The 56,431-nt window shown below is 71.5% G+C and carries 47 protein-coding genes, 5 tRNA genes, 3 CRISPR repeat arrays and 1 riboswitch (1 of these 56 cut by a window edge); of the genes, 17 read left to right on the plus strand and 35 right to left on the minus strand.

Going from position 1 to position 56,431, the window contains the following annotated elements; translation table 11 throughout:
• Positions 1-224: 224 nt before the first annotated feature.
• The 21 genes from ABD299_RS17810 to cas3 all read right to left on the minus strand — a co-directional run bounded on the left by ABD299_RS17810 (position 225) and on the right by cas3 (position 29,000).
• The gene (locus tag ABD299_RS17810) at positions 225-1,190 is read right to left on the minus strand and encodes an aldo/keto reductase (protein ID WP_344263573.1); all 966 of its coding nucleotides are present in this window, start codon (positions 1,188-1,190) and stop codon (positions 225-227) included.
• Between the two features lie 231 nt (positions 1,191-1,421).
• The gene (locus ABD299_RS17815) at positions 1,422-2,513 is read right to left on the minus strand and encodes a M23 family metallopeptidase (protein WP_344263575.1); all 1,092 of its coding nucleotides are present in this window, start codon (positions 2,511-2,513) and stop codon (positions 1,422-1,424) included.
• Positions 2,514-2,522: 9 nt separating this feature from the next.
• Positions 2,523-2,688: riboswitch (cyclic di-AMP (ydaO/yuaA leader) on the minus strand.
• Positions 2,689-2,903: 215 nt separating this feature from the next.
• Positions 2,904-4,313 (minus strand): extracellular solute-binding protein, encoded by a 1,410-nt coding sequence (locus tag ABD299_RS17820; RefSeq protein ID WP_344263577.1) that lies wholly within the window; start codon positions 4,311-4,313, stop codon positions 2,904-2,906.
• Positions 4,310-6,406 (minus strand): caspase, EACC1-associated type, encoded by a 2,097-nt coding sequence (locus tag ABD299_RS17825; RefSeq protein ID WP_344263579.1) that lies wholly within the window; start codon positions 6,404-6,406, stop codon positions 4,310-4,312. Before ABD299_RS17825 ends, ABD299_RS17820 begins: the two co-directional genes overlap by 4 nt.
• Positions 6,407-6,413: 7 nt before the next feature.
• Positions 6,414-6,824, minus strand: a complete 411-nt coding sequence (locus ABD299_RS17830) for an effector-associated constant component EACC1 (RefSeq protein ID WP_344263581.1) — start codon at positions 6,822-6,824, stop codon at positions 6,414-6,416.
• A gap of 117 nt (positions 6,825-6,941) precedes the next feature.
• Positions 6,942-8,102, minus strand: coding sequence for a PP2C family protein-serine/threonine phosphatase (locus tag ABD299_RS17835; RefSeq protein ID WP_344263583.1), 1,161 nt, complete (start codon positions 8,100-8,102; stop codon positions 6,942-6,944).
• A 227-nt stretch (positions 8,103-8,329) separates the two neighbouring features.
• Positions 8,330-9,208 carry an amidohydrolase family protein gene (locus ABD299_RS17840; RefSeq protein ID WP_344263585.1) on the minus strand — a complete coding sequence of 293 codons (879 nt, stop codon included), beginning with the start codon at positions 9,206-9,208 and terminating at the stop codon, positions 8,330-8,332.
• Positions 9,205-10,233, minus strand: coding sequence for an aldo/keto reductase (locus tag ABD299_RS17845; protein ID WP_344263587.1), 1,029 nt, complete (start codon positions 10,231-10,233; stop codon positions 9,205-9,207). Before ABD299_RS17845 ends, ABD299_RS17840 begins: the two co-directional genes overlap by 4 nt.
• A gap of 124 nt (positions 10,234-10,357) precedes the next feature.
• A complete protein-coding gene (locus tag ABD299_RS17850; RefSeq protein WP_344263589.1) occupies positions 10,358-11,179 on the minus strand; it encodes an SDR family NAD(P)-dependent oxidoreductase in 822 nt (273 codons plus the stop codon).
• Positions 11,176-12,648, minus strand: a complete 1,473-nt coding sequence (locus ABD299_RS17855; RefSeq protein WP_344263591.1) for an enolase C-terminal domain-like protein — start codon at positions 12,646-12,648, stop codon at positions 11,176-11,178. Before ABD299_RS17855 ends, ABD299_RS17850 begins: the two co-directional genes overlap by 4 nt.
• On the minus strand, positions 12,645-13,496 hold the full coding sequence (locus ABD299_RS17860) for a fumarylacetoacetate hydrolase family protein (RefSeq protein WP_344263593.1): 852 nt from the start codon (positions 13,494-13,496) through the stop codon (positions 12,645-12,647). The genes ABD299_RS17855 and ABD299_RS17860 overlap by 4 nt, the downstream gene beginning before the upstream one ends.
• Positions 13,497-14,811: 1,315 nt before the next feature.
• A CRISPR array of direct repeats spans positions 14,812-15,572; the repeat unit is 29 nt; unit sequence GGGACCATCCCCGCATGCGCGGGGAGCAC.
• Between the two features lie 105 nt (positions 15,573-15,677).
• Positions 15,678-15,908: a DUF397 domain-containing protein gene (locus ABD299_RS17865; RefSeq protein ID WP_344263595.1), complete on the minus strand. Its 231-nt coding sequence runs from the start codon at positions 15,906-15,908 to the stop codon at positions 15,678-15,680.
• Positions 15,909-15,921: 13 nt separating this feature from the next.
• Positions 15,922-16,737 (minus strand): helix-turn-helix domain-containing protein, encoded by an 816-nt coding sequence (locus ABD299_RS17870; RefSeq protein WP_344263597.1) that lies wholly within the window; start codon positions 16,735-16,737, stop codon positions 15,922-15,924.
• Positions 16,738-17,626: 889 nt separating this feature from the next.
• Positions 17,627-19,303: a CRISPR direct-repeat array (repeat unit 29 nt; unit sequence GGGGCCATCCCCGCGTGCGCGGGGAGCAG).
• Positions 19,304-19,391: 88 nt separating this feature from the next.
• Complete coding sequence (gene cas2e / locus ABD299_RS17875; RefSeq protein ID WP_344263599.1) at positions 19,392-19,736, minus strand: type I-E CRISPR-associated endoribonuclease Cas2e; 345 nt, start codon at positions 19,734-19,736, stop codon at positions 19,392-19,394.
• Positions 19,733-20,692 (minus strand): type I-E CRISPR-associated endonuclease Cas1e, encoded by a 960-nt coding sequence (cas1e, locus tag ABD299_RS17880; protein WP_344263601.1) that lies wholly within the window; start codon positions 20,690-20,692, stop codon positions 19,733-19,735. Before cas1e ends, cas2e begins: the two co-directional genes overlap by 4 nt.
• The gene (gene cas6e / locus ABD299_RS17885) at positions 20,689-21,477 is read right to left on the minus strand and encodes a type I-E CRISPR-associated protein Cas6/Cse3/CasE (RefSeq protein ID WP_344263603.1); all 789 of its coding nucleotides are present in this window, start codon (positions 21,475-21,477) and stop codon (positions 20,689-20,691) included. Before cas6e ends, cas1e begins: the two co-directional genes overlap by 4 nt.
• On the minus strand, positions 21,477-22,307 hold the full coding sequence (gene cas5e, locus ABD299_RS17890; RefSeq protein WP_344263605.1) for a type I-E CRISPR-associated protein Cas5/CasD: 831 nt from the start codon (positions 22,305-22,307) through the stop codon (positions 21,477-21,479). Before cas5e ends, cas6e begins: the two co-directional genes overlap by 1 nt.
• Complete coding sequence (cas7e, locus tag ABD299_RS17895) at positions 22,304-23,506, minus strand: type I-E CRISPR-associated protein Cas7/Cse4/CasC (RefSeq protein WP_344263607.1); 1,203 nt, start codon at positions 23,504-23,506, stop codon at positions 22,304-22,306. Before cas7e ends, cas5e begins: the two co-directional genes overlap by 4 nt.
• A gap of 88 nt (positions 23,507-23,594) precedes the next feature.
• Positions 23,595-24,293: a type I-E CRISPR-associated protein Cse2/CasB gene (gene casB, locus ABD299_RS17900; protein ID WP_344263609.1), complete on the minus strand. Its 699-nt coding sequence runs from the start codon at positions 24,291-24,293 to the stop codon at positions 23,595-23,597.
• On the minus strand, positions 24,290-26,104 hold the full coding sequence (gene casA / locus ABD299_RS17905; protein WP_344263611.1) for a type I-E CRISPR-associated protein Cse1/CasA: 1,815 nt from the start codon (positions 26,102-26,104) through the stop codon (positions 24,290-24,292). The genes casB and casA overlap by 4 nt, the downstream gene beginning before the upstream one ends.
• Positions 26,094-29,000, minus strand: a complete 2,907-nt coding sequence (gene cas3, locus ABD299_RS17910) for a CRISPR-associated helicase Cas3' (protein ID WP_425581362.1) — start codon at positions 28,998-29,000, stop codon at positions 26,094-26,096. The genes casA and cas3 overlap by 11 nt, the downstream gene beginning before the upstream one ends.
• A 274-nt stretch (positions 29,001-29,274) precedes the next feature.
• Between cas3 and ABD299_RS17915 the strand changes: the two genes are divergently transcribed.
• Positions 29,275-29,871, plus strand: a complete 597-nt coding sequence (locus ABD299_RS17915) for a hypothetical protein (protein WP_344263613.1) — start codon at positions 29,275-29,277, stop codon at positions 29,869-29,871.
• Between the two features lie 84 nt (positions 29,872-29,955).
• Entirely contained in the window at positions 29,956-30,528 is a 573-nt protein-coding gene (locus tag ABD299_RS17920) for a GNAT family N-acetyltransferase (protein WP_344263615.1), read from the plus strand.
• A 111-nt stretch (positions 30,529-30,639) separates the two neighbouring features.
• Positions 30,640-31,401: a CRISPR direct-repeat array (repeat unit 29 nt; unit sequence GGGACCATCCCCGCATGCGCGGGGAGCAC).
• A 118-nt stretch (positions 31,402-31,519) separates the two neighbouring features.
• Here the strand turns inward: ABD299_RS17920 and hemC are convergent.
• On the minus strand, positions 31,520-32,455 hold the full coding sequence (gene hemC, locus ABD299_RS17925) for a hydroxymethylbilane synthase (RefSeq protein WP_344263617.1): 936 nt from the start codon (positions 32,453-32,455) through the stop codon (positions 31,520-31,522).
• Positions 32,456-32,588: 133 nt separating this feature from the next.
• Between hemC and ABD299_RS17930 the strand changes: the two genes are divergently transcribed.
• The 3 genes from ABD299_RS17930 (at position 32,589) to ABD299_RS17940 (ending at position 34,063) form a co-directional block, all read left to right on the plus strand.
• Positions 32,589-32,945 carry a PRC-barrel domain-containing protein gene (locus ABD299_RS17930; RefSeq protein ID WP_344263619.1) on the plus strand — a complete coding sequence of 119 codons (357 nt, stop codon included), beginning with the start codon at positions 32,589-32,591 and terminating at the stop codon, positions 32,943-32,945.
• A 24-nt stretch (positions 32,946-32,969) separates the two neighbouring features.
• Entirely contained in the window at positions 32,970-33,128 is a 159-nt protein-coding gene (locus ABD299_RS17935) for a hypothetical protein (RefSeq protein ID WP_344263621.1), read from the plus strand.
• Between the two features lie 152 nt (positions 33,129-33,280).
• On the plus strand, positions 33,281-34,063 hold the full coding sequence (locus ABD299_RS17940; protein ID WP_344263623.1) for an aminotransferase class IV family protein: 783 nt from the start codon (positions 33,281-33,283) through the stop codon (positions 34,061-34,063).
• Between the two features lie 552 nt (positions 34,064-34,615).
• Here the strand turns inward: ABD299_RS17940 and ABD299_RS17945 are convergent.
• The 4 genes from ABD299_RS17945 to ABD299_RS17960 form a co-directional block, all read right to left on the minus strand.
• The gene (locus ABD299_RS17945; protein WP_344263625.1) at positions 34,616-35,521 is read right to left on the minus strand and encodes an endonuclease/exonuclease/phosphatase family protein; all 906 of its coding nucleotides are present in this window, start codon (positions 35,519-35,521) and stop codon (positions 34,616-34,618) included.
• 344 nt (positions 35,522-35,865) lie between these two features.
• Positions 35,866-36,348 (minus strand): hypothetical protein, encoded by a 483-nt coding sequence (locus ABD299_RS17950; RefSeq protein ID WP_344263627.1) that lies wholly within the window; start codon positions 36,346-36,348, stop codon positions 35,866-35,868.
• Entirely contained in the window at positions 36,341-36,817 is a 477-nt protein-coding gene (locus ABD299_RS17955) for a YxiG-like protein (RefSeq protein WP_344263629.1), read from the minus strand. Before ABD299_RS17955 ends, ABD299_RS17950 begins: the two co-directional genes overlap by 8 nt.
• Positions 36,818-37,033: 216 nt before the next feature.
• A tRNA-Lys gene (locus tag ABD299_RS17960) sits at positions 37,034-37,109 on the minus strand.
• 1,425 nt (positions 37,110-38,534) lie between these two features.
• On the opposite strand from ABD299_RS17960, the gene ABD299_RS17965 reads away from it, so the two are divergent.
• Both ABD299_RS17965 and ABD299_RS17970 read left to right on the plus strand, forming a co-directional pair.
• Positions 38,535-39,365, plus strand: a complete 831-nt coding sequence (locus tag ABD299_RS17965; RefSeq protein ID WP_344263631.1) for a helix-turn-helix domain-containing protein — start codon at positions 38,535-38,537, stop codon at positions 39,363-39,365.
• Positions 39,358-39,549 carry a DUF397 domain-containing protein gene (locus ABD299_RS17970; protein WP_344263633.1) on the plus strand — a complete coding sequence of 64 codons (192 nt, stop codon included), beginning with the start codon at positions 39,358-39,360 and terminating at the stop codon, positions 39,547-39,549. Before ABD299_RS17965 ends, ABD299_RS17970 begins: the two co-directional genes overlap by 8 nt.
• Before the next feature lie 118 nt (positions 39,550-39,667).
• On the opposite strand, the gene ABD299_RS17975 is transcribed toward ABD299_RS17970, so the two are convergent.
• The 3 genes from ABD299_RS17975 to ABD299_RS17985 form a co-directional block, all read right to left on the minus strand.
• Positions 39,668-41,632 (minus strand): DEAD/DEAH box helicase, encoded by a 1,965-nt coding sequence (locus ABD299_RS17975; RefSeq protein ID WP_344263635.1) that lies wholly within the window; start codon positions 41,630-41,632, stop codon positions 39,668-39,670.
• 261 nt (positions 41,633-41,893) lie between these two features.
• The gene (locus tag ABD299_RS17980) at positions 41,894-42,436 is read right to left on the minus strand and encodes a hypothetical protein (protein ID WP_344263637.1); all 543 of its coding nucleotides are present in this window, start codon (positions 42,434-42,436) and stop codon (positions 41,894-41,896) included.
• Positions 42,437-42,516: 80 nt separating this feature from the next.
• Positions 42,517-42,870 carry a metallopeptidase family protein gene (locus ABD299_RS17985; RefSeq protein ID WP_344263726.1) on the minus strand — a complete coding sequence of 118 codons (354 nt, stop codon included), beginning with the start codon at positions 42,868-42,870 and terminating at the stop codon, positions 42,517-42,519.
• A gap of 295 nt (positions 42,871-43,165) precedes the next feature.
• On the opposite strand from ABD299_RS17985, the gene ABD299_RS17990 reads away from it, so the two are divergent.
• The 6 genes from ABD299_RS17990 to ABD299_RS18015 all read left to right on the plus strand — a co-directional run bounded on the left by ABD299_RS17990 (position 43,166) and on the right by ABD299_RS18015 (position 45,033).
• Positions 43,166-43,238: transfer RNA gene (locus ABD299_RS17990), tRNA-Glu, on the plus strand.
• A gap of 37 nt (positions 43,239-43,275) precedes the next feature.
• Positions 43,276-43,350, plus strand: a tRNA-Asp gene (locus ABD299_RS17995).
• A 3-nt stretch (positions 43,351-43,353) separates the two neighbouring features.
• A tRNA-Phe gene (locus ABD299_RS18000) sits at positions 43,354-43,430 on the plus strand.
• Positions 43,431-43,588: 158 nt separating this feature from the next.
• Entirely contained in the window at positions 43,589-44,050 is a 462-nt protein-coding gene (locus tag ABD299_RS18005; RefSeq protein WP_344263639.1) for a helix-turn-helix domain-containing protein, read from the plus strand.
• Positions 44,047-44,424 carry a HepT-like ribonuclease domain-containing protein gene (locus tag ABD299_RS18010; RefSeq protein ID WP_344263640.1) on the plus strand — a complete coding sequence of 126 codons (378 nt, stop codon included), beginning with the start codon at positions 44,047-44,049 and terminating at the stop codon, positions 44,422-44,424. Before ABD299_RS18005 ends, ABD299_RS18010 begins: the two co-directional genes overlap by 4 nt.
• 231 nt (positions 44,425-44,655) lie before the next feature.
• Positions 44,656-45,033, plus strand: coding sequence for a hypothetical protein (locus ABD299_RS18015; protein WP_344263642.1), 378 nt, complete (start codon positions 44,656-44,658; stop codon positions 45,031-45,033).
• 72 nt (positions 45,034-45,105) lie between these two features.
• On the opposite strand, the gene ABD299_RS18020 is transcribed toward ABD299_RS18015, so the two are convergent.
• Positions 45,106-46,122, minus strand: a complete 1,017-nt coding sequence (locus ABD299_RS18020) for a hypothetical protein (RefSeq protein WP_344263643.1) — start codon at positions 46,120-46,122, stop codon at positions 45,106-45,108.
• A gap of 14 nt (positions 46,123-46,136) precedes the next feature.
• A complete protein-coding gene (locus tag ABD299_RS18025) occupies positions 46,137-46,676 on the minus strand; it encodes a DUF6932 family protein (protein ID WP_425581363.1) in 540 nt (179 codons plus the stop codon).
• Positions 46,677-46,935: 259 nt separating this feature from the next.
• Here ABD299_RS18025 and hrpA point away from each other — a divergent pair, with 259 nt between their 5' ends.
• Both hrpA and ABD299_RS18035 read left to right on the plus strand, forming a co-directional pair.
• Positions 46,936-50,919: an ATP-dependent RNA helicase HrpA gene (hrpA, locus tag ABD299_RS18030; protein ID WP_344263645.1), complete on the plus strand. Its 3,984-nt coding sequence runs from the start codon at positions 46,936-46,938 to the stop codon at positions 50,917-50,919.
• Between the two features lie 62 nt (positions 50,920-50,981).
• A tRNA-Asp gene (locus ABD299_RS18035) sits at positions 50,982-51,056 on the plus strand.
• Between the two features lie 415 nt (positions 51,057-51,471).
• Here the strand turns inward: ABD299_RS18035 and bldC are convergent.
• Positions 51,472-51,678 (minus strand): developmental transcriptional regulator BldC, encoded by a 207-nt coding sequence (gene bldC, locus ABD299_RS18040; RefSeq protein WP_019431930.1) that lies wholly within the window; start codon positions 51,676-51,678, stop codon positions 51,472-51,474.
• Between the two features lie 445 nt (positions 51,679-52,123).
• Positions 52,124-52,942, minus strand: coding sequence for a DUF8083 family protein (locus ABD299_RS18045; RefSeq protein WP_344263646.1), 819 nt, complete (start codon positions 52,940-52,942; stop codon positions 52,124-52,126).
• A gap of 169 nt (positions 52,943-53,111) precedes the next feature.
• Between ABD299_RS18045 and ABD299_RS18050 the strand changes: the two genes are divergently transcribed.
• Complete coding sequence (locus tag ABD299_RS18050; protein WP_344263647.1) at positions 53,112-54,245, plus strand: Leu/Phe/Val dehydrogenase; 1,134 nt, start codon at positions 53,112-53,114, stop codon at positions 54,243-54,245.
• A 259-nt stretch (positions 54,246-54,504) separates the two neighbouring features.
• Entirely contained in the window at positions 54,505-54,765 is a 261-nt protein-coding gene (locus tag ABD299_RS18055; RefSeq protein WP_344263648.1) for a DUF3073 domain-containing protein, read from the plus strand.
• Positions 54,766-54,889: 124 nt separating this feature from the next.
• Here ABD299_RS18055 and purM read toward each other — a convergent pair whose 3' ends face one another.
• Both purM and purF read right to left on the minus strand, forming a co-directional pair.
• The gene (purM, locus tag ABD299_RS18060) at positions 54,890-55,978 is read right to left on the minus strand and encodes a phosphoribosylformylglycinamidine cyclo-ligase (RefSeq protein ID WP_344263649.1); all 1,089 of its coding nucleotides are present in this window, start codon (positions 55,976-55,978) and stop codon (positions 54,890-54,892) included.
• 19 nt (positions 55,979-55,997) lie between these two features.
• A protein-coding gene (gene purF, locus ABD299_RS18065) for an amidophosphoribosyltransferase (protein WP_344263650.1) crosses the window boundary here: on the minus strand, positions 55,998-56,431 show its end. Its footprint extends 1,189 nt past the window's final position; only the last 434 of its 1,623 coding nucleotides appear in the window; its start codon lies beyond the right edge, outside the window; its stop codon occupies positions 55,998-56,000.

Below are 56,431 nucleotides of genomic sequence, written 5' to 3' on the forward strand. Positions count from 1 at the left end.
AGCCACCGCAACAACTCGACCCGCTCCCCCGCACCCAACTCATTCAGATCCGGCAGCCCTTCCTCCACCAACCCGACCGAACCCACCCGATCCTCCATGACGCTCCCCGTCCCCTTCCCTGCTCCGACTCCCCCCATTCTTTCGAACCTCCCGTGAAAACAGCAGGTCAAGCATCGAACTCCACCCGAAGGAGTGAGCCGCGGCAGGGCCGTTCGTGGCGGCCCTCAGGCGCTGGGCTCGCCGGCGGGGGCGGACGCCCGGTCCAGGACGGCGAGTTCGTCAGCGGTCAGGGTCAGCTCCATGGAGGCCAGCAGCGGGCGCAGCTGCTCCGTGGTGCGGGCGCTGGCGATGGGGGCGGCGACGGTGGGCCGGGCGGCGAGCCAGGCGAGGGCGACCGCGGCGTGGTCGGTGCGGTGGTTCGCGGCGACCTCGTCGAGGACGGCCAGGACACGAGGGCCCTCGGCGGTGTCGAGGTACTGCGCGGCGCGGGCGGCGCGCGGGCTGTCCACGGTGGTTCCGGGCCGGTACTTGCCGGTCAGGAAGCCCTTGGCAAGGGCGAAGTAGGGCAGACAGGCCATGCCGTGCCGGGCGACCACGTCGGCGAGTTCGCCCTCGTAGGTGTCGCGGGAGACCAGGTTGTAGTGCGGCTGGAGGGCGACGTAGGCGGCCTTGCCCTCGCGCGCGGAGAAGGCGAGGGATTCCTCCAGGCGGGCGGGCGAGATGTTGGAGGCGGCGATCTCGCGGACCTTGCCGGCCCGGACGAGGTCGTCCAGCGCGGTGATGATCTCGCCCACCTCGACGCTCTCGTCGTCGAAGTGGGTGTAGTAGAGGTCGATGCGGTCGGTGTTCAGGCGGCGCAGGGAGGCGTCGGCGGCGCGCTTGATGGTGTCGGCGGCCAGGCCCTGGTACTCGGGGTGGGCGCCGACCTTGGTGGCGACGAGGACGTCGTCGCGGCGGCCCCGGCGGTCCAGCCAGCGGCCGATGATCGTCTCCGATTCGCCGCCCTTGTTGCCCACGACCCGGGCGGTGTAGGAGTCGGCGGTGTCGATGAGGTTGCCGCCCGCGGTGGCGTAGGCGTCGAGGATCTTGAACGAGGCCGTTTCGTCGGCGGTCCAGCCGAAGACGTTGCCGCCGAGGCAGAGAGGGGAGATCCGCAGGGTGCCCACCGGGCGTCGGGTGATGTCGGTCATGGCGGCCAGCGTAGGGGCCCGCCGCGCGGAGCCGCCGGAGGCGGCGGGGAGAGAAGGCGGCCGGGGCGGGGAGGGGGCCGGCGGCCCGGGACCTCACGAGTGGCGCCAGGGCCGCCGGGTCGCGGGGAGGCAGACCGACGGCCCTGGCGTCGGGGGGGTCGCCAGGGCCGCCGGGGTGGTGGGCCGGTCACACACCGGGGGCCGGTGGGACCGGTCGGGGTGGGCCGTGGGTCAGACGGACAGGCCCTTGTCGCGCAGCCAGGCGAGCGGGTCGACGAAGCTGCCGCCGCCGGGGGCCACCTCCAGGTGGAGGTGCGGGCCCGAGGAGTTGCCGGTGGAGCCGACGTGCCCGACGGTCTCGCCGGTGATGACTTCCTGGCCGGTGGAGACGGTGATCGAGGAGAGGTGGCTGTAGGAGACCTCGGTGCCGTCGGAGAGTTCGACGGTGACGCGGTAACCGTAGGAGCCGGCCCAGCCCGCCTCGGTGACGACGCCGGTGTGCACGTTCTTGACGGGGGTTCCGGTGGGAGCGGCGAAGTCGGTGCCGGTGTGGTTGCTCTGCCACATGGTGCCGCTGTCGCCGAACCGGGAGGTGATGTTGTAGCTGCTGAGGGGGAGGGTGAAGCTGGCGCGCAGCTTGGCGATGCGCTCTTCCTCCTCCTTGCGCTTGCGCTCCTCTTCTGCCTTGCGCTTGCGCTCCTCCTCGGCGAGCCGCTCGGCCTCGGCCTGCTGGGCGGCCTCGGCTGCGGCGCCCGCGGCGGCGGCCTCGACGGCGGCGGCGCGTGCCTCTGCCTCGGCCTGGGCCTCCTGCTGGTCGGCCTGCTGGAGGATGCGGGCGCGCAGCGCCTCGCCGGCGTCGGCCCCGCTGCCGGTGTCGGCGGTGGCGGTGACGGCGGCGGCCTGGGTGAGGGGCGCGGAGGTGAAGGCGACGGTGTCCTGGACGTCCTCGTCGGCGGAGACCAGGGTGCCGAGGCCGGGGATCTGGTCGGGAATGGAGCGGACCTTGTCGGCCGCGGCGTCCATGCCGGGGACGCCCGCGTTGCCCTCGGCGGTCGTCATGCCTCCGGCGCCGACGGCGGCGAAGACGCCGACGCCGAGCACGGCGCGGCTGCGGGCGATGCTGCCGCCGCGCTGCTTGGCGACCCGGTGGCGGCCGCGCACGGGGCGGATCGTGTCCGCGCTGGGGTTCCACTCGCTGATCGGCTCACCGTCGGTACGCTCGGGCCCGAAGTACGCGGGGCCGTTCCCCTCCTGGTGGTGAGGGTCGTACGGGGCGAGGGTGTCGGTCGTACCCTCGCCGTAGGCATGCCGGTTAGACGCCACGGAGGCGCTCTCCTTTCCTTCCTTCGCCTACCGGGTTAGCTGACGGGTTCGGAGCAGGAAGGTCTCCTACGGTCAGCCGGTGGCTGCCGGCTGTCCGATTCACCCCAAGAAACGTGGTTCCCCGGTTCCTTCGGTGCAGTTGTTGCGCACGCGCCGGATTCGGCGACAGAGCACGGCGCCGTCTCGTGACGGCGATGACGACCGCGCTGCGTTATCGAACGTTAATAGACCCGACCGCCATATTCCAAGTGGCGGAGGGAATAACTAGAGGAGAGCCCGGGGACTTTCAGTGGCCAACTCCAGCAAACCGGGCAAAATCTGCCGACCCTAGCGTGGACATAACAATTGACAGTTCATCAAATGTTATGCGGAGCGCCGCCTCTCACTCACCTACGGTGATTCCGCCGGGCGCACCGGTTCGCCGCCCAGCACCCCGGGCAGCGCCTCGTGCAGCGCCTCGGCCGCGGACCGCGGCGTCCAGCCCTTGTCGTCCAGCATCCGCTTCACCTCGGTCCGCAGCAGCCGGGAGAACTCCGGGTAGTGCGGGGTGGCCGGCCGGGGCCGCGCCTCCTGAAGCGCGCACCACAGCAACTCCGCGTAACCCACCGCCCCGTACACCGGCGCGCTCCCCGACGGCGCCCCCGGGGGCAGCTCCCGCCGGTCCCCCGACGGCGGCTCCGGGCGGGCGAAGAAGCGCGACCTGTGGCAGTCCGGCCCGCCGGAACCCTCCAGCCGGTACGCGTCGCGCAGCGCCGGCGCGAACCCCGCCCGCAGCAGGCTGCGCTGGCTGTCGGTACCGGGGTGGGTCAGAAACTCGATCAGCTTCTCGGCGTCCCGCGCCCGGACGCTGTCCGCCGCGACGGCCAGGCTCTGCCCGCCCAGGGCCGCCGCCCCCGGCAGGGTGGTGATCCCGAACCCGACATCCGGGGGAAGGGCGGCGTCCAGCTGCGTCGCGGCATAGGGCCAGTTGCGCATCAGCACCGTGCCGCTGTCCTCGTCGCTGAACTCCCGCAGCGACAGCGTCTCGTCCGCCTCGTCGGCGAGCGGGTTGATCTCGGCGCCGGTGATCCGCTCCAGCTCCCTCAGGCCGGCCTCCAGCTCTTCCCTGCTGCCGACGTAGCGGCCGTCCTCGTCCACCAGCTCCGCCCCCGAACTCCACAGCGCCTCCATGGCGTTGACCGTGAGCCCCTCGTAGGACGCGAGCTGGGTGATGTAGAGGGGATGGCGGGCCCCCCGCGGCCAGTTCCCGAGCAGCTCCCCCAGCGTCTCCTCACGCAACCGCTCCGGCCCCCGGTCCAGCTCGCCCAGCAGATCGGTCCGGTAGTACAGCAGCCCCACATCGGTGTTGAACGGCACCGCGTACACCGCCCCGCGCCACCGGCCCGCCCGGGCGGCCTGCGGCAGGAAGTCCGGCTCCAGCAGCTCTTCGTCCAGCTCCGCGATCAGCCCCGCCTCGGCGAACTCGGGTATCCACACGATGTCGAGGTTCAGCAGGTCGAAGTCGGCGGTGCCCGACTGGAGGGAGGCGACGAGCTGACTGCGGGCGGTGTCCGCCCCCGAGGGCAGCTCCACCAGCCGGGCCTCCCGGTTGCCCTCGATCGCGTTCCACGCGTCGATCAGCTCCCGGCGCACGCTGCGCCCGTCCCTGGTGGTCAGGTCCGCGCTGCTGACCACCACCAGCGGCCGCCCGTCGTCGGCCGGGAACGCATCCGCTTCCGGCCCGCCGGAGCACGACGCGGCCAGCAGCGCCGGCACGGCGAGCGCCGCCAGCACGGCCCCCCGGGCCCGGGCGGCTCTCACGGGTTCCCCCGGCCGGCTCGCCGGTCCGCCCCGGCGTTGTCCAGCAACCGGACCATGCGGCCCTCCCGGACCGGCGGCGCCACCGGCAGCGGATACGCCCACAGCGCGTCCTGCTGGTTGAGGGCCGACCGCCCGCCCAGATACTCCCGGCGGTCGTCGCGGTCCCGGAAGCCCTGCTCGGCCAGGGCCCAGCGGCCCTCGTCCGAGCGCAGCCACCGCCGCAGCCGCTCCACGGCCTCCCGCCGGTCGGCGGCGTCCGCGGTCGCGCCCTCCCAGTGCACCGGGACGAACGTCAGGTCCAGCGCCGGGACATCATTGGGGTAGTAGGCGGTGAACCCGGCGTCGGCTGCGCCGTAGAGGTACCTGCTTCTGCTGCCGGTCAGGCAGGCGGGCCCCAGAGACTCTTCGAGAAGCATCGCGGCGGTGGGCTCGGCGATCAGCAGAGCGGCCCGGGGCTCCTCGCCAGCCAGGGCGCACAGCAGTCGGCTGTCGTCCGCCGGGACCTCCTCGTCCTGTTCCGGCAGGCCGGTGTTGTCCGGGGCGAGGGATTCGGCCAAGGCGTGAGCGAGAGCCGCCTCGGAGGAGTCCGGGTCCGCGTGCCGGACGGGCAACTGTTCCCGCTCAGCGATGGCCAGCAGCTCACCCAGAGAGTGTCTCGGCCTCCAGTCCTCTTCGACTCCCTTGAGCGACCCCGGCACCGCGAGGACCGCCCGGGAGCGGGCCAGCGTCTCCGGCTCGCCCAGGTACAGGGCGCTCTCCGGCCGTTCGACGGCGTCGCGCACCCGGGCGAGCGAGGTGGAGGCGGCGGGCAGCCACACGTCGGGCTGCGGGCCGACGTCGCGCAGCGGCGCGGCGCAGTCCCGCTCCGCGGTCGTCCGGGGGCAGGCCCGCTCCGGTTCGGCCCAGGCGGCCGAGTCCCGTAACGCCCGGACGGCCGGACCGGTCGGCGCGGCGTGGACCGTGGTGCCGATCTGGCGGCAGCCCTCCGGCCGGTCCCCCAGGGGACGGTCCGCCAGGGGGGAGGCGTGGAAACCTTCCAGCACCCGGGCGATCGCCGCCTCCTGTTCGGGCGTGGTCAGGATCCGGAGTTCCAGCGCGGGCAGGCAGGGATCGGGGCCGGGCTGCAACAGTCTGCCCACTGCCAGGGCTGCCGGCGCCAGTCCCACCACGGCCGCCCCCGCCGCCACGGCCAGCACCCGGTGCCACCAGGGCCGTCCCGGTTCGAACGCCGCCCGGGCCGCACGGGTTGCGCGCCCCGGTGCGCTGCGGCGCACCGCCGCGACGCCCCGGCGCAGCGGGGCCGCCAGGCGCGCCGCCCGCGACAGGCCGGGCGAGGTGATGGCCTGGGAGAGCACTGTCCTGCCGCAGGCCCCGACGGTCAGCACGTTCGGGAACCAGTCCTCGGGGTGGCTGCCGGGGTCACGGGCGGCCCGCCGGGCGTCCGCCGCCGCGTGCTGCCCCAGCGCCTCCGGCAGGTCCTCGACGGTCACCGGGCGGCCCGGGACCACTCCCTCGCGCAGCACCCGCAGAAGCGCGGAGGTGAACGGGGTGGGACTGCGGCCGTCCCCCGACCACTGCCGTCCCATCTCCCGCGAGGAGGTGATCAGCGCGTACCGGCGGCCGGCCGGCTGCCCGCCGTTGAGGGCGCTGCCGGAGTAGCAGCAGTCGAGGATCACCACGATGTGCTCGGCGCGGGACTCCCGCAGCAGGCCGGTCAGGTGCCGGTAGCTGATGCCGTGCAGCCCGGCCTCATCGGGGGCGGCCTCGGTGGGCAGCAGGTGCAGTTCACCGACCCGGGGCTCCTGCGGCCCCGGCTCCAGCCGGCCGTGCCCGGCGAAGTACAGCAGCAGCAGGTCCTCCGCGCCGGCGACCGCGTCCCGCACCGCCGCCACCATGCGCTCCCGGCGCGGGGAGTGCAGCACGGTGGTGCGGGCGGCGGCCATGCGCCCGAGACTGTCGTCGGTGAGAACGGCGTTCAGTTCGTCCAGACCGGCCGCCACCGAAGGCAGGTCCGGGTAGTCGCCGTGTGCGTACCGGGACACGCCGATGAGCACCGCCCGGGACCGTCCGGGGTCGGGCTGCTGGTAAGGCATGGCCGGATCACTCCGGAAGCCCGCGCCGGATGGCCCTCGCCGCCCGCTCGGCCATCTCCTCCAGCTCACCGCGCCGGTACGGGGTGCGGCTGTCCAGGGTGATCCGCAGATCGGTGTCCTCGACCGAGATCGTGATCCTGCGGCGGCCCCCGCGGTTGCGCAGGTAGTTGCAGGCCGCGCTCAGGAGCCGGAACACGCTGTCGACCACCGCGGTGGTGACCAGCCCGATCAGCAGCTCGTCCTCCAGGCCCATCGAGCTGCCGGGCGCGCCCTCGCGCCGCTCGACCGTCACCACTCCGCTGAGTGCCGGGTCGGCGTCCAGCCACGATCCGAGCCTGTGCAGTTCCCCGGCGGCGCGCGCCTCGCCGTCCTCCACAGCGACGCGCAGCCTCGGTATGTCCCCCGCCTGTGCGGCCATCTTCGGCCTCCCCATGGCCTTCGGGCGCGCGATGCGGCCCCCGCGCCCGTATCGTCCCGTCATTCTAAAGTCGCACAGCGTGCCGGAACAGTTCCCGGAACGGACCAGTTTCCGGCGTTACGCGTGCTGCCCGCCCCCGGCGTCACCGGCCCGGCCGCCGGCCCCGGACAGCGGCCCGTGCGCGGGGCGCGGGGGCTGCTGGACCGCGAGGATCGCGATGTCGTCGTGCACACCGCCGCGGGAGAACGCGGTGACGCTCGCGATGAGCTGATCGGCCAGGTCGCCCGGGTCCTTGAAGGTCCGGCCGCGCAGTCCGCGCGCCGGATCGTAGAAGGTGCCGCGCTCGTCGCGGGCCTCACTCACACCGTCGGTGTAGAGCAGCAGCTGGGCACCGGGGGGAAAGATCTCCGTGTCCACGTGGTCGTCCCAGCCCCCCACCCCTGTCAGGCCCAGCGGCAGGGCCGGCGCGGAGGGCTCCAGGTAGCGCGGCGTGAGCCCCGGCACCAGCAGCAGGGGGGCCGGATGGCCGCGGTTCAGGATGCGCAACGTGCCGGTGTCGTCCGCGGGGATCTCCACGAGGCAGGCGGTGGCGAAGTTCTCGATGCTCTCGTCGGTGTCCTCGCCGCGTTCCTCGCGCCGGGCGGTGTCCCGGGCCAGGGCGGCGTCGAGCCGGCGGGCGACCGTGCGCAGATCGGCCTTGTACTGGGCGGTCTCCCGGAACGAGCCCAGCAGCACGGCCACCGACTCCGCCGCCTGCAGCCCCTTGCCGCGCACGTCGGCGATCAGCAGCCGCACGCCGTGCGGGCTGCTCTGCGCCGCGTACAGGTCGCCGCCGATCAGCGCGTCGGACTGGGCCGCCACGTAGCGGGCGGCGACACGCACCTGGCCCATCCGGTCGGGCGGAGGCGGCAGCACGGCGCGCTGCACCGCCTCGGCGACACCGCGGGCGGAGGCCACCTGCCGGATGCCGCGCCTCACCGTGCTGTTGATGCCCAGGGCCAGCAGCGAGACCGTTCCGACGGTGGCGATGTTGACGCCCTGGTCGCTCAGCCCGGCCTCGTGCCGCCCCACCAGCAGGGCGGCGACCACCGCCGTGGTCAGCAAGCCAATGGCGGCGGTGTTGCGGAACGACGACAGGGACGCCGCCACCAGCGGCACGGCGGCGAACACCGGCACGAAGGTGATGTCCGGCGGCGTCAGCAGATTGAGCACGGTACCGAGGACGAGCAGCGCCAGAGGCAGCCAGCGGGCGTAGCCGGCGCGGCTCAGGTTCGACACCGTGTGGGGCACACTCCCCAATCTGCCGCGCCTCGGGCCGCGAGGCGAATCGGCCGGGCCGGTCGGGCGGAAGGACACGGGCTTCTTCCTGCGCCTGCCTCGGGCCGGTGGCGTCCCCTCGCGGCCTGCGCGCGGCCCGGCCCCGTTTGCGGCCCGGCCCGTCGCGGCCCGTCATGCCGTGGCCCGTGCCTGTCCGGTGCTGCCGGACACCTCCCGGCCGTGCCCGGTCAGCCCGCCGCCCGGCCCTCCAGGCCGTAGACCCGGGCCGCGGTACCGGCGAACACCGCCCCCCGCTCCGCCGGACCCAGCCCGGCCGTCAGCTCCCGGGCGGCCTCCAGCACCTCCCCGTAGCCGGCGGCGGTCAGGCACACCGGCCAGTCGGAGCCGAACATCACCCGCCCCGGACCGAACGCGTCCAGCGCCACCTGCGCGTACGGGCGCAGGTTCTCCGTACGCCAGCGGTCCCACCGCGCCTCCGTGACCAGCCCCGACAGCTTGCACACGGTGTTCGGCAGCGCCGCCAGCCGCCGCAGATCCGCCGCCCACCCGTCCGCCGGACCGCCGCTGCCCGGCGGACGGCCGGCGGCCACCGGCGGCTTCGCCAGATGATCCAGCACGAAGACCAGCCCCGGATACGCCCGGGCCGCCTCCACCGCAGCCGGGAGCTGATGCGGCAGCACCAGCAGGTCATAGACCAGCCCGGCCTCGCCCACGGCGGCCAGCCCCCGGGACACGTCCGGGCGCAGCAGCCAGCGCGGGTCGGGCTCGGCCTGCACCTGGTGACGGATCCCGGCCAGCTTCCCCCCGCCCGGCAGCGCCCGCAGCCACGCCAGCTCCTCCGCCACACCCGGGCGGGCGAGGTCCGTCCAGCCGACCACCGCGGCGACGAGGCCGTCACCGCGCGCCAGCTCCAGCAGCTCCGGCGTCTCCTCCGGCACGGTCACCGTCTGCACCAGCACCGTGCCGCCCACCCCGGCCGCCCGCGCCAGGGGCGCCAGGTCGGCGAGCGTGAAGTCGCGGCGCAGCGGCGCCAGCGCCTCCCCGGTGATCCACTCCTGGTCGCGGACGGACAGGTCCCACACGTGATGGTGCGCGTCGACGATCAACGGTCCGCTTCCTCCTCCCCCGCCACGGCGGGCCCCCCGGCCGGCTCCGGGACGGGCGCGTCGGGCGGCAGCAGGCCCGCGGCGCGCAGCTCCTCCCAGAACGCGGCGGGCACCGGACGGCGCAGCATCGCCGCCGCGTCCCGCACCTCGGCCGCCGACCGGCCGCCGGTGAGCACGGCGGCGACCGCCGGGTGGGCGAGCGGAAACCGCAGGGCGGCGGCCCGCAGCGGAACCCCGTGCCGCCCCGCCACCGCCTTCAGGCGCAGGGCCCGCTCCAGCACGGCGGGCGGGGCGGGCGCGTAGTCGAAGGAGGCCCCCGGGCGCGGGTCGGCCAGCAGCCCCGAGTTGTACACCCCGCCCACCATCACCGAGACCGACCGGGCCGACGCGGCGGGCAGCAGGTCGCTCAGGGCACCGGTGTCCAGCAGGGTGTAGCGGCCCGCGCACAGCACCACGTCGATGTCGGTGTCCCGCACGAAGCGGGCGGGCATCGCCGACTGGTTCATGCCCACGCCGATCGCCCCCACCGTGCCCTCGGCACGCATCCGCTCCAGCGCCGGGTACGCCTCCTCCAGCGCCTGCCGCTCGTGGTCGTCCGGGTCGTGCAGCAGGACGACATCGATCCGGTCCAGGCCCAGCCGTCCCAGTGACTCCTCCAGGCCGCGCCGCACCCCGTCCGCACCGAAATCCCACACCCGGCGGTGCGTCGCCGGCACCGCGAACCCGTGAGCCAGGTCGTCACCCACCGCCCCGGGCGCGGGCACCAGCAGCCGTCCCACCTTTGTGGACAGCACATACTCCTCGCGCGGCCGGTCCGCCAGCGCCGCGCCCAGCCGCCGCTCGGACAGGCCCAGGCCGTAGTGCGGCGCGGTGTCGAAGCAGCGCACACCCTCCTCCCAGGCCGCGTCCACCGCCGCCCGCGCCTCCTCCTCCCCCACCGGCGCGTACAGGCCGCCCAGAGCGGCCGTGCCATGGCTCAGCTCGGTGACGGTGACGCCGCTGCGCCCCAGAGGACGGTGCCGCATGCTGCTCCTTCACGTCGGAGGGCGGAGGGACGGGGGCGCCGCGTGGGTGGGAGCCGGGGACCGGGCCCTGAAACAGCGGCCTCGTCGCGGTTTCGGGGCCCGGACCCGTTCCTTCCCGCCCGGGTCACTGACCGACGGGGCGCGGGCGCAGGCCCGCCATGCCGCCGTCCACGGCCAGGGCGGTGCCGGTGACGGAGGCCGCCGCCGGGCTCGCCAGGTAGACGACGGCCGCGGCGACCTCGCCGGCGGTGACCAGCCGGCCCATCGGCTGCCGGGCGCGCAGCGCGGCCCGCTCGGCCTGCGGGTCGTCGGCGGCCTCCAGCAGCCGCGCCACCCACGGGGTGTCGGCCGTGCCCGGGTTCACGCAGTTCACCCGGATGCCGTCGCGCACGTGGTCGGCGGCCATGGCCAGGGTCAGCGACAGCACGGCCCCCTTGCTCGCCGAGTACAGGGCGCGCTGCGGCAGCCCGGCGGTGGCGGCGATCGAGCAGGTGTTGACGACGGCGGCGTGCCGGGAGCGGCGCAGGTGGCCGAGCGCGGCGCGGGTGGTGCGGACGATGCCGAGGACGTTGACGTCCAGGACGCGGTGCCACTCCTCGTCGTCGTTGTCCTCGACGGTCCCGGCCGCGCCGATGCCGGCGTTGTTGACCAGGATGTCCAGGCCGCCCAGGTGGCGGGCGGCGGAGGCGACGGCGGCACGCACCGCGGCGTCGTCGCGGACGTCGGCGCGGAAGCCGCGCAGCGGTTCGCCGCCGGTGCCGTCGTGGTCCCGGTTGAGGGCGGTGGCCGCGCGGTCCAGGACGGCGACGTGGGCGCCCCGGGCGGCCAGCAGCCGGGCGGTGGCCAGGCCGATGCCGGAGGCGCCGCCGGTCACCAGCGCCCGCAGCCCGGCCAGGTCACCGGGCGCCGCCGGGGCGGGGACAGGGGCGGGGGCGGTGTCGCTCATGCCTCTCCTTCCGTTGCCGGCGGGTGCGGTGTGCCGTGCGGGGGCCGCCGGGGTGCGGGGATCCCGGGGCGGCCGGAGGCGCGGGCGGCCCGGCGGTCCACAGCGATGGCGGCGGCACCGGCGGCGGCACGGTCGGCGGTCCAGAAGGCGCCGTGCGGGTAGCCGTACTGGGCGAGCGCCGCCGGGCGCATCTGTGAGGAGAACCCGGGGGCGGTGGGGGCGGCGTAGTGGCCGCCGGTGATCCGCACCGGGTCGGTGAAGTGCTCGTGCAGGTGGTCGACGTACTCGATCACCCGGTCCTCCGTGGTGCCCGAGAGTGCCACGTAGTCGAACATCGCCAGGTGCTGCACCAGCTCGCACAGCCCCACGCCCCCGGCGTGCGGGCAGACGGGCACGCCGTGATACGCGGCGAGCAGCAGGATCGCCAGGTTCTCGTTGACGCCCCCGACCCGGGCCGCGTCCAGTTGCAGCACGTCGACGGCACGGGCCTGCAGCAGCTGCTTGAACATGACGCGGTTGTGGGCGTGTTCGCCGGTGGCGACCTTCACCGGCGCCACGGCGGCCCGGACGGCGGCGTGGCCGAGGATGTCGTCCGGGCTGGTGGGCTCCTCGATCCAGTACGGGCCGGACCCGGCCAGGGCGCGGGTCCATTCGACGGCCTCGCCGACGTCCCAGCGCTGGTTGGCGTCGATCGCGATGCGGATGTCCGGGCCCACGGCGGCGCGGGCGGCGCGCAGCCGCCGGATGTCGTCGTCCAGGTCGGCGCCGACCTTCAGCTTGATCTGGGTGAAGCCCTCGGCCACCGCCTGCCGGGCCAGCCGCGTCAGTTTCTCGTCGCTGTAGCCGAGCCAGCCCGGACTGGTGGTGTAGGCCGGGTAGCCGCGCTCGCGCAGTACCTGGGCGCGGGTGTGCGCGCCCTCCTTGCCGCGGCGCAGCAGCCGCAGCGCGTCGCCCGGGGTCAGCGCGTCGGTGAGATAGCGGAAGTCCACCTGGGACACCAGCCACTCCGGCTCGGCGTCCGCGAGCAGTTGCCACAGCGGCTTGCCGGCCCGGCGGGCGGCCAGATCCCACACCGCGTTGACCACCGCGCCGATGGCCATATGCATGACGCCCTTCTCCGGGCCCAGCCAGCGCAGCTGACTGTCCCCCGTCAGCTCCCGGTACAGCGCCCCCGGGTCCGCGCACAGCGCGTCCGCGTCCCGTCCCACCACGTACGGCAGCAGCGCCTCGATCGCGGCGACCTGCACGTCGTTGCCCCGGCCGATGGTGAACACGAAGCCGTGCCCCTCCGCGCCGTCCGCCGCGTCGGTGCGCAGCGTCAGGTAGGCGGCCGAGTAGTCCGGGTCCGGGTTCATCGCGTCCGAGCCGTCCAGCTCCCGGGAGGTCGGGAACCGGACATCGCGGGTGTCGGCGGCCACCACCCGCGCCGGGCGCGGCCCGGACGGACGCGCACCGCCGGTGGCGCTCACGCCTGGGCCAGGGTCTGGCGCTGCCGTCCCAGCCCGGAGATCTCCAGCTCGACCGTGTCACCCGCCCGCAGGAACGGCACGTCCGGCTTGCCCAGCGAAACCCCGGCGGGAGTACCGGTGTTGATGACGTCGCCCGGATACAGCACCATGAACCGGCTCAGGTAGAGGACCAGTTCCGCGACGGGGAAGATCATGTCGGCGGTGGTGCCGTCCTGCCGCCGCTCCCCGTTGACGGCCAGGGTCAGCCGCAGGTCCTGCGGGTCACCGGCCTCGTCCGGGGTGACCAGCCACGGGCCGAGCGGGTTGAACGTCTCGCAGGACTTGCCCAGGTCCCACTGCGGGGAGAAGTCCAGCTGGAACTCCCGCTCCGACACGTCGTGGCTGACCGCGTAGCCGGCGATCGCCGCCAGCGCGTCGTCCTCCGACTCCAGGTAGCGGGCCTTGCGGCCGATGACCACCGCCAGCTCCACCTCCCAGTCGGTGCGCGTGGAGCCGCGCGGCACGAGCACCGTGTCGTCCGGGCCGACGACACAGTGCGGGTCCTTCATGAACACCACCGGCCGCTTCGGCGGCTCGGCACCCGTCTCGGCCGCGTGGTCCCGGTAGTTGAGGCCGATGCAGACCACCTTGCCCGGCCGCGCCACCGGCGCCCCGACCCGCAGCCCCGACGCGTCCAGCTCCGGCAGCTCCCGGCGCTCCAGCGCCTCCCGCGCCCGCTCCACACCGCCCGACGCCAGGAACGCGCCGTCGATGTCACCGGTCAGCCCGGACAGATCCAGCACCCGTCCGTCCCCGGCCAGAACCGCCGGCCGCTCCTCACCGGGCGCACCCACTCGCAGCAGCTTCACCGGCACACGCTCCACTCGTCACAGGGATGGCTCTTTGCGCCGGTACGGTATCTGTCGAACTTAGTTCCCCACAAGGAAACAGAAGGACACAGAGTGGGTGACATATGCTGACCGCCAGCCGTGACCTCTCTCGCCGGATGCCCCTCCCTTGCGGGCGAGGGGCCGCATCTCCTCTGTCGCGGCCCGGGATTCCGTGGACTCAGCCCCGGGCGTCACGCACGCCACGGCACTTCGGCGGGATGGCCGGGCGGCGACCGGCAGGAAAGGGCGCCGGTGGGCAGTCCCGCCCCCAGTGACCGTGCCGCCTTGTCGATGGCGTCGACGTGGCGTTGCTACCATCACGTCGCCGACATGCCGGGGCTCCGTTGGGGGATATCGTGGATTCTCTCCCCATCAGCGTCGCCGAAATAGCCGCACCCATTTCCCGAATGCTCGCCCGTGAGCTTGCTGACGGATTCGTCGACCCTTCATCTGCCTGCGATGTGTATGAGGCGGCAGTGTATTCCGCTGCATCCCTTGCACACGATCCGGAGCTCACATCCCGGTTGCCAGAGGGCGAAGCACTGAACAGGGAAGCGGCCGGGATCCTACTGGCCACCCTGAGCCACCACCCGGCGCTGCGGGCCATGCACCACCTCTCCTACCCTCAGGCGATCATCAGCACCGATCCTGTCACCACACTCCGCCCTCCGAGGCTTTTCAACGACCCACGCTTGCTCGGCAAACCTGGCGGGGCACTCTGGACTTCGTCCTTCCTGGCACCGGACGCCCCGGCATGGAGTGCGATGCGGGTCAACGACCACTTCGCACCGGGGCGAGCACTGAGAGGGATTGAGTTCCTCCGACCCCAAAGATGCCAACGTCTTCACCATCAGCCGGGCCAGTGACTTCAGAGATCTGTGCGACAGATTCGGATCCGCAGATTCGCAAGGACCGCCGACCATCGACTGGCCCCGGGTGGCTGAGACCTACCACGCAGTCCACCTGACATTCACCGGGCTCATCCTTTCTCAAGGCGTGCCCGTCGAGACCAGGCTCGGGACGATGATGTTGAGAGGCTGGGACTCGGAGAGCACGGCCTGGCTGAGGCTCCCCCCGCCCTCCCGACTCGGAAGACATTTCGCACCAGCGTGAACAGCTGGGCCCTTGACGTGGCACCTTCTTCGGCCTGGCCAGGGATCACCACGCACGAGGACTTCGGATCACCGCCGGAACGACGGTCGGCCTTGGAGGCCCTACCCCCGCCAGCCCTGGCGAATGCGCAACGGGCCTGGTCCCGCATGGGCGGTGGAGACTGCCTCGGCGCGGGATGGCAGGGACCATCCCCGCATGCGCGGGGAGCACGTCACGAACCCCCAGCGAGTCCCGCTGTCCGTGGGACCATCCCCGCATGCGCGGGGAGCACGTGGGCCTGGCGGTCATGCTGCCGGGCTTCGGGGGACCATCCCCGCATGCGCGGGGAGCACAGGGCCTGGCCATCACCATCGGCGAACTTGGTGGGACCATCCCCGCATGCGCGGGGAGCACGAGCTGACGCGCCGGAAGCCGGTCGATCCTCGGGGACCATCCCCGCATGCGCGGGGAGCACCGCCCCAGCGAGCGCCACGCCCTGCGCGCGGTGGGACCATCCCCGCATGCGCGGGGAGCACGTCCAGACCACGCAGTACTGGTCCAAGGCGGCGGGACCATCCCCGCATGCGCGGGGAGCACCGGAAAGGCTTGCCAGCGAATGAGCCGGTCAAGGGACCATCCCCGCATGCGCGGGGAGCACATTCGGCGACATCCTGCCAGCGGACACCGGTCGGGACCATCCCCGCATGCGCGGGGAGCACGGCCTCACCGACCTGTACGCGGTGCGCATGGGGGGACCATCCCCGCATGCGCGGGGAGCACGGCCCGCTGTGGACGATGGTGGAACCAGTGAAGGGACCATCCCCGCATGCGCGGGGAGCACGACAATGTCACCATGCCCGGTGTAACCGCCGAAGGACCATCCCCGCATGCGCGGGGAGCACTCGTTCCACTCGTCTGCGGTGAGGGTCATCGGGGGACCATCCCCGCATGCGCGGGGAGCACACTTGCTGACCAGCGCTTTCACCTACAGGCGCAGCCGTTTTTCATTACTTGTCGAGATTCCGGCATAGCCGAAGCTGGGGCAACAAAGAGACATATGGGGCGACCTTAACGCCTCTGCACTGGCTCGAAGTTGTGCGACTGGGCACCGAGTATGAAAGCTCGCCACCCCTCGACTGGCACATCGAGGTGAGGCCCCAACGCGCGCTTGGAGTCGCGCACGCCTACGGCGCGGGAGGCGAGACGGACCACCTCCACACAGTCCCCTTCTCCCCCGCTGTAGCTGGACTTCCACCAAGCTACGCCTGGGGTGGCTCCGTCGCCTCGATTGCTTGCCATGCACCGTCACCTCTCACTTCAGACCGAGCACCAACTCGGCGAGCATGTCGCAGGACACGCGAGGGCTGAGCGCCGCAGCGCACAGAGCGTCGAAGGCCGACGCATAGGCCCGCACCTCATCCACACTGTCGAGATAGACCGACGTGAGCAAGCCCTCCTCGCACACAACGTGGCTCTCCTCCGGAAGCGGGAAGGTGAAGATCACGAAGGGCCCACTACCACCAGGGTGCTCACCCACACCCAGCGGCAACACTTGCACATCGACGTTCGGCCTGTCGGCCACTTCGAGCAAGTGCTCGACCTGCGCCCTCATCACCGACTCACCGCCGACGCCGCTACGTAGGGCCGCCTCACCAATCACCGCACGAAATGTGAGACTTCCACCGCCGGCCAGCAACGCCTGACGCCCCAACCTCACTTCAACCCGACGTTCCAACTCCTCTTCACTCACCACTGCCGGATGAGCGGCGATGATGCACCTCGCGTAGGCAGGCGTCTGGAGCAGCCCCGGGATGAGCAGAGGCTGGTAGCTACGCATTCCCACCGCTTCAGCTTCCAGCGCAATGAAGTCCGTGTATGCGGGCCTCAGCCCCGAGGCATGCCGCTCCCACCACCCCGACTTCCGCCCCTGACGGGACATCTCCACATACGACTCGACCCGCTCCTCGTCGGTCACGCCGTACAGCTCAAGCAACTGACGCAGGTCACGAGCCCTCAACCCTGACCTTCCCAGCTCCAGCCGCGAGATGGTCGCCTTGTGACACTCCAGGTGCCGGGCCACTTCTTCCAGAGTCAGCCCAACCTCCTCTCGCCTGCGTCGCAGCAACATTCCGAGACGCCTTCTGCGCACAGTCGGGTTCCGGTCAACGGGCACGTGGGCCCTCCCCTGCATCTCCGCTGCCAGGCCTGGCGCCTGACGACAAGTCCGCGACGAACGTTCAACCGATCGTGGTGTTCGTGTTGCACTCCGTGGCGTTGCACCTTCATGCTGTCGCACGAGAGCGACACATTGCAAGCGAACACATGCATTGCGTTACTTCACGCCGTGTCGCAGTCGGCCATCACGAGAGAGGTAGCCCATGTCCCACCTCGCGCAACAGCTCCGCACCCCGTCACGCAACTTCACAACCTCGTTCGCAGCCTCAGCCGAGGGCGCCCATCTGGCACGACGGATCGCCGCACTCCAGCTCTCCGAGTGGGGGTACCTCACAGATACACCGACGCTCCTCATCGGCGAGTTGGTCGCGAATGCCACGACTCACGGGCGAGGACCGTCGCCCGGCCTCCATCTGGGCATGTCCACATACGAGGGCACAAGCCAGCTCTCATGCAGCGAAAGGTTGCCAGGCCAGTCAACTGATCATTCACAGGAGAACTTGCCGGAGCCGGGTCGCTGCCTCCTCACTCCCGCAACCACCACGCTGCTCATCGAGGTGACCGATGGGTGTGCAACGCATCCCCCAACAGCGGAAACAGCCCCTTGCCAGGAGGCGGAATCGGGTCGGGGCATGCTTCTCGTCGCCGTTCTCTCGACCGCGTGGGGTAGCCGTAGCCGTGCCCCTTTCAGTGGGAAGACGGTGTGGTGCACATGCCCCCTCACGCCCACCTCGCCGCCGTCACGCGTACCGCTCCAGCCGAGACAGGGGGACTTGAACGGCGGGGCCGGGGCCTCCCACTGAAGCTCAGCCGCCCGCCTGAGGGACACCGTGCGTACCCCCAGGCCCATCCCCGCATGCGCGGGGAGCAGGCCCGCGAGATCGGCCGCACGATGGCAATGAAGGGACCATCCCCGCGTGCGCGGGGAGCAGATGGTGTGCGCTGAAGTGGTCGGGCCAGTACGGGGGCCATCCCCGCGTGCGCGGGGAGCAGTCCAGCCCGGTCACCGCGATAGCCGTGGGGATGGGGCCATCCCCGCGTGCGCGGGGAGCAGCCCACCGACCCGGCCGACAACGACGGCTGCCTGGGGCCATCCCCGCGTGCGCGGGGAGCAGGTCACCAGCAGCGTCGGGCGCTGCCCCGCAGGGGGGCCATCCCCGCGTGCGCGGGGAGCAGAAGCTAAAGTTGTTCCATTTCCCGATGACCCAGGGGCCATCCCCGCGTGCGCGGGGAGCAGCGCGGGCCGCGTGGTCGAGCTCAGCCGCCACAGGGGCCATCCCCGCGTGCGCGGGGAGCAGAAGGCGTACTCAGCCGCTTTCAAGTACTTGTTGGGGCCATCCCCGCGTGCGCGGGGAGCAGCGGCCGGCGCCTTGGCCTTGGTACGTGAGCCAGGGGCCATCCCCGCGTGCGCGGGGAGCAGTCGATGGGAACTGTGCACGTGGCGTGAATTACGGGGCCATCCCCGCGTGCGCGGGGAGCAGCGTGCGCCTCATAGGTAGTGTCGGCTTCCACCGGGGCCATCCCCGCGTGCGCGGGGAGCAGGACTTTTCCGGCCCCCGGGATTTCTACTGTCGGGGGCCATCCCCGCGTGCGCGGGGAGCAGCCGGCCTGATTTCCGGGACCGCCCCGGGATTTGGGGCCATCCCCGCGTGCGCGGGGAGCAGTCGGCGGCGAATTTCCGTCCGGGCGCGGCGATGGGGCCATCCCCGCGTGCGCGGGGAGCAGCTCGGCTTCCTTGGCCTCAAGCTTGGCAAGCTCGGGCCATCCCCGCGTGCGCGGGGAGCAGGAAGTCTTCGGGTCCGGCCGTTTAGCTGCGTAGGGGGCCATCCCCGCGTGCGCGGGGAGCAGGCGGGGGACAGAACTCCAACGGGCACAAACTCGGGGCCATCCCCGCGTGCGCGGGGAGCAGAATCACAGTCACGAACACCCGGACATCCGGATGGGGCCATCCCCGCGTGCGCGGGGAGCAGTGGGCCCGATTGCGCTGGTCATTGCGGCTATTGGGGCCATCCCCGCGTGCGCGGGGAGCAGGGCGGGTCGGCGATGTTCCGCCATGTGGTCCCGGGGCCATCCCCGCGTGCGCGGGGAGCAGCTGGGTGCCAAGGGCGGTGGCGATGGCCTCCAGGGGCCATCCCCGCGTGCGCGGGGAGCAGGCTACCTCGCGCCCAATTTCAAACGGGTCAGCGGGGCCATCCCCGCGTGCGCGGGGAGCAGGTCTGCAACGATTGCTACGGTGAGGGAGGCTGGGGGCCATCCCCGCGTGCGCGGGGAGCAGGCGGGGCAGGTATCGGCGGCCGTGGTTGCGCTGGGGCCATCCCCGCGTGCGCGGGGAGCAGTTGCCGCTGATCTCGCTTCCGATACGCTGGCGGGGGCCATCCCCGCGTGCGCGGGGAGCAGGGGGGCTTCCGGTACGGGGTCCGGATGCAGCGGGGGCCATCCCCGCGTGCGCGGGGAGCAGGAGCAGCACCATCTTGGGCATGACGCCTCCTTGGGGCCATCCCCGCGTGCGCGGGGAGCAGACTTGCTGACCTGCGGGTTTATCGGCGGGGGAGGCTGTTTTTCCTTACTTGTTGAGAGTCCGGCATTGGCGGCAATACAGACATCGGCTCACCTGTTTCCGTAGCGGCGGCGTTTGCCGGCCTTGCTCCAGCCGGGCTTGATGGTGGGGGTGGTGCTGCGGTCGCTGGGGCGGCGGATGAGGGTCATGCCCTCGTGGTCGACCGGGTGCCACTTGTGGTCGTGTGTTCTGAAGGTGAAGCCCTGCTCGTTGTTCGTGGTGTAGGCGAGCAGGGCGCGGCCCTTGCCCGCGTACTGGCGGACCTCGTCCCACAGCACGTCCCGGACGCGGGCGGAGGGGCCGCCGATGAAGACGCCGGGGGATATCTCCAGCAGCCACCGGGTGAGGAGGCCCCGCAGGCCGACTGGGCAGTCGGTGAGCACGATGACGGTCACCAGATCACTCCCTCGGCGTAGTTGCGGCCGGCGTCGAGGTCGGGGCCCCGGTCGGTGCGCAGGGTGACGCGGTCCTCGGTGTCGAGTTCCGTGCCGGGGTCGGTGGTACCGCCTGCCGGGAGGAGCAGCGTCTTGATGTCCTTGACGCAGCGGTCGAGCAGGCCGGCCTCGTTGACCCGGTCGCGCAGCGCGCGGCGGGTGCGGGAGCCGATGTCCTCGGGGCTTTCCGCCGCGACGTCGAAGGCCACGGGGATGCCGATCTCGGTCTTGTAGAGGTCGGCGATGTCGAGGACGAACGCCAGCTCGTGGCCGGAGTGGACGAAGCCGAGGCTGGGGCTGCACCCCAGGGCGGAGACGACGGCCTGGGCGATGCCGTACATGCACTGGGCGGCTGCGGTGACGCCCTGGTTGGGTGCGTCTCCGGCGGTGAAGTCCCCGGGGACGTACTGGCGTCCGTGCCACGGGATGCCGACGCGTGCGGCCTGTGCGCGGTAGCAGCGCTTGACCCGGTCGCCCTCCATGCCGAGGAGTTCCTGCCGGGTGGCGCCGGAGGGGTCCTCGTCCGGGAAGCGCATCCGGTACATGGCCCGGGCGACGTCCAGTCTGGTGCGGCGGTTGGCCCACGCGGTGGCCTGTGCCTCGGCCAGGGCTGCGGAGCGGGTCAGGGAGCGGCCGCCCGCGTAGAAGCGGACGCCTCGTTCGCCGACCCACACGACGCCCGCGCCGCTGTCCCCGAGCACGCTCATCGCCTGGTGGGTGATGCGCGTGCCGGGGCCCAGCAGCAGGGTGCCGATGGTGGCGGACGGGATGTGGACGGTGCCGTCGACGTCGTCCGCCGTGATGGCGTTGGAGTCCCGGTGCACGGTGCAGCGTTCCAGGTAGACGAACGAGGAGCGGTCGCCGACCCGGGTGAGTTCGCGCGGACTGGAGGCGCGGCGTTGGCCGGCGGTGGTCATGACGTGGCACCCGCCGGCGCGGTGTCCGGGGCGGGAGCCAGGGTCATCAGGCCGCAGCCGTATGCCTTCCCACGGCCGACGCCGGTGGTCAGGGTGTGGCGGAGTGCGTCGGGGTCGGTGACTTCCAACAGGCCGTCGAAGGTGGCGGTGACCATGGTGACCCGATTCCGTTTCCGAGCCTGGGGCCTGCCGTCGGGGCCGGTCGCCACGTTCTGACCGGGCGCCGTGGTCTTGTCGAACTCGCGGCGGTGGCGGTCGTGGACGACGACCTGCAGGTGCTCGTGTCGCTCGCGGGGGCCGCGGAGGTGGGCGGGGCGCTCCAGCAGGCGGATGCCCAGTGCGTCCTGGCGCTCCACCAGCCAGCCGACCTGGTGGTGCGGGGTTCGGTGTGCGGTGCGCTTGGTGGGTTCGCCGTCCTCGCGGCGGATGGAGTGCACCGGGTTGGCGGTGAGCCGGAAGTTCCAGGTGCTGCCTGGGGTGAGGCGCGCGAGGAAGGACGCGTAGTCGTGCGTCTTCCACCCGGGTTGCGCGGCTGCGGGCCATCCGGCTTGTTCGACGAGGTGGGTGAGGTCGGGGGCAGTAGGGCTGACGATGTAGAGCAGCACTTCGGCCCGGGCGTTGTGGTCGGCGCGCCACAGCACCCGTGGGCTGCCGGGGGTGGTGGTGTCGCCGGGCAGGAGGTCCGGGAAGCCGGCCATGACGGCCGCGTGCAGGCGCTGTGGTGAGGACAGCAGTCTGCGCGCGCCCGCGCGTGCGGTGTTGAAGCGGAAGCGGGTGAGGTGCATCAGCTGCCGCCTCCCAGTGCGGCTTCCGGGTCGTGGTGGAGAAGGATGCCGTGGCCGCCGGTGCGCCGGTCACCGGTGGCGCGGGGATTGGCGATCCGGACGTGTCCGGATCGCACGGCGCGCAGCGCGTAGCGGCGGTGGAGGGGGTCGAAGCTGAGCGGGTGGTCGCGCAGCAGGTCGCCGGGGCCCGTGTCTGCGGTGTCCTGGCCGTTGCCGTCCGCGTCGCCGCCCGCCGGGCCGCTGTCCCCGCTACCGGGCCGCGGTTCCCCGGAGGGCGGGGCGTCGGAGGCCGGGCCATCGGTGAACGTGCGGAGCAGGACGGTGGGTTCGCTTCGTCTGGCGCGCTGGTGCCACTCCGACGCCCGCCAGGGTTCGGCGGCCAGGGCGCCCGTCACGTCCGTTCCGGTGCGCACCCCGAGGTCGAGGCGGCGGGACGGGGGGCAGGAGCGGCGTCCGAGGTAGGGCAGGAACACCGGGCGCCGCACGGCCTCGTGCAGGTCGGCGATGAGGTCGTCGTCGCCCTCGACCGCGGCGACGAAGACGGCGTCGGCCAGGTAGTAGCGGTGCGAGACGGGCATCGACTTGTCGGTGTCGAAGTGGTGTGCGGTCTGGAAGTCCGTGAGTCGGGTGCCCGGCTGGTCGACGCGGACGCCGAAGCGCAGGTCGGCCAGGTCGGAGAGGTCGGCGGTGCGGTCCCGCCCCTGGGCGGCGGCGAGCAGGCCGATGACGCCGCTCTTGGTGGGTACCGCTTCGGTGGTACGGCGTGCGAAGCGGGCCGAGGCGCCCCAGGACTGGAGGGGGCCGGCCAGTTGCAGCACGAGGACACTCATGCCCCCTGCTCCCGGCGCTGCTGCACGGCCCGGCCGACGGCGGTGACCAGTTCGGAGAGGGTCACTTCGGTGCCGAGGCCGGCGAGGTCGGCGGTGGCGTCGCCGACACGCATGACCCAGGTTTCGGTGCCCTCGGCGGCGTCGTACGTGGACTCGACATCCGGGATGTACTTGGCCAGCTTCTCGCAGGCCTCGCGGACGTGGCCCGAGTCGCCCTTCGTGGGCTGCTCGAACGCGCCGACGAAGCTGATGGGCCGGTCGGAGCGGAGCTTGACGACGACGGCGTCGGGGAGGGTGTGGTTGCCGAAGGTGTTGACCTTGCCGGTGGGCATGGAGGAGATGAAGCCGCGCACGAACGCCTCGACGGCGCGGCGGACGGGGTCCGCGGCGGGGTCGTCGTCGCGGATGCCGGGGCCGAGGTTCTTGGCGAGCTGGTCGACGTTGAGCGCGGCGTAGCGGTAGAGGGTGGCGGAGTTGAACTCGACGGTGCCGATCATGCCGGCGCCGGACTCCTCGTCGGTGTTCCGGTCGTCGACGGCGGTGTAGTAGTCGGCTTCCGTCTCGGCGGCGTGGACGCTGATGGCGTGGGCCACCTGGGTGGAGGCGTCCACGTTGATGTCGGCGGCGTCGGCGACCATGCGGCCGAACAGGGCGATGTCCACCGAGTGCCGGGTGTTGGCGATCTGCTTGGCCTCGGCCTTGTTCTCCTTGGACTTGAAGAACGCCTTGATGTCCTCGCGTCCGCGCAGGGCGAGTTCGGCCAGGCCGTCGCGCTGGCGGCTGCTGAGGAACATCAGGTAGGAGGACTCCGGGGCGGCCTGCTCGGCGTCGGTGTCCGTCGCGTCCGCGTCCTTGGCCGACTTGGCCTTGCGCTTGGGGACCTCGATCTTGCTGCCGGTGGCGATCTGCACGGTCTCCGCGGCCAGCTTCACGGCCTCGGCCCGCTCGACCGTGTCGTCCTGCTGCTGGATGCTGTCCGCGACGAGCTCGGCGACCTTGCGGGTGCGGACGCCGAGTTCGGCGGGTTCCAGCAGTTCGGTGAACGCCTCGCGGGTGGCGCGCTTCCATGCCTGGCTGGAGACGCGGGAGCGGCGCACGCCGCCGTAGACGGCGGTCTTTGGGGCGCCGGTGTCGTCCCGGTTGATGTTGCTCGGCGGCACGGTCTGGATCACGTGCAGGTCGAGGATGGTACGGCTCACGAGTCGTCCTAGGTAGTGGTGGTTCGTGTGTGGAGGAGCTGATGCGGCGGTTGGACGGGCGGCAGAGCGCGCCGGTCGCCGCTCGGTGTCAGAGAGGGCTGCCGGTGGCGGTGCCGGGGTCGGGAGCGTCGCCGTCGCCCTGGCCGTCCTTCTTCTTCGCCGGGGGCCGGTAGGCGTGGAAGCCCCGGCCCCAGGCGCGGCGGACCTCCGCCAGACCGCCCGGCTGCTGGGCGCGGTGGAGCTGGTCGGCGAGGCGTGCGTAGTCCAGCGGCACTGCGTCGCGGCGCAGGAGGGTGACGAGTTCCCGCAGCCGCTGGGAGAGGGTGGTGATGTCGGGGGCGGTTCCGGCCTGGACGAAGCGGCGGCGCAGCGCCTCGTCGATTTCGTCGCCCGGCATGAGCCTGCGCACTGCGCCGCCGAGGTCGGTACCCGGCCTGTCGCGGACGTGCATCCTGTCGTTGCGGTGGGACTGCTGGTGCACCGCGTAGAGGGTGAGGGCGATGTGCGCGGCGAGTTCGCCGTGTTCGGCGTCCTCGTCGAGGAGTGCACCGCCGGGGTAGAGGCGCGGGTCGCCGGTGAGGCCCCACAGGTCGGGGACGGCCTCAATGGGCCGGCCGGCTCCCCGGCGCAGCCGGGCCAGAGCGGCGACGGCCTCCGGCCGGTCGGGTACGGCGAGGTAGCCCCGCTGGATGGGTGTGATGAGCTCGTGAACGACCGTGCCGGTGATTCCCAAGGGGCGGCTGTAACCGGCGTTCCGGGGCTGGTTCGCGTTCCGGGTCTGGGTCATGATGCGTGCGCCTCGGGGTTCTGGTCGTCGGAGTCTTCGGCGGTTGCGTCGGCGTCGGGAACGGGCGTGTCCGGGCCGGGGGCGGCATCGGCGGGGACGGGAATGTCGTCGGCGTCGGCCGTGTCGGCGTCGGGTGCCGCTGCCAGGGGCAGGGCCTTGCGGAGGCGGCGGTGGAACCACAGCTGGGCGGAGGCCGCCGTCAGCCAGTGGCTGCCGTTGCCGGTGGCGACGATCCTGCCGTCCCAGGCGGCCTGCGGGGCGTTGTCCACGAGCTGGTCGCCGAGGCTGCTGACGAGCCGGCGGGCCTGGCGCTGCCAGTCGCGGCGGCGCTCCTGCGGGTCCTGGCCCGGCCTGATCTCGGCCAGCCAGGTGCGGAAGGGGGCGTCCAGTTCGCCGAAGCCGAGGTCACGGGCCTTGTCGCGGGGGCCGTCGGTGTCGGCGCCCGCGGCGACGGCGATGTCGGAGGCGAGGTCTCCGAGGACGCCGATCGCGCTGTCGGCGTCGGTGACCGCGTCGATCGCGGCCTGGCCCAGTCCGCGGTCCCGGTCGTGCAGCAGGACGACCGGGAGGGGCACCGAGTCGTCGATGACGTCGTCGATGACGGACTGCTGGGTGCCGTAGCGGGCGCCGACCAGCCGGGCCCGGATGAGGTAATCCTGCGGCAGGAAGCCTTCGACGGTGAGTCCGGCGATCCAGTCCAGGATGCGGGGGCGCACCACGGCCGCCGCCTCCTGGCGCTGTTCGGCGCCGCGCACCTGGCCGGCGACGAGGGCGCCCAGGCCGCGCCAGGCGGTGCGCGCCGGGTCGTGCTCGCGCGGCAGGTAGACCTGCGGCAGTTTGTGCTTCTTCTCCTGTGCGGGGCTGCGGCGCCAGGCCGTCATGGGCTCGCGGTAGTGCATGTTGCGGGGCGTGAGGGGGTCGCCGTAGCAGAGCAGCACGCCGTGGATGCCGTCGGCGTCGTGGTGCAGGCGGATGCGGCGGGTCTGCCAGGTGTACAGGTCGCGGACGCCGGACGGCCGGGTGGCCAGTTCGACGGCACCGGCCTGGGCGGCGGTGGAGGGCTCGCGACGCCAGGCGGGCCGGTCGTCGCTGTCGGCCCGGAAGTTGGCGGTGTCGGTGGCGATCAGGTTGAGCAGCAGCGTGTCCCTGAGGGTGTCGCCCTCGGCGAAGACCCCGCCCAGGTTGCCGGACCAGCCGACGCCCTGCGGGTAGCCCTTGCCGCCCTTGACGCGGGGGTCGCCGACGGCTCCGGACTTGATGCCGGACGGGTCGTAGGCGTGGGCGTGCACGACCCAGCGGGCGGCCTCGGCCGGGGTGAGGCGGTCGGCGCCGCGCGCCCGCATGGTGAAGAACCTGTCGTTGGCTGGGACATCGGCCACGATGCGGTCCAGGGACGTCATGTCGCCCTTCGCCGTGTGCAGACCTGCCACCTGGAAGAAAGGGGTGAGGGGGTGCAGCAGGTCGAAGCGGTGGCGGTGGGCGGCGAGGTACTCACGGACGCGGTCGGCGGGCAGCCGGTCGTCCTCCCAGTAGTCGGCCCATTCCTCCGGGTCCGCCGGGCCGTCGAGGGCGTCGTGCAGGATCGCCAGCAGCAGGCGCAGCAGGGCGAACTCCTGGGTGGGGAGGTCGCCCACCAGGCGCCGGACGCGGTGGGCCTGCTCGAAGACGCCGAGGAGCGACAGTTCGGCCTCGGTGCCGTCCAGGTGCTGGGCGGGGAGCCAGGGTTCGGTGATCAGGTCGAAGGACGCCGCCGCCTCCCCTGTCTCGCTCGCCCCGCCGGGCTGGTGGTCCGGGGGTGGTTCACTGGGCACGGGTGACCTCAAGTCCGTCGGTTGGCGAGTAGTGCAGATCGAAGCCTGCCAGCCGGGTGCGACAGTCCTCGTCCAGGACGAGGATCAACTCCCCGGCCAGCCAGTGGCTTTCCTTGGCCTGCCAGGCAGGGACGCAGCGCTCCTCCAGCTCCTCGATGGCCTGGTCGAGCACCTGCGGGAAGGAGAAGTGGTAGGGCAGGCGCAGCCCGCAGGCGGCGACCGTGCGGGCGAGGGCGGGCGGCGGCACGGTGTCGACCGGGATCTCGGCCCCGGCGTGCTTGCTGTCCGCCCAGGGGACGACGGTCAGGGCGCCGTCCGTGCGGCGGCTGACGACCAGGACCTCCAGGTTCTCCGCGGTGTCACGAACCTGGGCGTGGCCGGCGGGTGTGTCGTCGGCGTCGCCGACCCCGGCGTCGATCCAGCCCAGCAGGGCGCGGCCGTCCCGCTTGGCCTCGTCGAGGAGGAAGTCGTTCGCCTTGTCGCGCTGCTTCGCCCGCTGGACGTCGTGCTCGGTGCGGGCCCGTTCCATCGCGTCCTGCCAGTCGGGCGGACCGGCCGGGCCGGTGCCGTAGGCGTCCTGCACCAGCGGGCTGATGTCGGCCGGGAGACGGACGGGCAGGGGGTGCGGGGGGTCGGCGGTAGCGCTGTCGGCAGTGGTGGTGGTGGTGCTGTCGGCGGAGCCGCCGAGGTGGGGTTCCAGGACGGCCAGGGTGCGCAGCAGCAGGTGTTCCCCGTAGACGCGGGCGGAGCCGGACACGGGGGCGGGGGGTGTCGCGGACCAGTCGGCGCCGGTGATCAGGCAGCGCGCGGTGCGCAGCGCGGGCGGACGGCCGCTCTGGTTCTCGCCGCGCGGGTGCCGGTGCAGGCGGCCCATGCGCTGGAGGAGCAGGTCCACCGGGCACAGGTCGGTGACGAGGAGGTCGAAGTCGATGTCCAGGGACTGCTCGGCGACCTGGGTGGCGACGACGATGTGCGGGCCGGCGGGGCGCTCGTCGCCGGACTTGCCCGGCGGGCCGAAGCGGCGGAGCAGTTCCGCGTCGTTGCGGGCGCGGTCGAGGTCGAGGAAGCGGGCGTGGGCCACGGTGACATTGTCCGTGCCGAAGCGGTCGCGCAGGCAGGCTGCGGCCTCCAGGGCCCGTGCCACGGTGTTGCGGACCACCAGGGCGCAGCCGCCGTCGGCCAGCTCCTCCTGCAGGCGGTCGGCCAGGGCGTCCACGTCGTCGTCGAGGCGCTCGGTCAGGACCCCGACGCCCCGCCCGGACGGCTCGGGCAGATACGTCCGGGGGCGCGTGCCGGGGGCGACGGTGGTGAGCAGCGGGTAGCCCGTGGTGTCCTGGAGTTCGGAGAAGTAGACCGGGTCGGTGCGCTTTCCGGCGTACGCCTCGGCGAGCTCGCGCCGCCGGGCGGACGGCAGGGTCGCCGACAGCACCACGACCGGTACCCCGTAGGCGCCCAGCCAGGACAGGACGCGGTCCAGGTAGACGTTCATGTAGGTGTCGTAGGCGTGCGCCTCGTCGATCACGACGACCTTGCCCGCGATGGCCAGGTGCCGCAGCGCCAGGTGGCGGCTCTTGAGACCGGCGAAGAGCAGCTGGTCGATCGTGCCGACGACGAAGGACGACAGCATGCCCTTCTTCCGGCCGCGCAGCCACTGGTGGGCGACGAGTTCGGCCGAGGCGGAGCGGCGTGCGTCCCGGCGGTGGCTGAGCCGGTCCTCGTCACCGTCCACATCGATCGCGGCCAGAGTGCGGGCGCCCGCCCGCATGAGGGTGGCGTAGTCGCGGTTCAGCGCGGCCTTGGAATGGGCGAGGTGCACGGAGTGGGCACCGGTGCCGGACCGGTGGTCGGGCAGCCTGCCGAGCCAGTCCAACAGGCGGGGGAACATGGCGTTGCCGGTCGCCATCGTGGGGAGCGCGACGAAGCAGCCGCCGGCGCCCGAGCGTGCGGCGAAGATCTCGGCGACCGCGAGCGCCGCTTCCGTCTTGCCCTCCCCCATCGGCGCCTCGATGATCATGAGCCCAGGACTCTCCATCGCCCGGGCCGCCTCCACGGCGGCCGCCTGCACCGGACGTATCCGGGCCCCGGTGGGCAGCGAGAACCGCTCGGTGAAGAGAGCTTCCGGGGTCAGCTTCCCGTCCGGCTCCCGCGCCTCCCAGGGCGGGGGCAGGCTCAGCCCGCGCCAGGCGGCGGCGATGCGCTCGGCGTCATCGCGCGGCGCACCGGGGTAGTACGGGAAGAGATCGGGGTTGCTCGCGATCCAGTCCGCGACGATGACCAGCGCGGTGAGCAACACCTGCGCGGGCTGCGGCAGTTTGACGTGCTGCCAGGCCGGGAGCAGGTCGGCGACCCCGCACACCTCGGCGGCGGTGTCCAGCAGTTCGTCCTGCACGGCACGCCACTGCTGCTCGCTGTCGGGCGTGCGCAGCAGCGCGGGGTGGTCGGTCAGCGCCTTGACGCTCGCAGAAGTCGGGGGGACTCCGTGGTGGCCGCCGGCGATGATGCCGAACTGGGAGGTCGCCCGCTGCTGCCATCCGTGCCGCTCCATCAGCCATTGGTTGATGAGAAGTTGCCCGGCGAGACCGTGCGGGGCGAGCCGACGGTCGGTCATCTGCTTGTGGAACGGCATGTCGAGCCCGGCTTCCCGCATCCGGTCGGACAGGCTCTCGACCTGGCAGGCGAAGGCGGGGGTTGCCTTGCCGATGTCGTGGGTGGTGGCCAGCCACACGGCCAGCCGTCGCGCGTCCTCGGTGTTGCTGCGCAGAGACCGGGCGACCATGTCGCGGATGCGCTGCGGCAGCCACTTGTCCCATAGCAGCCCGGCGACGGCCCCGCTGTCGGCCATGTGCCGCCACAGCGGCAGCCATCCGTCGCTGGCCCTGTCATGCTTCGCCCACACGCGACTCGCGGCGCGCGAAAGCATGTCTCCACTGCCCCACCCCGAGGCCGAACTCGTGCGCATGCGGGCATTAAATAGGAGCTGTGGCGAAGAAGCACAACTTTCCCTGAAGCTCATCGGTACCTGCCGGTAGCGCCTAGGATGCGCCCCTTCTCTCCCGCAACGGCCGCCGCATGCCCCGCTGCACATCGACGTTGCTTCTGCCTCCGGGCCGGGCCGAAACAAGCGCACGACTACCGGTGCAGGGGAGCGGACTCTCGTCGAGAATCGGGGCATGGACGTCCCCGGTCTGCTGAAAACGGCTGCCCTGCTGATCCCGGCCGAGACCGTAACCCAGAACGGCATCACGGTGACCGACATCCGGGACTCCCTGGACCACCGTGAATGGGAAGTGGCCCTCGATCTACTGGAAGAACTCGGTGACGTCCACCCGCTCCCGCTGAGCTTCTGGCAGGGCCTCGCCACCGCCGCCGAGCGGATGCGACTCGATTGGCACGCGGCCTGGTGCCATTGGCGCGCCTACGAGACCCGGTACGGCACCATCCGCGCCGATCTCACTCTCACACCTGCCGACAGCACGGCTTACCGGCGCACCCCGATACCGGGAGCCGGTGTCCTTCGGCCGGCATGGGACATCGGGCATCGAACCACGACAGGGGAACCGGAACTCTGTACCGCCCGGCTATGGGTGGAGTACGCGCCGAGCCTGGAGCCCGGCGGGCGAGCCTCGGTGCGCCTTGCCCCCCTCTCCCCGTCGAAATGGCAGCTTCTTCAGCCCGGCCGGGCGGTCACCATGCACGAGGACCGGACCATCACCGGAACGGCAGTCGTCGTGGAGGTCCTGCCTCCCCCAGCCCTGGAGAGCGCGTGAGGGGAGTGGCCCCGCGGTCCCGCATGACCTCTCGCGAGTGAAGACCCTCATGCGCCGGGGAGCACCTGGTGGCATCGTGGTGCCATGACCATCACAGTCCGCCCTGCGTCAGCCTTCGAGGACGTCCGCGCTGTGCTCGGTCCGAAATCGCCCGATGCCAACGTCTGCTGGTGCCTGAGCTACCGGATCCCGTCCAGGCTCAACAACGAGCTCCGTGGACCGGCCCGTGGTGATTACGTTGCTGAGTTGTGCCGGACGGATCCCCCGCCGGGTGTCCTCGCCTACGACGGTGACGAACCGGCCGGCTGGGCGGCCGTCGCACCGCGCTCGGCCACTTCCTTCGCACGCAGTCGCAAGATCCCCCACGTTGACGACCTCCCGGTCTGGTCGCTGTGGTGCATCCGCGTACGCCCAGGGCACCGGAAGAAGGGCGTCTCGCACGCCCTCATTGCCGGTGCGGTCGAGTTCGCCCGGGCCCAGGGCGCACCGGTGATCGAGGCGTACCCGCTCGACAGCGGGGGCGACAAGGTGAACGTGACGATGGCGTACGCGGGGATCCGGAAGAACTTCGAACGCGCCGGGTTCACCCACGCAGCCGATACCACCTCGGTACTGGCCGGCCATCCCCGAGTACTCATGCGGCTCGACCTGCGCTGAGAGCGCAACCCTCGGCCTCTGCACTCCCCACCCGTCAGACTGCCGCCTGACGACCACCCCCGCATGCGCGGGGGAGCACCGGACCGAGACCATGGCCATCACGCTCCAGCAGGGACCATCCCCGCATGCGCGGGGAGCACCCGCTCGGCCTCCGTAGCCTCCATTCCGTAAGAGGGACCATCCCCGCATGCGCGGGGAGCACTGGTGTACTCACGTGAGTACACCGGAGGAGTGAGGACCATCCCCGCACGCGCGGGGAGCACAGCTGTCATCCCGGTGTCAACCGGCTTCGGCTTGGACCATCCCCGCATGCGCGGGGAGCACCACGGCGCGGGCCAGGATGGTGCGGGCGTGGAGGGACCATCCCCGCATGCGCGGGGAGCACGGCGTGCGTCTTCCTCCGCCCCGTACACATCGGGGACCATCCCCGCATGCGCGGGGAGCACCGCCCATGACGGCCCATGATGACGCCACTTGGGGGACCATCCCCGCATGCGCGGGGAGCACGACGCCGTGCCGTTGTAACAGAAGTCAAGCGAGGGACCATCCCCGCATGCGCGGGGAGCACTTGCCCCAATTCCCGGTCGCCCTCGTGTTCTGGGGACCATCCCCGCATGCGCGGGGAGCACGGAATGCCAATCCGCCCGACCGGCCGAAGCCGGGGACCATCCCCGCATGTGCGGGGAGCACCCGGGGCGGCCGTAGTCGCCGTTGTGAGCGCCGGGACCATCCCCGCATGTGCGGGGAGCACTCGAAAGACTCCTGAAGAGTCGAGATGAAGGGGGGACCATCCCCGCATGTGCGGGGAGCACATTACCGCGCCATTCGGCTCCGTCAGGTAAATGGGACCATCCCCGCATGTGCGGGGAGCACACTTGCTGACCTGGGAGTTTATCGGCGGGGGAGGCTGTTTTTCCTTACTTGTCGAGAGTCCGGCATTACGGGCATTCTTCGCGTGTGGTCTTGATTCTCCATGGATCCGGCCTGTCGGTCAGTGGGGGATGGAGTCGATGACGTCGCGGGCGCCCTGGCGGAGGAGGGCTACGGCGACCGAGGTACCGAGGGTGGCGGGGTCGAGAGGGCCCGCCCATTCGTGGGCGTCGAGTACGGTCTTGCCGTCCGGGGAGAAGACGCGGGCGCGCAGCGAGAGGCGGCCGTCGCGTTCGGCCTTGGCGTAGCCGGCGATGGGGCTGTTGCAGTGGCCCTGGAGGACGTGCAGGAGCATGCGTTCGGCTGTGGTCTCGCGCCAGGTGTCGGGGTCGTTGAGGGGGGTGACGGCCTCGATGGTGGCGGTGTCGTCCTCGCGGCACTGGAGGCCGAGCACGCCGGCGCCGATGGGCGGGCACATGGTGTCCAGCGGCAGGATGTCGCTGATGCGGTCGGCCTCGTTGATGCGTTGCATGCCGGAGACGGCCAGGATCAGCGCGTCCGCCTCACCCTGTTCCATCTTTTCCATGCGCCGGTTGGCGTTGCCGCGCATCGGGACGCATCGCAGGTGGGGGTGGGTGATGGCGAGCTGGGCGGTGCGGCGGACGGAGGAGGTGCCGATCCGGGTGCCCTCGGGCAGTTCGTCGAGGGTGAGGCCGCCGGGGTGGATGAGGGCGTCGCGGATGTCGTCGCGGGCCAGGTGGGCGGCGAAGACGGTTCCGGCCGGGAGGGGGCGGTCGGCGGGGATGTCCTTCATGCAGTGGACTGCCAGGTCGGCGTCGCCGGCCAGCAGGACCGCGTCCACCTCTTTGGTGAAGGCGCCCTTGCCGCCGAGCTCGGAGAGGTCGCCCATCCACCGGTCGCCGGAGGTCGTGACGGGGACGACCTCGGTCGTGATGCCGGGGTGGCGGGCGGCCAGCTCGGTGCGGACGCGTTCCACCTGGGCCAGGGCCATGGGAGAGGAACGGGAGACGATGCGGATCAGCTCGGCGGCGGCCATGCGCAGACGATAGTGCGTTCGTGCGGGGGGCGGCGACACGCGCAGGCCGTGGCCCATCGCGGGTCGGCTTCGGCTCTGGGGTTGACCGGGTGGGAGGCGGGTACCCGGGGTGACCTAGGAGAGGAGGGTCGCAGTGATCGAAGTGCACGACATCCGGGAGTGGCGGGGCCACTCCGTTGTGGACAGCCGCGACCACAAGATCGGCTCGCTGGAGTCGGTCTATGTGGACACGCGGACCGATCAGCCCTCGTTCGCCACCGTCACGGTCGGGTTGCCGACCAGGCATCGGCTGGTGTTCGTGCCTCTCGTGGGGGCCGCGGTGGGACCGGGGTACCTGAGGGTGGCCTATGAGAAGCAGACAGTGAAGGACGCGCCTTCGATCGGCACGGACGGGGAGTTGCCCGCGAGTGATGAGGAGTCGGTCTTCTCGCACTACTCCCTCAGCTATCAGCCCGGCAGCGGCGGTGAACGGCGGCTCGCCCGTCGGTGAGCCGGAAAAATGGAGGTATCTGACATGGGTTGGATCATTCTGCTCGTCCTGCTGGCGCTCGTCATGGGCGTCCTGGGCAGCATCATCGAAGGACTGTTCTGGCTGCTGGTCGTCGGCGCCATCGTCTTCGTGGCGGCGATGGTGTTCGGCGGGGTACGGATGCGTGGTACCCGGACCAGGTGAGAGGGCCGGGGCCCCGACGCGCGGGGTGCCGGCGGAAGGACGACGGCTGAACGGCGGCCGGCGCGCGATGGCGTGCCGGCCGCTTCGCCGTGCCGGACGGGCGGCGGCGCGCTACGACGTGACGGCTCGGCCTCGGTGGAATCCTGGGGCGCATGGCTGAACTGAACGGCGAACCGGCACAGATCGAGGATCTGCGCGCTCTGGCCATGACCAACTACGGGCACTTCACGTCGATGCTCGTGGAGGGCGGCCGCGTGCGCGGTCTGGAGCTGCACCTGGAGCGGCTGGTCAGCGACTGCCGGACGGTGTTCGGCACCGGCCTCGACGTGGAGCGGGTCAAGGACTTTGCCCGCCGGGCGGTTCCGGACGACGGTCCCGTGGTGGTGCGGGTGACCGTCTTCGACCCCGGTCTGGGGCTGGGGAACGCGGGCGCGCCGGCGCATCCACAGGTGCTGGTGACGACCCGGGCGGCGGCCGGCACGGCCTTCGCGCCTCTGCGGGTGCGATGCGCCGCGTATGTGCGTGACCTGCCTGCGGTGAAGAGTGTCGGCCTGTTCGGCGCGATACGGCATCGGCGTGAGGCACAGCTCGCGGGCTTCGACGACGCGCTGTTCGTCGATGGCCGGGACGGGCGGGAGGCGGTGTCCGAGGGCGGCACCTGGAACGTGGGCTTCGTCCAGGACGGGCAGGTGGTCTGGCCGGACGCCGAGTGCCTGCCGGGCACCACGATGCGGCTGCTCCAGCAGGTCCACCCCTCTGTCCGCGGGGCGGTACGGAAGGCGGATCTCGGCTCCTTCGAGGCGGCCTTCGCGACGAACGCCGCACTCGGTGTGCGGGCGATCGCCCGGATCGACGACACGGAGTTCCCCGGCCACCACCATGTGATCGAGGAGTTGCGGCGCGCGTACGCCCGCATCCAGGGTGACGAGTTGTAGGCGTTTCCTGGGGCCCGGACATGGCCCCTGCCGACAGCCCGTTCGCTCACCCGAAGACGACGACCGGGCGCCCCCGGAACGACGACGGGACGGCGAGGCAGCGCCTCTCCGGATGTGGCGGGCGTGCGCTCCTGCCGACCGGTTGCGTTGCACCTCAGTACACCTCGCCGGTGAGCAGCACCGGCCACGACGACGGAGCACCACGTGGAACACCTCTGGCCCACCATTGACCGCCTCGTGCAGTGGCTCGACGCCGAGACCGACACGACTCCCGAGGTCGCCCGGCTGCTGCGGGTGCTCAAGATCAGCGAAGAGGCGGGCGAAGTCGCCGAGGCGATCCACGGAGTGTGCCGGGCCAACCCCCGCAAGGGCGCCGGGCACACGTGGGAGGACGTGCAGAACGAACTTTGCGACGTGATTCTCACGAGCATGGTCGCCCTGCGCACGATCACCCCGGACGCCGAGCAGGTGTTCGCCGCACGGCTCGACCACGTCGCCGAACGGTCGCTGGGGTCCCGTCCCACGCGTTGCGGTGTCAGGGAGACCGCGCCGTCATCGGAGGGTGATCAGGGCGGCGACCGGCAGGTGGTCACTGCCGGTGGCGGGCAGGGTGCGGATGTGGCTGACGGTCGCCGAGCGGGCCATGACCAGATCGATCCGGGTCACCGGGAAGGCGGCGGGGAAGCTGAAGGCGAAGCCACGCTCCGCCACGTTCAGCTGTGAGGTCAGCGGCGCCAGCCCGCGGTCCTCGACCGTGCCGTTGAGGTCACCCAGCAGGACCAGCGTTTCCCGTTGCTCGGCAGCGATGGCGTCGCCCAGCAGGGCGGCGCTCTCGTCCCGGCGGGAGGAGGCGAGGCCGGTTGCCCCGATGCGGATCGAGGGCAGGTGCGCGACATACGCCGCGATCTCGCCGTGCGGCGTGTGGACCACCGCCCGCAGTCCGCGGCTCCAGGGCTCCGTGATCTCCTGGGGCTTGATGTCGAGCAGGCGGGCCTCGGTGAGCGGATACTTCGACCACAGTCCGACGGTTCCCCGGACGGCGTGGTACGGGTAGTCGGGTGCGAAGGTCTCCTCGTAGAGCGGCAGTGCCTGCGGCAGCAGTTCCTGCAGGCCGATGAGATCGGGCCCGGCCTCGGCCAGGGCGCGGGCGGTGCCCGCCGGGTCGGTGTTCTCGTCACTGACGTTGTGCTGCACCACGACCAGTTCGTGCCGGCCGGGCTCCGGTCCGGGCATCAGCAGCCCGCCGAAGAGGTACGTCCAGGCCGCCACCGGCAGGAGCACGGCCACCAGGGCGACGGCGGAACGGCGCAGCAGGGCCACCACGAGCAGAACCGGCACCACCAGGCCGAGCCGCGGAAGGAACGCCTCCAGCAGACTGCCCACGCGGCCCGGCGTGTTGGGAACCGCCCGGTGGAACGCCAGCAGCCCTGCCGTCAGCACCGCGACGGCGGCCGGCACCCGCCCCCGCCTCCGGTCCCACCAGCGCCTCGCGTCCCCCGCCCCGCCCGCTGCCGGGACCTGCTGCCCGGATCTCCAACCCGCTTGGCCGGCTGCCACCGGCTTCTTGATCAACGTCAGGCCCTCCGTCGTTCCGCCATGCCCCGTCCGCTCCACTCGTTGGCCAGGACACCTCCCTCGGAGCGATCAGTTTCCGTTGCCCCGTCGGCGTGCGGTGCCCGGTCGTGTGCCGCTGACGGGGTGGCCGTGCGCGTTGCCGACCGTGATCCGGTCGAGCGTCTCCGGAGTACGTGCGGAAGCTGCTGTCGGTTGCCCTCACGGCCGAACCATGGCTGTGGGGCCAGTCAATCCCAGGCGTTGAAGAGCAGCTCGCCCAACACCATGACTCCGTAGTAGCGGACTTCGCGCCATTCGGCCGGTGTGAGAGCCGAGGTGTCCACTCCGGAGAGGGGCATCCTCAGGCATTTCCGGCTGAGCACCGTGAACCCGGCATGGGCGAATGTCTCGGACCAGACCGGAGGCTCGACGAACTCGTCGCGGTACCACATCCGACGTTCGTCGACGAAGGCAATCCAGGCGTGGTGCGCGTGACAGAGGACGACGTGCTCTCCGGTGCGACCGGCGACCGCAGCGGTGTGGAACGTGCGTGGATACGCCTGCTCCTCCACCTCCCGCACGCGTCCGCCGTCGGCACGGGCTGCGGCGGACAGAGCGGTACGGAAAGCCCGCAGGTCCGTCCGGGGGAGCGGGCCGTCCTCCGGCCGGAAGAAGCCGGTCGCTCCTCGGGGCAGGGCGAAGCCGAGGCCCGCGTTCTCCTCGTCAGCCATCCGCACGGAAGGGCGTGTATCCGGCGGGGACCTCACTGACCTGAAGGTCGGAGAAAACCAGCCGGAGTCGGTGTGCCTCGGTCTCGATCGAGACCTCGTGAAAGTCGATTCCGACTGCCCGTTCCCAGCGGCGGGTCGTTTCCGACTCGGCGAGGAGCTCCGCACCCGGGCAGAGCCTGTGCGCCTTTACACCCCAGACGAAACCGTCGAGATCCTTGCCTGTCTCGTGGTCGATGAGCCGGTCGTCCAGAGAGGTCCGCCAGCCCTCGGCCGAGACCGATGAGGTGCACCGGGCTTCGACGCAGTAGCGGAAGAGACACCGCAGGTAGGCCGGTTCGACGCCAGTGCGGGGATCTGCGGTCGCATAGACGATGAGCTCGTAATCGCGCAGGTAGTCGGTGTATCCGTGATGGACCAGGGCCTGGTCGAAGATCTCGTCCAGCGACTGCCGCAGCGCCATGGCGTCCATGACGCCCGTTCTACCGCACGCGGGCGACTCGGTCAGCCGCGGGACGACGGGCCGGTGTGCTTCGGTGGAGTGCTCGGCCCGGGCCGGCCGCGCGCACGAGTTGGGGGCGGGGGTCCACGCGCCACGTCCCGCACGCGCACGGCCCGGAAACGAGGACCGCACCGGTCGGGTTCCCCCCCTGCCGGACACGCAGGCGGGTGGCCCCCGGGGTCGAGGTGGTAGGCCGTGTGGGACTCGAACCCACAACCAATGGATTAAAAGTCCACTGCTCTGCCAATTGAGCTAACGGCCCTTTTCCCTGCATCGGGAGCTCCATCGTATCAAGGTCACAGAGAGGAGTCTCCCGCAATCCGGCCCCCGCCCCTGACCAGCCATCAGCAGGCCTCTGAGCTGCGAAGACCGTGGCACTCGCCGGGCGGCCGGGCCGCCACCACCAGTGACGCCCGGCGGCCTGAGGCCGCCTCCTCCGCGCTTGCCTGAATCCCTGCCCGAGGGCGGGGCGAGGGCTCCATGAAGCGCGCTCCGGCGAATTCCAGAGGAAATCACCGAAGTATTTCGCGGAATGACGGACGGCCTGACGGTGAACCGGAACCGCATCCCGGGCGCATTCGCAGCGGGTCTCCGGGCAACGGGGCCCTCCTCGTCGTTCGAGGTGGGCCCCGTGCTTTGGGCAGGCATCACAGCGGCTCGCCCGGCTACCTGAGGGGTATTCCGTGGATGCGCTCAGCGCCGAGACGCACGCCCAAGACTGCGACGTACAGGACCCGGCGCCGGGCGAGCCGCTGCCGTGCTTCCCGGCGTGCGGTTTCCGTCCCCCGGACGTGTTCGGCCACGTAGCGGCGAACCAGGGGCGCGTGATCGGAAGCCAAAGGGCCGTCATCGCGCCGGGGTAACCGGAGTTGCGGGGTCGGCCGGTCTGGAGGGAGCGGTGGCGGCCCTTCCGTACGGCACCGGGAGGAGGCCCTGCGATGCCTTCCGGTGCCCCGGTGCCGGCCGGTTGCCGGCAGGAACAGTCCGACGATCCGGGACAGCAGGCGCATAGCACTACGGATCGTTTTCCTCACCTCCCTTCAGCCGGCGAACAGGGCATCGACGGGATTGCCGTCCTCCCGGAGGTTCCGTGTTCCCTCATCGGGGCACCTCGGCCCGAGCGCGGTAGAACCGGCCCAGAGAGCCACGGACAGGAGAAGCCAGAGCAGAAGAGTCGCCACCCATTGCCTCATGTGCGGGTTTGGGCTTGGTGTAGATGAGCCGCAGACACCTCTTGCACCTCCTGCCTTCGGGCACACGTTCCAGTTCGGGGTGTGAGCAGGGCTCAGTACTTTCCACTGAAGATCCTGATGAGCTGCCGGGCCACCTTGTGGGCTTCCGCGGGAGGAAGTCGCAGGACGACGGTTTCCCTGCCGGTGTGGTCGAAGAGAAGCCTCACCGCATGAGGGGCCACATCCACCAGGCCGAGCACATCCCGGAATGCGTCGCGGGCGTCCCGGGCCGCCGGTGTGTGCCGGTCGGCCCGCGCCGCTGCGGCCTCGGATGCGCTCGCCCGAACGAACGGATGTGCGGCAGCACTGCGTCGAGCGGCTGCCGATGGTGTATCCATGAGAGGTCCTTCCTGTGAGGGGAGTTGACTAGCGGTAGTCGTAGCCTCACAGGAAGGACGCCCGATCGGTAGGCTGTGCGCGGTCACAACGCCCAGTTGAGACCGAACAGTGGAGCGATGTTGGACACCAATCACGACGACGAACGGCTCACAGCAAGAGTTCTGATCGCGCGCCAACTACGCAAATTGCGGGAAGAGGCAGGGCTTTCCCTGCGCAAGCTCGGCTCAGAGATTCACTTTCAGCATTCCTACATCTCCGATGTGGAGAGCGGCAGGAAGCTGCCCAGCGAGGAAATGGCCAGGGCACTCGACGAACGCTTCTCCCCCACCATTCCGTTCACCGATCTGCTGGAAGTGGTCCGGGACGCTCTCATCGCCGACTACTCGCGGACTGTGGTCGCACGTGAGGCAGAGGCCATTCGCATTGAGGTCTTCGGAAGCTCAGTCATTCCCGGGCTACTGCAGACCGAGGCCTTTGCGAGAGAACTGCTCAGAGCGGGACTTCCCCGGGAGTCCTCTGCGGAAATCGATGCGCGCGTAGCCGCACACATGAAGCGCAAGAGGATTCTCGAGGGTAAGACCCCTCCACTGTACTGGGCGGTGCTGGACGAGGTGGTTCTGATGCGATCAGTCGCGCAGAAGGGTGCTGCCCGGGAGCAACTCTCCGCCCTGCTCACCGCGTCCGAACACCCGCACATCACCTTGCAGATCTACCCGCTCGCCAACGGACTCCACAGCATGCAGGGAGGCAGCCTCACCATGCTGACGCTCAGGGACGGCCAACGCGTCGGCCTTGTCGAGAGCTTCGGCAGTGGCGAACCCGTCGAATCGCCACTCAGGCTGGTGGAGTACGCCCAACTTTTCGACATGGCCAAGCTCAACGCACTATCGAAGCAGGACTCACGGAAGCTCGTGAGCCGGTACTTGGAGGAAACCCGGGATGACTGACCACTACGTGGAGAACGCCTCATGGCGCAAGAGCACGTACAGCGGCATGGACAACGGACAGTGCCTGGAAGTCTGCGACGGCTTCCCCGGTGTCCTTCCCGTCCGTGACAGCAAGCGGGCGGACGGGCCGGTGCTGGTGATACCCGCCGCCTCCTGGCAGGCGTTCATCCGGTCCGTGCAGTAGCCCGGTCCGGCAGGACGGCCCGCCGTGGTGGTGCCGTCTGGGCCGGGCCGTACGTCCCCCGACACGGCGACGCCGCCCTCCCCCCGGACCGGGGTGAGGGCGGCGTCGTCATGTGGCGTCAGTTGCCGCGCTTCCAGCGGGGCTTGTCGGCGCGGCGGTCGAAGGAACGACCGCGGGTGTCGTCGCGGCGGCCTTCGGTGCGGGCGGCCTCGGGGCGGTGCTCGCTCCTGCTGTCACCGCGGTGGTCGTCACGGCGGCCGTAGGGGCGGCGGTCGTCACCGGCACCGGCACCGGGGCGGCGGTCGTCACGCCGGTCACGGTCGTAGGGGCGACGGTCGCGGTCGAAGGGGCGTCCGCCCCGGTCGTCGCGGCGGTCACCGTTGAACGGGCGGCGGTCACGGTCGAACGGGCGGCGGTCGCCGTCCTCGCGGCGGCCGTAGGGGCGGCGGTCGTCACCGGGCTCGCCGCTGCCACCCCGGCGGTCGTCACGACGGTCGTCACGACGGTCGTCGCGGCGCCCGTCCCGGCGGTCGTCACGGCGGAAACCGCCACCGCCGCCTCGGCGGTCGTCACGGCGGCCGTCGAAGCGCTGCTCACCCCGCTCGGCCTCGGCCTTGGCGGCCTTCTCGGCCCGGCGTGCCTCGCGCTGCGCCTCCCGCTCGGCCTCGGCGGCGGCCTGCGCCTCGGCGGCCGCGGCGATCGCCTCGGCCGGGTCCTCGCCACGCTCGCGCGCCGCGCGACCGGTCAGCTTCTCCGCCTCGTCGCGCAGCTCCGTGGCGCGCGCCTGGGCGCGCTCCAGTTCGCGGGTGAGCCTGTTCACCTCGCGCTCGGCCTGCAGAGCGGCGCCCATCGCGGCCTCGGCCTGGACCTCGGTCAGCGAGCGGGCCCCGGTGATCTCCGCGACCTCCGGCTCGAACAGGTCGCCGCGGCCGATGATGTGCCGCGAGGCGTCCACGCCCGCGTCCTCCATCAGCCGGAAGATGCCGCGCCGCTGGTGCGGCAGGGCGAGGGAGACCACGGTGCCGGAGCGGCCCGCGCGGGCGGTGCGGCCCGAGCGGTGCAGGTAGTCCTTGTGGTCGCCGGCCGGGTCCACGTTCAGCACCAGGTCGATGCCGTCCACGTGGATGCCGCGCGCGGCGACGTCGGTGGCGACCAGCACGTGGGCCTTGCCGTCCTTGAAGTCGGCGAGGGTCTTGGTGCGGGCGCCCTGGGTCATGCCGCCGTGCAGCGCGTCGGCGCGCACGCCGGACTCGCGCAGCTGCTCGGCGACCCGGTCCGCGCCCAGCTGGGTGCGGACGAAGATGATGGTGCGGCCCTTGCGGGCGGCGATGGCGGCGGTGACCGGCGCCTTGTCCCGCGGCTTCACGATCAGCACGTGGTGGCTCATGGTGGTCACCGCGCCCTGGGCGGCGTCCACTTCGTGGCTGACCGGGTCCACCAGGTAGCGCTTGACCAGGCTGTCGATCTCGCGCTCCAGGGTGGCGGAGAACAGCATCCGCTGGCCGCCGGGGGGCACCAGGTCGAGCAGCTCGGTGACCTCGGGGAGGAAGCCCAGGTCGGCCATCTGGTCGGCCTCGTCGAGCACGGCGACCTGGACGGCGTCCAGCGAGCAGGACCCGCGGTTGATGAGGTCGCGCAGCCGGCCGGGGGTGGCGACCAGGATGTCCACGCCGCGCTCCAGGGCGTACATCTGGTTGCTCATGGAGGTGCCGCCGCAGACCACCTTGAGCTTGAGGCCGAGCACGTCGCCGTAGGGCTGGAGTGCGTCGGCGACCTGCATGGCCAGCTCGCGGGTCGGGGTCAGGATGACGGCGCGGGGGCGCTTCTTGTCGGTGCGCCCGCCGGACAGCCGGGCCATGAGCGGCAGCCCGAAGCTGAGGGTCTTGCCGGAACCGGTGCGGCCCCGGCCGAGGATGTCGCGCCCCGCCAGGGCGTCCGGGATGGTCGCGGCCTGGATGGGGAACGGCGTGGTGACGTCGTTCTGGGCGAGCTTGCGGACGATCGGGTCCGGCAGACCGAGGTCGCCGAAGGTGAGGGTCGGCTCGTCCATGGGCAGGACGGCGTCAGGGGTGGTGACAGACATGCGTGATGAAAACCTTCCGGAGTCATACGGCACGCGCCTAAGCTCCGTAGGTTGCTCACGACCGCCTGGATGCGGTCAAGCCACGGCTTGACGAGGAACGCGCCACACGGCGCGCTTCAGTCCGGCGCCGGGCAAGTGGGAATCAAACGATCTCCAAGCATACGCACCGTGCCCTGGGGGACGCAAACCGGCATCGTGCGCATGTTCGGCGAGGGCGGACGGGCCGCGCTCGGGGACAGGGCCCGGGCTGTCCGGGTGTGCTCAGCTCTCCGGGTCGGGGCGGTCGGCGGCGGGCGGGTCGACGGGCGGCGGGGCCGGCTCCTCGGGGTCGGGCCCGGGCGGCTCGGGGGTGGGGGTGGGTGTCGGCGTGGGGGTGGGCGTGGGCGTCGGCTGCTGCGAGGACGAGGGCGGGCCGGGGTCGCGCGGCGGGGCGGACGTACTGCCGGACGGGGTCCGGTCCTTCGACGGCGGCCGGGCGGGCGCGGTGTCCGGCCGGGCGGTGGCGGGGTCACCGGAGTCGGACCGTCCGGTGGAGGCGGCGGAGCCGGGGGTGGCGGGTCCGGCGGTGCCGGTGGTTCCGCCGGGGTCCGGCACCGGCCCGGACGGTCCGCCGGGCTCCGCCGAGGTGCTGTCGGGCGCGTGCTGGGCCGGGGTCTCCGGCGCGCTGCGGCTGGAGGCGAGGCCGGCTTCCTCGGCGGGGACGCCGGACCCGCCCGCGGGATCGACGCTCACGCACCCGGCGAGGGCCGCGGTCAGTACCGCGGCGGCGGAGGCGGAGCGGGCGGTTCGGCGGTGTCGGCGCACGGTGGGGGCACCTTTCGGGCTGCGGGGCGGTCGAGCGGCTGTGACCTGCCCAACTGCCGTGCCCGGACCGAGGACACGGATCAGCCGTAGCCGAGCGCGTGCAGCCGCTCGTCGTCGATCCCGAAGTGGTGGGCGATCTCGTGGACCACGGTGATCTCCACCTCCTCGACGATCATCTCCCGGTCGCCTCCCTCCCGCTCGATCATCCGCAGCGTGGGGCCCATGTAGACGGAGATCCGGTCGGGCAGGACGCCCGCGTACCACTCGCCGCGCTCGGTGAGCGGCGTGCCCTCGTACAGGCCGAGCAGTTCGGGCTCGCCCGGGGGCGGCTCGTCCTCGACGAACACGGCGACGTTGTCCATCAGGCGGGTCAGCTCGACCGGGATCCGGTCCAGTGCCTCGCCGACCAGGTCCTCGAACTCCTCACGGGTCATCTGGGGCACGGGGCTGCCTCTCGGGTGCGGGATGCGGGGTGCGGGTGGTGCGTGAGCCGCGGGTTGGTGCGTGTGGTTCTCCGGAGGATCGCAGTTCGGGACGCGCGCCCGCCACTGCCCCTTCCCGCTCACCGGTCCCCCGCACCTGGTCCGCGCGGCCCGCCGCGGGCGCGTGACCGGGCCGTGCGCGGGTCGGCGTGCCACCCGCGGGCAAGTGTTTTGGCGATCCATGCTTCTTTCCCATATGCTTCTCACGTCCCCGACGGCACCCACTCGGTGCTTAGGTGGGCCATCAGCCCTCATCGTCTAGTGGCCCAGGACGCCGCCCTTTCAAGGCGGTAGCACGGGTTCGAATCCCGTTGGGGGCACGCAACACCGTGTGCAAGACTGATGTCGCGTACGCTGGGTCCTGTGGAGCAGTTTGGAGTGCTCGCCACCCTGTCAAGGTGGAGGCCGCGGGTTCAAATCCCGTCAGGACCGCGCGGCTGGGTAGCTCAGTTGGTACGAGCGTCCGCCTGAAAAGCGGAAGGTCGCCGGTTCGACCCCGGCCCCAGCCACCACGTACGAAAGCCTCCTGACGGCGTGCCGTCACGGGGCTTTCGCGTCTCCTCAGGCGCACGGCCGTGACACTGACCGCAGCGAGTGACTCTGTGCACTGTCCAGCCCGCCCTCCCCGCCTGCTGCGATATCCTTGATATAGGGATGAGAGGAGGTTGCCATGGCAGCACAGAGTCCCGCCTCGCAGGTCGCCGGCATCCGCCGGGCCGCCGGGCTGACCCAGCGGGAGCTCGCCGAGTTGTCGGGCGTGGCCCAGCCCAACATCGCGGCATACGAGAACGGCACTCGCCACCCGTCCCCGAAGATGCTGGCACGCCTGGCCGCCGCCGCCAGACCACGCGCATCCGTCGCACTCGCCCGCCACAAGACCGAGGTGAAAGCACTCGCCGCACGCCACAAAGCACTGAGCGTGAAGGTCTTCGGATCCGTTGCCCGCGGCGAGGACCGCCCCGGCAGCGACCTCGACCTGCTGGTGTCCTTCGCCCCCGACGCCTCCCTGTTCGACCAAATCGAACTGGTCCAGGACCTCGAAGACACCCTCGGCGTGAAGGTCGACGTCGTCAGCGCGGATGGACTGCGGGAGAGACACAGCCACATCGCGGCGGAAGCGAAGCCCCTGTGACCAGGTCGCAACCCGGATCAGCCGGCCAAGAGCCCCTCGACGCACGCACCCGGCGGACTCTTCACGACTTTCTCGACTTCGCCGCCACCGCCGCCCGGCTCGTCGCACGAGGCCGTGAAGCCTACGACGGTGACGAGATGCTCCGGCTCTCCGGCGAGGCGATCCTGCACCGCATCGGCGAGGCCGTCGCCCGGCTGGATGACGACTTCACCACAGCACACCCCGGGGTTCGGTGGCGCGCGATGAAAGGCATGCGCAACCTCGTCGCCCACGACTACGGTGCCGTCGACCACGGCATCCTGTGGAACGCCATGGCGCACAACCTCCCCCAAGAGGCCGCCCGCGTGCAGAGAATCCTCGACGAGAACCCGTGATCCCCGTGCGCCCGCAGAGTCTCCGGGTGATCGACCGCCCCGTGCTGACGTGTCAGCACGGGGCCCCGGATCGAGGAGGAGCGAGCAGGGCCCGGCGGGATCCGAACAGGTACAGCGGAAGGTTGCCGGTTCGGCCCCGGCCACCGCCGCCCGCAAGGGCGAGAACCCCCGTCGGTCAGCGACGGGGGTTTTTCTGTGGCCGCCCCGGTGGGCCGGTTCCCTGATGCGCCGGTGTCCCCTTCCTCGCCCTCCCCCGAGCCGGAGTCCGTGCCGGACGGCGCCGGTGCGCCGGGGCTGTTCACCTGTGACGAGTGCGGCAGCGGCGACCCGGGCACGGCCTGCGGGGCGCTGTCGCCCGGGTGGATCGAGGCGGAGATCCACCGGGGCCCCAGGGTCGGCGTGCTGTACCGGACGTTCTGCTCCGAGGAGCATCTGCGCACCGGCATGGCCGGTCCGCTGCCGGTGCCCGAGCCCTGGCCGCCCGCGCCCCCGCCCACCCTGCGGGACCGGATGGGCGCGGCGGCGTTCGGCGGCCTTGTGGGTGTGCTGGTGGGGCTGGCCGGTGTGGGCCTGGTCACCGTGGTGCGCTTCGTGCTCACCTGGTGGTGAGACGCGGACGCCCTTGCGGCAGCGCCTTCGGCTCGCCCTGAGGTCGGCCGGGGCTTGCCAGGCGCCTCCGGGTCACCGGCGAGGCCGCTCATCGGGTGACGAGGGTCTGGGCGGGGGCTCCGTTCCCCCTTGCGCTCGGAGTCCGATCAGGGCGTAGCTGCGGTGTTCGCGACCGCCCGCCGAGCGTGCGGTGGAAACGTGCACGTCAGCCACCACGTGTCGCTTCGCGTGCGAAGCGAGCAGCGCTGTCACCTCCTCCTTGGGTGCCCGCACCAGCTCGACCCTGCCGTCCGGGATCTCGATCTCGATCACTCCGCGTACCTTGCTGCCGCCGACCAGCGTGCCTGCCAACCGATCTTCGCCCTCATCGACGTGGGCCGAGCGGAGAACACTCCGGCACCGTTCAGCGCTTGCCGAGGTGAAGGTCGTCCGCCGGATGGTGGTGGAGGATTCCCAGTTCAAGGTCACGTTCGCGCCTGCTGAGGCGAGCACGCCGGCCAGCTCCGACAGGTGGCTGATGGCACGGCGCCCCAGAGGGAGGGCAGCATCAAGGACGGCTTCTTCGGCATCACTCGCGGAACTGGCCCGGTCGGCCACGTCGAAGATTCGGTTGACTGCCCGGTCGAGAAGACGATCCGTTCCGGTGCCCGGCATTTCGACCAGTTCCGGCACCGGTCCACCTTCCAGGACCATGCCGTAGGAGGAGGCGAAGAGAGGCCCGGAGAACAGCTTGGTCACACTCTGCACGCTTTTGGGCACAGGTCCCGCATCTCGCGTGAGCCGGAGTTCGTCCAGCGCATAGGCAACGGACTGCACCGTTGCCTGCAGCGCCTGCAGCCACTCCCCCAGGAGCGCCGACTCAACTCGGTTGGCCCGGACGCCGCCGCCGTCGAGGGCGAAGCGGAGCACAGGGGGACTCGGGACCTCGTCGGCCTGCTCCGGGGCATCCTCCTGCAGTGATCGTGCCAGCCGCTTGAGCTGGAGCGCACGCAGCTCTGACAGAGTGCGGGGCGGCGGCTTCTCGGCCAGCTCCGACCGCCGCGCGGCCAGCCACTCCCGCAGAGCGCTCTTGTCCTCGGCGTCGGGCAAGCCGTGAGGCGAACTCATAGCGCAACCTCCACGTAGCCCCTGCGAAGGCCACCTCCGGTCCTGCAACGCTGCCAGATCTCGTCGTAGAGGCCAAGCATCTGAAAGATCTCGCCGTCCCCCGCCGCCATGGCACCTGTCACACCGAGATCCCGGAAGTCCACGGTCGCCGGCAGGCTCAGGATGCAGGCGTCGACACGCATCCCCTGCTTCACGCACCACTCCCGATCTCCGAGGTTCGCCAGGTCAGCGAGGTCCTCCGGCTGGGTGATCGCCGCGTACACCTCCGCATCGACCAGGTAGGCCAGGTCCACGTCACTGGGGTCCGGCTTGTCGCTCACAAAGCTCCCCGCCAGCCAGATCCGATTCACTGAACCGAGCACACACTCCACCATCGCCCGGTGCTTCACCAGTTCCTCCCAGAGCTCGGGCCGGGTTCCGGGTCGGCGCAGGGCTGCTTCCCGGACCAGCGAACGTTCAATGTCCTCCCATGTCATCGGGTAGCGGCCGGGATACGGCGACCGCGTGTCCGGGGCGAAGGGCGGCAGGGGCGGCATACGGCTCCAAGGACGAGCGGACCGATCCTGGAACTCTACGTGTTCCCTCGGTCACGCGTGGACCGATTGGCCGGCTTCGCGCATGCGTTGCCCTTGGTGTTCCCCTGTGGGTCGGTGAGTGGAGCCGGGTGGTGAGGTGCGGGGACGCCGGTGCGGGATGAGATGGGTCACTCGGGGGTGGTGATTCGCGGGACATCAGGGCGACGGGCGGCAAAAGGGCTCGCCGCTCGCGGCGGCCGGATGAGATCCTGGGATCCGTATGTCCACGCACCCCTCCCCCTTCGCCGCCCTCGCCGAGCGACTGACCGGGCTGATGCTGCGCGACCAGCGGCGGCTCGGCCGGCGGCTCGACGGGGCCCGCCGTATCCGCAAACCGGCCGCGCAGCAGGCGGTGCTCGACGAGATCGCCGCCGCGGTCGACGAGGCCGAGCTGCGGGTGGAGCTGCGGCGTGCCGCCGTTCCGCAGATCACCTACCCCGAGCAGCTGCCGGTCAGCCGCAAGAAGGACGACATCGCGGCGGCGATCCGGGACCACCAGGTGGTGATCGTCGCCGGTGAGACCGGGTCGGGGAAGACGACCCAGATCCCGAAGATCTGTCTGGAGCTCGGGCGCGGGGTGCGGGGGCTGATCGGACACACGCAGCCGCGCCGGATCGCGGCGCGCACGGTGGCGCAGCGGGTGGCGGACGAGCTGTCCACGCCGCTGGGCCAGGCGGTGGGCTGGAAGGTCCGCTTCACCGATCAGGTGGGCGAGGACACGCTGGTCAAGCTGATGACGGACGGCATCCTGCTGGCGGAGATCCAGCACGACCGGGAGCTGCGTCAGTACGACACGCTGATCATCGACGAGGCGCACGAGCGCAGTCTGAACATCGACTTCCTGCTGGGCTATCTGGCGCAGCTGCTGCCGCGGCGTCCGGATCTGAAGGTGGTCATCACCTCGGCGACGATCGATCCGGAGCGGTTCGCGCGGCATTTCCGGGACCGGGAGGGCCGGCCCGCGCCGATCATCGAGGTGTCGGGGCGGACGTATCCGGTGGAGGTGCGTTACCGGCCGCTGCTGGAGGAGGACGCCGACACTCCTGACCGGGACCAGGTGACGGCGATCTGTGACGCGGTGGACGAGCTGCAGGCGGAGGGGCCCGGGGACATCCTGGTGTTCCTGTCCGGGGAGCGGGAGATCCGGGACACGGCGGAGGCGCTGGAGAAGAAGCGGCTGCCGCTGACGGAGGTGCTGCCGCTGTACGCGCGGCTGTCGCACGCCGAGCAGCAGCGGGTGTTCCAGCGGCATGCCGGGCGGCGGGTGGTCCTGGCGACGAACGTGGCGGAGACGTCGCTGACGGTACCGGGCATCAAGTACGTGGTGGATCCGGGGACGGCGCGGATCTCCCGGTACAGCCATCGCACGAAGGTGCAGCGGCTGCCGATCGAGCCGGTGTCGCAGGCCAGTGCCAATCAGCGCAAGGGGCGGTGCGGGCGGACCAGCGACGGCATCTGTGTGCGGCTGTACTCGGAGGAGGACTTCCTCTCCCGGCCGGAGTTCACCGACGCGGAGATCCTGCGGACCAATCTGGCGTCGGTGATCCTGCAGATGACGGCGGCCGGGCTGGGGGACATCGAGCGGTTCCCGTTCATCGACGCGCCGGACCACCGCAGCATCAAGGCGGGTGTGCAGCTGCTGGAGGAGCTGGGTGCGCTGGGCGTGCCGGCGGCGGGGCAGGGGCGCAAGCGGGCGGGGCATCAGCTGTCGTCGCTGGGCCGTACGCTGTCGCAGCTTCCGGTGGACCCGCGGCTGGCGCGGATGGTGGTGGAGGCGGACCGCAACGGCTGCGCGCGCGAGGTGATGGTGATCGTCGCGGCGCTGTCGATCCAGGATCCGCGGGAGCGGCCCTCGGACAGGCAGCAGGCGGCGGACGAGAAGCACCGGCGGTTCCGGGAGGGGCCGGCCGAGGAGTCGGACTTCCTCGCCTTCCTGAACCTGTGGACGTATCTGCGGGAGCAGCAGAAGGCGCTGTCGTCGTCGGCGTTCCGCCGGATGTGCAGGGCGGAGTTCCTGAACTACCTGCGGATACGGGAGTGGCAGGACATCTACGCGCAGCTGCGGTCGGTGGCCGGGCAGCTGGGCATCCGGCTGTCGGACCAGGACGCGGATCCGCTGCGGATCCATCAGTCGCTGCTGGCGGGGCTGTTGTCGCACGTGGGGCTGAAGGACACCGACAAGCACGAGTATCTGGGTGCGCGGGGCGCGAAGTTCGCGGTGTTCCCGGGGTCGGTGCTGTTCCGGAAGCCGCCGCGGTGGGTGATGTCGGCGGAGCTGGTGGAGACCTCGCGGCTGTGGGCGCGGGTGAACGCGAAGGTGGAGCCGGAGTGGATCGAGCCGCTGGCCGGTCATCTGGTGAAGCGGACGTACAGCGAGCCGCACTGGGAGCAGAAGCAGGCGGCGGTGATGGCGTACGAGCGGGTGACGCTGTACGGCATCCCGATCGTGGCGCAGCGGAAGGTGAACTACGGGAAGATCGATCCGGAGACCAGCCGGGATCTTTTCATCCGCAACGCGCTGGTGGAGGGTGACTGGCGTACGCATCACCGGTTCTTCAAGGAGAACCGGAAGCTGCTGGCGGAGGTCGAGGAGCTGGAGCACCGGGCCCGGCGGCGCGACATCCTGGTGGACGACGAGACGCTGCACGACTTCTACGAGCAGCGCATCCCGGAACATGTGGTGTCGGGGGCGCACTTCGACTCGTGGTGGAAGCGGAAGCAGCGGGAAGAGCCCGATCTGCTGAGCTTCGAGAAGTCGATGCTCATCAACGAGCGGGCGGCCGGGATCACGGAGGCGGACTATCCGGGTTCGTGGCGGCAGGGGCGGCTGTCGTTGCGGGTGACGTATCAGTTCGAGCCGGGGGCGGACGCGGACGGTGTGACGGTGCATGTGCCGTTGCAGGTGCTGAACCAGGTGACGCAGGCGGGGTTCGACTGGCAGATTCCGGGGCTGCGGGAGCAGTTGGTGACGGAGCTGATCCGGTCGCTGCCCAAGCCGGTGCGGCGGCACTGTGTTCCGGCTCCGGATGTGGCCCGGCGTTTTCTGCGGGAGGCCGGGGAGCCGTCGGGCGAGCCGCTGGTGGTGGCACTGGCGGACGGGCTGCGGCGGATGACGGGGGTGCGGGTCGCGCCGGAGGACTTCGATCCGAAGAAGGTGCCGGATCATCTGCGGATCACGTTCCGGGTGGTGGACGAGCGGCGGCGGGCGCTGGCGGAGGACAAGGATCTGGAGGCGCTGCGGCTGCGGCTGAGGCCGAGGGCGCGGGAGGCGATCGCGCGGGCCTTCGAGAGTTCGGCGGCCGGTGGCGGTGCCTCGCTGGAGCAGCGCGAGGGAATGACGGCCTGGGAGGTGGGGTCGCTGCCGCGGACGTTCGAGACGCGGCGGGCGGGTCAGCCGGTGAAGGCGTATCCGGCGCTGGTGGACGAGGGTTCGTCGGTGGCGCTGCGGCTGTTCGACAGCGAGGCGGAGCAGGCGGAGGCGATGTGGCGGGGCACGCGCCGGCTGGTGCTGCTGAGGCTGCCGTCGGATCCGGCGAAGTTCGCGCAGCAGCAGTTGGACAACCGGGCGCGGCTGGTGCTGGCGGCGTCCCCGCACGGGAGTGTGCGGGAGCTGTTCGAGGACTGTGCGGCGGCCGCGGTGGACCGGCTGGTGGAGGCGAACGGGGGGCCGGTGTGGGACGAGGAGGGTTTCCGCAAGCTGCTGGACGCGGTGCGGGCGGACGTCGTGGATCTGACGGTGCGGATCGTGCGGCAGGTGCGGGAGGTGCTGGCGGCGTGGCAGGCGTGCGAGCGGCGGTTGAAGGGCATCTCCAGTCCGGTGCTGGTGGAGTCGCTGGCGGATGTCCGCGCGCAGCTCGGGGCGTTGATGTGTCCGGGGTTCGTGACCGCGCACGGGGCGCGGCGGCTGCCGGATCTGCTGCGCTATCTGGTGGCGGCCGACCGGCGGCTGCAGCAGTTGCCGCACCAGGCGGAGCGGGACCGCAGCCGGATGGCGAAGGTGCGCGAGATGCAGGACGAGTACGCGTGGCTGCTGGAGCAGTTCCCGGCGGGGCGGCCGGTGCCGCGGGAGGCGCGGGAGATCCGCTGGATGATCGAGGAGCTGCGGGTGAGCTACTTCGCCCACGCGCTGGGGACGGCGTATCCGGTGTCGGACAAACGGATCATGAAGGCGGTGGACGCGGCGGTCCCCGCGCGCGGTCACTGAGGCCGCGCCGGAGGCGATTGGTCATGCGCCCCTGAGCTGGGGTAGAGTCACGGACGCGACGAGGTCCTGTGGAGCAGTTTGGAGTGCTCGCCACCCTGTCAAGGTGGAGGCCGCGGGTTCAAATCCCGTCAGGACCGCCTCTCGCACGAAGGACNTGCGGCCGGCGGGGCGGGCCGGGGCCAGGCCAAGGATGGTTCTGCTCGGGGCAAAGGATCGGCCAAGGCCGGGCTACGGGGGCGTGGTTGGGGGTTGCATGGAGGTGTGGCGGGTAGCCGCCCCGCAGGGCGTGAGGGAGGGGTTCCTCCCTTATCGCGAGATCATCCGGGCGGGCAAGGCCCCGTCGGTGTGACGGGAGTCACGGAACTTCTCTCCCGGGTGGTCTCGTTCGCCCCCGTGGCGGGTGTCGCCAATTTAATGTGTGCCATTGCACCGGCCTCGCGAGGGGGGTGCGGGGCAGGAAAAAGACCGCGTCGGACCCGGCGGAGTCCAACGCGGTCTGGGGGTGGGCCGGCGCGGAGCGGGGGCCCCGGCGGCCCGGTCGAGCTGCCTTGCTCAGGCCTCACCGCGCTGCTGCGGGATACCCGCGAGCAGGGCGCGCACCTCCGCTTCGCGGTAGCGGCGGTGCCCTCCGAGCGTGCGGATGGACGTGAGCTTGCCCGCCTTTGCCCAGCGTGTGACCGTTTTGGGGTCCACGCGGAACATCGTGGCAACCTCAGCCGGGGTCAGCAGCGGCTCGGCATCAGGGGTGCGAGCGGTCATGAGCGGCCTCCTCGGGAGAACCGAACCATCACGGTTCTTTCCTCTAAATTCTGCACCTTGACCCATGTTGCCCGAAATGGCAGACGCGGGTCGAGTCGGTTATAGGACGAACGGCTTGTCTTCGGCACTACAACTACACCATCCGTCCAGCCGGGTCGGCCAAACCGATGGAATTGCCCTCTCAGGTGTTCAACCTCGGCGGATGCCGATGGACCATGCCAGAACGGACAGTCACTCGGCCGTAACGATCAGTCACACCGCGACGAGTCGCCATACAATCCACCAAGGGGGCGCTATGCCGATCTGTCCTCCCTTCGGCGGACAGAAGGAGCCCGAGACAGGCTCCTTGTCCTATTTTGGCACGGGGAGTCCGGTTGCTGGCAAGACTTCCCTGGAGTGCCTTCCGTCACACTTCGCGCAGTGTGCCGGTGCGGCGGGAAGCCGCTCAGCTGGCGAACTGCCGCTCCCTGACGGCCATCCAACGGTCCGTGAGCTGCTCGTAGACCTCGCCGGCCCGCTCCAGGTCCCCTTCGGCGAGGGCGGCCAGGCCGGCGGCCACGTCCGCGGCCGAGTGGTCCGCCTCCAGCTGCTCCCGGGAGATCGTATGCACCAGGCCGCCGTAGTCCAGTTCGACCAGTGACCGGGGGTGGAACTCCTCCAGCCAGCGGCCGACATCGGTGACGGCCTCCACCAGCGGCCCCTCCGGCATCGCCTCCCGGACCGTGCGCAGCGCGCGGGCCACCCGCCGGCGGGCCTGCACCATCGGCGTGCGGTAGCGCAACGACAGCGGCTCGGGGCACAGCGACCGCTCCTCGTCGGAGAAGAGCGCGAACCAGCGCACCGGGACGTGCCACAGCGCCTGCCGGATCCAGGGGCGCGCGTCCGGGTTCCGCTCCCGCCAGCGGTCGTAGTCGGCCGCCGCCCTGCGGCGCACCTCCGGCGGCAGCGCGGCGTCCACCACCGGCTGCGGCATCTGCCACTGGCCCGCCTCCGGCAGCGCCTGCCAGGCACGCAGCCGGGTGCGCCAGGGGCACACGCACAGCACGCCGTCCACCTCGGTGACGAAGGCGTCCGCGCTCTCCCGCTCGGGGACGGCGCGGGGCGGCACCGCCAGCAGCCCGGACAGCGAGCGGGCCAGCTCGTCCTGCTCGGTGAGGCGCGGGCCGCTCCTGGCGTACTGCGCCCAGTGCGAGCGCTCGGGCTCGGGAAAGGCCGCGAGCGGCTCGTAGACCCGCAAAAACGCCGCATACGGAACGTTCGGCACGCGCGTACTCCCATGATCGGCTGCCTGCCGGCCCGGCAGGTCCTTACCATGATCCTGGCAGTGTGACGAACCTGTAGCACCCGGTGCCGCCGGGCGGCCTTAGGCTCGTTGCCATCCCGCTCTCCACACCCCCGGAGAGCTCCCGCCTCGACTGCATGGAGTCACCACCGTGACCGACGTAAGCCCCGCTGTCAGTGCCGACAGCACGGCCGAGGTCTCCGTTCTGGACACCCTCTTCCACTCGGAGCTGGGCGGCCATGAACAGGTCGTGCTGTGCCAGGACCGGCCCACCGGCCTCAAGGCCGTCATCGCCATCCACTCCACCGCGCTGGGTCCCGCCCTCGGCGGCACCCGCTTCCACGCCTACGCGGGCCATCCCCGGCCCGAGGAGGCGGCGCTGCGCGACGCGCTGAACCTCGCCCGCGGCATGAGCTACAAGAACGCCCTGGCGGGCCTTGAGCACGGCGGCGGCAAGGCCGTGATCATCGGCGACCCGCTCCGGATCAAGACCGAGGACCTGCTGCTGGCCTACGGCCGCTTCGTGGCCTCGCTCGGCGGCCGGTACGTCACCGCCTGCGACGTGGGCACCTACGTGCAGGACATGGACGTGGTGGCCCGGGAGTGCCGGTGGACCACCGGCCGCTCGCCCGAGCAGGGCGGCGCGGGCGACTCCTCCGTGCTGACGGCCTTCGGCGTCTTCCAGGGCATGCGCGCCTGCGCCGAGCACCGCTGGGGATCGCCGGACCTCGCCGGCCGCACGGTCGGCGTGGCCGGGGTCGGCAAGGTCGGCCACCTCCTGGTCGGCCACCTGGTGGAGGCCGGGGCCGAGGTGGTGATCACCGACGTGCGCGCGGAGTCCGTGGAGCGGGTGCGCGCCGCCCATCCGGGAGTCACCGTGGCGGCGGACACCGACGCGCTGATCCGCACCCCGGGCCTGGACATCTACGCGCCCTGCGCGCTCGGCGGCGCGCTGAGCGACGCCACCGTGCCGGTGCTCACCGCCGGCGTGGTGTGCGGGGCGGCCAACAACCAGCTCGACCACCCCGGGATCGAGAAGGACCTCGCCGACCGGGGCATCCTCTACGCCCCGGACTACGTGGTGAACTCCGGCGGCGTGATCCAGGTCGCCGACGAGCTCCGCGGCTTCGACTTCGCACGTGCGAAGGAAAAGGCCACGGAGATTCACGGCACCGCGCTGGAGATCTTCCGGCAGGCCGACCGGGCCGGCGTGCCGCCCGCTGCGGCCGCGGACCGGATCGCCGAGCAGCGGATGGCGGCCGCCCGGCGCCGCGGCGCGTCATGACTTTTGCGTAAGACATGTCACGCCGCTTGGGCGGGTCGCGTCCCGAAAGAAGGTAAAATCACCTCTGACCAGCGAAGAAACGGTCATCGCACAGCATCGGAAGGGCCGGGAGTCCGCGGACGGCGTACCGCGGACTCCCGGAAGCAGGTACGGTTGAAGTCCAGTGGGCCGCGCTCTCCTGGCGAGAGACGGTTCCGGTACATGAACGCATGTCAACACTCTGGGGCCGTCTCGGCCCGACGTTGAGGGGGTCGAGCCAATGGGGCGCGGCCGGGCCAAGGCCAAGCAGACGAAGGTCGCCCGCCAGCTGAAGTACAACAGCGGCGGGACGGACCTCTCACGTCTGGCCGAAGAGCTGGGTGCATCGCCATCGAACCAAACGCCGCACGGCGAGAAGTTCGAGGACGACAACGAGCTGGACGACGACCCGTACGCACGGTACGCGGAGCTGTACAACGAGGAGGACGACGACGGCGAGGACGGGCCGTCGGGCCGCTCCTCGCCGCGGCACGGGGCCTGACGCCCGGGCCGCGGCCGCCGCGCCCGCCTGCGACAGTCACCCGGTCCGGCCTCCGCCGGACCGGGCTGTCTGCTGCCCGGGGCCCCACCGGGGCTCGCGCCACCGGCGGTTCCCCGCGGGCCGGTCAGCGGACGTAGTCGCCGGTCAGTGTCACGGTGCCGGCGCCCGTCGCGCCGTCCCCGGAGCGCTGCTCGACGGTGCCCATGACCCAGCCGTCCACACCGCGGTCGGCGAGGGTGGTGAGCGCCGCCTCCGCGGACTCGTGCGGCACGACCGCGACCATGCCCACCCCCATGTTGAGGGTGCGCTCCAGCTCCGCGGGCTCCACCCGGCCGAGCCGGCCGACCATGTCGAACACCGGGCCCGGCGTCCAGGTCGAGCGGTCCAGGCTCACGTGCGTGCCCTCCGGCATCACGCGCGCCAGGTTGGCCGCCAGCCCCCCGCCGGTGACGTGCGCGAACGCGTGCACCTCGGTGGTCCGCATCAGGGCCAGGCAGTCCAGCGAGTAGATCTTGGTCGGCTCCAGCAGTTCCTCACCGAGCGTGCGGCCGAACTCCGGCACCCGCCGTTCCAGCGACCAGCCGGCCCGCTCCAGGAAGACGTGCCGCACCAGGGAGTAGCCGTTGGAGTGCAGGCCGGAGGAGGCCATGGCGATCACGGCGTCACCCGGACGGATGCGGTCGGCCCCCAGCACCCGGTCGGCCTCGACCACTCCCGTGCCGGCGCCGGCCACGTCGTACTCGTCGGGTCCGAGCAGGCCCGGGTGCTCGGCGGTCTCGCCGCCCACCAGTGCGCAGCCCGCCAGCACACAGCCCTCGGCGATGCCCTTGACGATCGACGCGACCCGCTCCGGGTACACCTTGCCGACGCTGATGTAGTCGGTCATGAACAGCGGCTCGGCCCCGCACACCACCAGGTCGTCCACGACCATCGCGACCAGGTCGTGCCCGATCGTGTCGTGGACGTCCATCCGCTGGGCGACGGCGACCTTGGTGCCCACGCCGTCGGTGGCCGAGGCCAGCAGCGGGCGCGTGTAGCGGGTCAGGGCGGAGGCGTCGAAGAGGCCGGCGAAGCCGCCCAGTGCCCCCACGCTCTCGGGCCGCTGCGCCTTGGCCACCCACTCCTTCATCAGTTCCACGGCGGTCTCGCCCGCCTCGATGTCCACGCCCGCCGCCGCGTAGCTGGCGCCGGCCGGTTCCTCGTGTGCTGCCATCAGCGTCTCCTCGTGTTGCTCACGGACGCCGCAGCGCGTCGGCGGCACCCGGACCCGCCAGCAGGGACGTCACGCCGTCCGCGTCGCTGCGGGCGCCGGTGTCCTGGTTCTTGCGGCTCTCCAGCAGGTCCTTGCCGAGGAGCTCCTCGTCCGGCAGTTCCATCGGGTACTCGCCGTCGAAGCAGGCCCGGCACAGGTCCGGCTTGGCGATCGTGGTGGCCTCGATCATCCCGTCGAGGGAGATGTAGGCGAGGGAGTCCGCGCCCAGCGAGGTGCCGATCTCCTCCACCGACAGGCCGTTGGCGACCAGCTCGGCACGGGTGGCGAAGTCGATGCCGAAGAAGCACGGCCACTTGATGGGCGGGGAGCTGATCCGCACGTGCACCTCGGCGGCGCCGGCCTCGCGCAGCATCCGCACCAGGGCCCGCTGGGTGTTCCCCCGGACGATGGAGT

Origin of the sequence: Streptomyces sodiiphilus, assembly GCF_039529215.1 — a bacterium.
Lineage (GTDB): Bacteria > Actinomycetota > Actinomycetes > Streptomycetales > Streptomycetaceae > Streptomyces > Streptomyces sodiiphilus.

What these genes read in the sequence shown, in the direction of transcription:
- ABD299_RS17810 (WP_344263573.1), bottom strand. Translation starts at nt 1,190, where the DNA reads ATGACCGACATCACCCGACGCCCGGTGGGCACCCTGCGGATCTCCCCT.
- ABD299_RS17825 (WP_344263579.1), bottom strand. Translation starts at nt 6,406, where the DNA reads ATGCCTTACCAGCAGCCCGACCCCGGACGGTCCCGGGCGGTGCTCATC.
- ABD299_RS17830 (WP_344263581.1), bottom strand. Translation starts at nt 6,824, where the DNA reads ATGGCCGCACAGGCGGGGGACATACCGAGGCTGCGCGTCGCTGTGGAG.
- ABD299_RS17845 (WP_344263587.1), bottom strand. Translation starts at nt 10,233, where the DNA reads ATGCGGCACCGTCCTCTGGGGCGCAGCGGCGTCACCGTCACCGAGCTG.
- ABD299_RS17850 (WP_344263589.1), bottom strand. Translation starts at nt 11,179, where the DNA reads ATGAGCGACACCGCCCCCGCCCCTGTCCCCGCCCCGGCGGCGCCCGGT.
- ABD299_RS17865 (WP_344263595.1), bottom strand. Translation starts at nt 15,908, where the DNA reads ATGGCAAGCAATCGAGGCGACGGAGCCACCCCAGGCGTAGCTTGGTGG.
- ABD299_RS17870 (WP_344263597.1), bottom strand. Translation starts at nt 16,737, where the DNA reads ATGTTGCTGCGACGCAGGCGAGAGGAGGTTGGGCTGACTCTGGAAGAA.
- cas1e (WP_344263601.1), bottom strand. Translation starts at nt 20,692, where the DNA reads ATGACCACCGCCGGCCAACGCCGCGCCTCCAGTCCGCGCGAACTCACC.
- cas6e (WP_344263603.1), bottom strand. Translation starts at nt 21,477, where the DNA reads ATGCACCTCACCCGCTTCCGCTTCAACACCGCACGCGCGGGCGCGCGC.
- cas5e (WP_344263605.1), bottom strand. Translation starts at nt 22,307, where the DNA reads ATGAGTGTCCTCGTGCTGCAACTGGCCGGCCCCCTCCAGTCCTGGGGC.
- casB (WP_344263609.1), bottom strand. Translation starts at nt 24,293, where the DNA reads ATGACCCAGACCCGGAACGCGAACCAGCCCCGGAACGCCGGTTACAGC.
- ABD299_RS17915 (WP_344263613.1), top strand. Translation starts at nt 29,275, where the DNA reads ATGGACGTCCCCGGTCTGCTGAAAACGGCTGCCCTGCTGATCCCGGCC.
- ABD299_RS17920 (WP_344263615.1), top strand. Translation starts at nt 29,956, where the DNA reads ATGACCATCACAGTCCGCCCTGCGTCAGCCTTCGAGGACGTCCGCGCT.
- hemC (WP_344263617.1), bottom strand. Translation starts at nt 32,455, where the DNA reads ATGGCCGCCGCCGAGCTGATCCGCATCGTCTCCCGTTCCTCTCCCATG.
- ABD299_RS17935 (WP_344263621.1), top strand. Translation starts at nt 32,970, where the DNA reads ATGGGTTGGATCATTCTGCTCGTCCTGCTGGCGCTCGTCATGGGCGTC.
- ABD299_RS17940 (WP_344263623.1), top strand. Translation starts at nt 33,281, where the DNA reads ATGGCTGAACTGAACGGCGAACCGGCACAGATCGAGGATCTGCGCGCT.
- ABD299_RS17950 (WP_344263627.1), bottom strand. Translation starts at nt 36,348, where the DNA reads ATGGCTGACGAGGAGAACGCGGGCCTCGGCTTCGCCCTGCCCCGAGGA.
- ABD299_RS17955 (WP_344263629.1), bottom strand. Translation starts at nt 36,817, where the DNA reads ATGGACGCCATGGCGCTGCGGCAGTCGCTGGACGAGATCTTCGACCAG.
- ABD299_RS17965 (WP_344263631.1), top strand. Translation starts at nt 38,535, where the DNA reads ATGTTGGACACCAATCACGACGACGAACGGCTCACAGCAAGAGTTCTG.
- ABD299_RS17970 (WP_344263633.1), top strand. Translation starts at nt 39,358, where the DNA reads ATGACTGACCACTACGTGGAGAACGCCTCATGGCGCAAGAGCACGTAC.
- ABD299_RS17975 (WP_344263635.1), bottom strand. Translation starts at nt 41,632, where the DNA reads ATGTCTGTCACCACCCCTGACGCCGTCCTGCCCATGGACGAGCCGACC.
- ABD299_RS17985 (WP_344263726.1), bottom strand. Translation starts at nt 42,870, where the DNA reads ATGACCCGTGAGGAGTTCGAGGACCTGGTCGGCGAGGCACTGGACCGG.
- ABD299_RS18005 (WP_344263639.1), top strand. Translation starts at nt 43,589, where the DNA reads ATGGCAGCACAGAGTCCCGCCTCGCAGGTCGCCGGCATCCGCCGGGCC.
- ABD299_RS18025 (WP_425581363.1), bottom strand. Translation starts at nt 46,676, where the DNA reads ATGCCGCCCCTGCCGCCCTTCGCCCCGGACACGCGGTCGCCGTATCCC.
- hrpA (WP_344263645.1), top strand. Translation starts at nt 46,936, where the DNA reads ATGTCCACGCACCCCTCCCCCTTCGCCGCCCTCGCCGAGCGACTGACC.
- bldC (WP_019431930.1), bottom strand. Translation starts at nt 51,678, where the DNA reads ATGACCGCTCGCACCCCTGATGCCGAGCCGCTGCTGACCCCGGCTGAG.
- ABD299_RS18055 (WP_344263648.1), top strand. Translation starts at nt 54,505, where the DNA reads ATGGGGCGCGGCCGGGCCAAGGCCAAGCAGACGAAGGTCGCCCGCCAG.
- purM (WP_344263649.1), bottom strand. Translation starts at nt 55,978, where the DNA reads ATGGCAGCACACGAGGAACCGGCCGGCGCCAGCTACGCGGCGGCGGGC.